Annotated in this window: 29 protein-coding genes and 1 pseudogene; 15 read left to right on the plus strand and 15 right to left on the minus strand. The window is 56.7% G+C overall.

Features of this window, described 5'->3' with window-relative positions:
* Positions 1-32: 32 nt before the first annotated feature.
* Genes A5774_RS00665 through A5774_RS00675 form a run of 3 tightly spaced genes read right to left on the minus strand, consistent with a single transcriptional unit; the run spans position 33 to position 6,892 of the window.
* Positions 33-3,698, minus strand: coding sequence for a murein biosynthesis integral membrane protein MurJ (locus A5774_RS00665; RefSeq protein WP_023018660.1), 3,666 nt, complete (start codon positions 3,696-3,698; stop codon positions 33-35).
* Positions 3,699-3,713: 15 nt separating this feature from the next.
* Positions 3,714-6,065, minus strand: coding sequence for a hypothetical protein (locus A5774_RS00670; RefSeq protein WP_051619350.1), 2,352 nt, complete (start codon positions 6,063-6,065; stop codon positions 3,714-3,716).
* Positions 6,062-6,892, minus strand: coding sequence for an NUDIX hydrolase (locus A5774_RS00675; RefSeq protein WP_023018662.1), 831 nt, complete (start codon positions 6,890-6,892; stop codon positions 6,062-6,064). The genes A5774_RS00670 and A5774_RS00675 overlap by 4 nt, the downstream gene beginning before the upstream one ends.
* Between A5774_RS00675 and A5774_RS00680 the strand changes: the two genes are divergently transcribed.
* Together A5774_RS00680 and A5774_RS00685 are read left to right on the plus strand one after the other, a co-directional pair.
* Positions 6,891-8,381 carry a CCA tRNA nucleotidyltransferase gene (locus A5774_RS00680; RefSeq protein WP_369707190.1) on the plus strand — a complete coding sequence of 497 codons (1,491 nt, stop codon included), beginning with the start codon at positions 6,891-6,893 and terminating at the stop codon, positions 8,379-8,381. The genes A5774_RS00675 and A5774_RS00680 overlap by 2 nt on opposite strands.
* 57 nt (positions 8,382-8,438) lie before the next feature.
* Positions 8,439-8,669: pseudogene (locus A5774_RS00685) on the plus strand (AzlC family ABC transporter permease); the annotation flags it as partial.
* A gap of 53 nt (positions 8,670-8,722) precedes the next feature.
* Here the strand turns inward: A5774_RS00685 and A5774_RS00690 are convergent.
* The 3 genes from A5774_RS00690 to A5774_RS00700 form a co-directional block, all read right to left on the minus strand.
* Positions 8,723-9,058 (minus strand): hypothetical protein, encoded by a 336-nt coding sequence (locus A5774_RS00690; RefSeq protein WP_231892290.1) that lies wholly within the window; start codon positions 9,056-9,058, stop codon positions 8,723-8,725.
* A gap of 45 nt (positions 9,059-9,103) precedes the next feature.
* Positions 9,104-9,475, minus strand: a complete 372-nt coding sequence (locus tag A5774_RS00695) for a Rieske (2Fe-2S) protein (RefSeq protein WP_021353365.1) — start codon at positions 9,473-9,475, stop codon at positions 9,104-9,106.
* A 107-nt stretch (positions 9,476-9,582) separates the two neighbouring features.
* Entirely contained in the window at positions 9,583-10,053 is a 471-nt protein-coding gene (locus tag A5774_RS00700) for an SdpI family protein (RefSeq protein WP_064833017.1), read from the minus strand.
* Between the two features lie 93 nt (positions 10,054-10,146).
* On the opposite strand from A5774_RS00700, the gene A5774_RS00705 reads away from it, so the two are divergent.
* On the plus strand, positions 10,147-11,427 hold the full coding sequence (locus A5774_RS00705; protein WP_027018147.1) for a dicarboxylate/amino acid:cation symporter: 1,281 nt from the start codon (positions 10,147-10,149) through the stop codon (positions 11,425-11,427).
* Positions 11,428-11,572: 145 nt separating this feature from the next.
* Here the strand turns inward: A5774_RS00705 and trpA are convergent, their stop codons facing one another.
* From trpA to hutH, 8 genes are all read right to left on the minus strand, one after another.
* Positions 11,573-12,403 carry a tryptophan synthase subunit alpha gene (gene trpA, locus A5774_RS00710; RefSeq protein ID WP_023018667.1) on the minus strand — a complete coding sequence of 277 codons (831 nt, stop codon included), beginning with the start codon at positions 12,401-12,403 and terminating at the stop codon, positions 11,573-11,575.
* A gap of 2 nt (positions 12,404-12,405) precedes the next feature.
* Positions 12,406-13,674: a tryptophan synthase subunit beta gene (gene trpB, locus A5774_RS00715; protein ID WP_023018668.1), complete on the minus strand. Its 1,269-nt coding sequence runs from the start codon at positions 13,672-13,674 to the stop codon at positions 12,406-12,408.
* Positions 13,675-13,682: 8 nt separating this feature from the next.
* Positions 13,683-15,200: a bifunctional indole-3-glycerol-phosphate synthase TrpC/phosphoribosylanthranilate isomerase TrpF gene (gene trpCF, locus A5774_RS00720; RefSeq protein ID WP_064833018.1), complete on the minus strand. Its 1,518-nt coding sequence runs from the start codon at positions 15,198-15,200 to the stop codon at positions 13,683-13,685.
* Positions 15,190-16,335 (minus strand): anthranilate phosphoribosyltransferase, encoded by a 1,146-nt coding sequence (trpD, locus tag A5774_RS00725; RefSeq protein WP_231892291.1) that lies wholly within the window; start codon positions 16,333-16,335, stop codon positions 15,190-15,192. The genes trpCF and trpD overlap by 11 nt, the downstream gene beginning before the upstream one ends.
* Positions 16,335-16,988, minus strand: a complete 654-nt coding sequence (locus A5774_RS00730) for an anthranilate synthase component II (RefSeq protein WP_023018671.1) — start codon at positions 16,986-16,988, stop codon at positions 16,335-16,337. Before A5774_RS00730 ends, trpD begins: the two co-directional genes overlap by 1 nt.
* The gene (locus tag A5774_RS00735) at positions 16,988-18,583 is read right to left on the minus strand and encodes an anthranilate synthase component 1 (RefSeq protein ID WP_064833019.1); all 1,596 of its coding nucleotides are present in this window, start codon (positions 18,581-18,583) and stop codon (positions 16,988-16,990) included. Before A5774_RS00735 ends, A5774_RS00730 begins: the two co-directional genes overlap by 1 nt.
* Before the next feature lie 109 nt (positions 18,584-18,692).
* The gene (hutI, locus tag A5774_RS00740; protein ID WP_064833020.1) at positions 18,693-19,898 is read right to left on the minus strand and encodes an imidazolonepropionase; all 1,206 of its coding nucleotides are present in this window, start codon (positions 19,896-19,898) and stop codon (positions 18,693-18,695) included.
* 210 nt (positions 19,899-20,108) lie between these two features.
* Positions 20,109-21,695: a histidine ammonia-lyase gene (hutH, locus tag A5774_RS00745; RefSeq protein ID WP_064833021.1), complete on the minus strand. Its 1,587-nt coding sequence runs from the start codon at positions 21,693-21,695 to the stop codon at positions 20,109-20,111.
* 288 nt (positions 21,696-21,983) lie between these two features.
* Here hutH and hutG point away from each other — a divergent pair, with 288 nt between their 5' ends.
* Complete coding sequence (gene hutG, locus A5774_RS00750) at positions 21,984-22,940, plus strand: formimidoylglutamase (RefSeq protein ID WP_064833022.1); 957 nt, start codon at positions 21,984-21,986, stop codon at positions 22,938-22,940.
* A 57-nt stretch (positions 22,941-22,997) separates the two neighbouring features.
* Positions 22,998-24,365, plus strand: coding sequence for a Na+/H+ antiporter family protein (locus A5774_RS00755; RefSeq protein ID WP_064833023.1), 1,368 nt, complete (start codon positions 22,998-23,000; stop codon positions 24,363-24,365).
* A 44-nt stretch (positions 24,366-24,409) separates the two neighbouring features.
* On the opposite strand, the gene A5774_RS00760 is transcribed toward A5774_RS00755, so the two are convergent.
* Positions 24,410-25,855 carry a sodium:alanine symporter family protein gene (locus A5774_RS00760; protein ID WP_021353351.1) on the minus strand — a complete coding sequence of 482 codons (1,446 nt, stop codon included), beginning with the start codon at positions 25,853-25,855 and terminating at the stop codon, positions 24,410-24,412.
* A 99-nt stretch (positions 25,856-25,954) separates the two neighbouring features.
* Between A5774_RS00760 and A5774_RS00765 the strand changes: the two genes are divergently transcribed.
* The 10 genes from A5774_RS00765 to A5774_RS00810 all read left to right on the plus strand — a co-directional run bounded on the left by A5774_RS00765 (position 25,955) and on the right by A5774_RS00810 (position 42,169).
* The gene (locus tag A5774_RS00765) at positions 25,955-26,881 is read left to right on the plus strand and encodes an ABC transporter ATP-binding protein (RefSeq protein ID WP_064833024.1); all 927 of its coding nucleotides are present in this window, start codon (positions 25,955-25,957) and stop codon (positions 26,879-26,881) included.
* On the plus strand, positions 26,878-28,545 hold the full coding sequence (locus A5774_RS00770) for a hypothetical protein (RefSeq protein WP_064833025.1): 1,668 nt from the start codon (positions 26,878-26,880) through the stop codon (positions 28,543-28,545). The genes A5774_RS00765 and A5774_RS00770 overlap by 4 nt, the downstream gene beginning before the upstream one ends.
* A gap of 262 nt (positions 28,546-28,807) precedes the next feature.
* The gene (locus tag A5774_RS00775; RefSeq protein WP_064833026.1) at positions 28,808-31,642 is read left to right on the plus strand and encodes a choice-of-anchor M domain-containing protein; all 2,835 of its coding nucleotides are present in this window, start codon (positions 28,808-28,810) and stop codon (positions 31,640-31,642) included.
* 161 nt (positions 31,643-31,803) lie between these two features.
* Complete coding sequence (locus A5774_RS00780) at positions 31,804-34,479, plus strand: choice-of-anchor M domain-containing protein (protein ID WP_064833027.1); 2,676 nt, start codon at positions 31,804-31,806, stop codon at positions 34,477-34,479.
* A gap of 6 nt (positions 34,480-34,485) precedes the next feature.
* Positions 34,486-36,402, plus strand: a complete 1,917-nt coding sequence (locus A5774_RS00785) for a TIGR03773 family transporter-associated surface protein (protein ID WP_082936028.1) — start codon at positions 34,486-34,488, stop codon at positions 36,400-36,402.
* Between the two features lie 31 nt (positions 36,403-36,433).
* Positions 36,434-38,029: an anchored repeat ABC transporter, substrate-binding protein gene (locus tag A5774_RS00790; RefSeq protein ID WP_021353345.1), complete on the plus strand. Its 1,596-nt coding sequence runs from the start codon at positions 36,434-36,436 to the stop codon at positions 38,027-38,029.
* A gap of 15 nt (positions 38,030-38,044) precedes the next feature.
* A complete protein-coding gene (locus A5774_RS00795; protein ID WP_064833028.1) occupies positions 38,045-38,956 on the plus strand; it encodes a choice-of-anchor M domain-containing protein in 912 nt (303 codons plus the stop codon).
* A gap of 2 nt (positions 38,957-38,958) precedes the next feature.
* Complete coding sequence (locus A5774_RS00800; RefSeq protein WP_064833029.1) at positions 38,959-39,693, plus strand: anchored repeat-type ABC transporter ATP-binding subunit; 735 nt, start codon at positions 38,959-38,961, stop codon at positions 39,691-39,693.
* Positions 39,686-40,576, plus strand: coding sequence for an anchored repeat-type ABC transporter permease subunit (locus tag A5774_RS00805; protein WP_021353342.1), 891 nt, complete (start codon positions 39,686-39,688; stop codon positions 40,574-40,576). Before A5774_RS00800 ends, A5774_RS00805 begins: the two co-directional genes overlap by 8 nt.
* 105 nt (positions 40,577-40,681) lie before the next feature.
* Complete coding sequence (locus A5774_RS00810; RefSeq protein ID WP_064833030.1) at positions 40,682-42,169, plus strand: choice-of-anchor M domain-containing protein; 1,488 nt, start codon at positions 40,682-40,684, stop codon at positions 42,167-42,169.
* Positions 42,170-42,272: the final 103 nt, after the last annotated feature.

Raw genomic sequence — 42,272 nt, forward strand, 5'->3', positions numbered from 1 at the left:
CCGGACGGCGCTTGGAATACGTGTTATGAAGGCTACTGCAACTGCAGATTATCGATAGTGTTCAAGCCAGTGAGCATGACATCACGTAAGCGCAATTCATCTTCCACGCCACTGAATTGGATCAATACGCCACCAGAAAATTCATTGCGGCCATTCAAGGTGACATTATTGCGGCCCTCCGACAGTGTGCCGGTAGCAATCCGCGGTAACGATTCCCGGTCAATGGTAGCGGGATCTATGGGTGTCATGGCAGTGACACCGTCGTCGCCAGTAATGTCATTGATCGCAAATACGGAGAATTTTCCACCGGCGGTCTCAGAGCGAATGACTAGGTCTTGCAAGATCACCGGGTCTCGGGTGGCAACCAACAACGCTGGGTCAGATTGATTGGTTTCCCAGACCGTTTCTGGAATTCCGTCGATGGCCTCGGGGGCTTCTGGACCATCGGGGAACAAACGCGCGTGGGCCAGAATTTGGATCACCGGCAAATCAATAACCGGTGCTGGTGGAGCGCTGGTGGTGTGAATGGCATCCGAGGAGACCGGGCTGGAATCGTCGTTTTGGTTGAACAACGAGAAGACGTAGGCAGACAAAGCAGCTACAGCGATGATCAACAAGAACGTGAATGTGGCAATGACGATGACCCCACCGTTGGAATAACCACGGGCTCCGAAACCGGCGCGCTCTTCCACATCTGGCGTGGCTTCATCTTCGACCGGCAGCGCCTCGACCTCACCAGGCTCTTCTTCTTGCTCGCCGCGGATAAATCGCTGCAATCGGTCGGAAATCTCGCGTGGGGTGGGCTCCACCGGTTCGGTTGCTTGGGCAGCAGCGTGCGCCGCTGCAGTCCCACTCGGTGCTGAAGTACCACTTAGCTTTGAATCATCCGCTGCGGATGCTTGCGAGCTTGCGGATTCTGCCACATTGGCTGATTTTTCCGTGCCGTGGCCAGCCCTGTCGCTATCGTGTTCTCTGGCTGCTGTCGCCGATTGCCTAACTGCTTGTGCATTCTGGTTGTCAGCCTGACCAGCCTGGTTGGCCTGATCAGTTTGGTTGGCCCGATCAGCCTGCTCAACTGCGTCTGTTTGTTCAGCCTGTTTAGCCAGTTCTGCCGTTTCAGTTTGTTGCGGGATACGCGGTTCTGTAATCGTGGACAACTCTTCCGGCGTCGGCGAGGTCGACTCCACCAATTGCGAAATCGCAGAATTCAGCGAGGAACGATCGCCCTCAATGGTGTTATCACTCAGCACAGCCGGGAAAGCCAGCATCGCGGTGCCTTTGGTGGAGATACGTACCCGGCTTCGGTTATCCAAACCGACGGTCTGTCCCTTTTCGTGCGCGGTGGCGATCGTATCGGCAAATGGGGCCAAAGCCTCGGCCACGGCAGCAGGATCCAAACCATCCGATTCCGCCACCGTCTTCAGATCGCTGCCGGGGATCCAATCCGCGACCACCAAGCAACCGGAACGATAGGACAGCACACGGATATTTGGTGCAATACCTGGCAAATTCAGCTGTGCCAAACGACGCGTACGACGCGAAACCTCCGCAGCCGCGCGGGCAGACTGTGCAGGGGTCATCGCTGCCATTGGGGCATTACCTGTCGTGGTGACAAACGTCAGCGCAACCTCTTTACCCGTGGCGTTTTCTTTCGCCTGCCAGAACTGCGCTCCGGCGACACTGCCGTGATCGCGTAGCAGCCGGAAACGTCCGTCGGACACTGGAGCGCCAGGGGTCAGGCGGGCGCCACGGACGACGCCAGCAGACATCGGTGGTGGCACCGGACTGGAGTTGAAGGTATCTTGCGCCAAAAAGCGTGCGGAAATATCTTGCAGGTCGATCTCGCCATCGGCGACGTCGTCGGAATCATTGACTTTGATGAGCTTGGACAGACCCGGCAAACGACGAGCAACCCGGCCCAGTGACTGGATTTCCTGGATCCTGGAGAAGGACAAAACGATGCCGGTGACGGTCAAAAATACCAAGCCCGCGATGATCGTGGATACCAGTGTTCCCGCCGAACGCAAAGCTGATTGCAGCGTTTCTGGTGCGAGGTCCACAATTGCCAGCCCCCAGGAATCCGGCAACATCCTTAACAAGAACAGAACCGCATACGCGCCCAGCAAACCGGCGAAAGCAGCGCCCAGCGACCAGCCAGAAGCGGACAGCACCTCCCGAGCACGCAGCGAGCCTAACTTTCGGCGCAGCAAGAAAATACCGATGATGGCACCGGTGATGAAGCCGAAGCCATTCGCTGCGCCCAGCAGAATAACCACCGTCTCGGGGCGGGCAGCAATGACCGGAGCCAACAAGGAAAGCGCAATTTTCGTTGCCGTAATGCCGGCGATAATAAATGTTGGTGTCCAGGCTTCCTCACGCGCGTAAAAAACTCGCAGGTGCAACAGCACTAATGCGTATGGAATCAGCGTGAACGCAGAAAAACTCAGTGTCCAACCGAGCAAAACCGCGCTCTCTTCACCGAACAGGCCGTACTGGAACAGGCCTTGCGCGATAGGAGTGCCAAAAGCGGTAAAAAACACGACGATGGGGATCAGCGCAATGAACGTCAGCTTGGTGGCCACCGTCAGGTCGCGAACCACGGCTTTGTCGTCGCCGTCGGCAGCATTGCGGGAAAGCCGCGGCATGATCGCAGTCAGCAGCGTGACGCCAATGACGCCATACGGCACCTGAATTAACAGCCACGCCTGCTGGTAAATGATTGGCGCTTGGGCGTCGGCAAGCGCACCGATGCGCGTGGTAATGACGTACCCCAACTGCGAAATCGCCACATAAACGATAATCGCGGCAGCCATGCCACCGAACTGCTTTAAGCGTGCATCCACGCCCCACAACGGCTTTAGATTGACCTTCGCCCGGCGCAAATACGGCACCAGAAGCAGACACTGGACGATGACACCAGCGGTGGTACCCAAGCCGAGCAATACGACGTGGATATCGGTGATCGGTGATGGTGCAGCCGGGTTCAGCGAGCCCGGAACCGTCCAGTACAACAGCAACACGCCGATGGAGATAACGTTATTCGCCACTGGTGCCCAGGCACCGGGTGCGAAAATCCCCTTGGTGTTTAGCACTGCTTGGAACAGGGCAAAAAGCCCATAAAACATGATCTGTGGCAGCAGCAAAAACGCGAACGACGTCGCCTGAACTTCATTGACCTGGCCGGATTCCGGCAGCATCAACCTGGTGATCCACGGCGCTGTCAGCAAAGATATCAGCGTGATCGTGCCCAGTAGGCTAATCGCTAAGGTAAATAATCGGCGGACAAAGGCCTCTCCCCTATCGGGATCTTCCTTTTCGGCACGCACCAACACTGGAACCACCAGTGAGGTCAACACCGCGCCTAGGACGATCTCGGTGATCAGGTTGGGCAGCGTATTCGCCGTGTTGAAGGCCGAAGCTACCGCAGCACCCAAGGTGGCGGTGATCAATACATTGCGCAGAAAGCCCGTGATACGAGAAATCAGCGTGGCGATCGCCATCGAACCTGTAGCGCGGACGACATCAGCATCGCTGGCCTTTTCGTCATTGCGTCCGCGACGCAGATCGGATTTATCTTCGGCGTCCGGCACAGCGAGGGGCTGCGGACGTTTCTTCGGTACCGGAGCCGGTGGTGTCGGCTCGACGATGCGTCCGCGAGTAGATCGAACCGAAGTAGTTTCAGTATCTGTCAACGACACACCAATCTATTCATGCTAATTCTTTCTGCGACGCCGCACCCGCAACGTCACTGTCGTAGCCAATACCAGGGCCAGCCCGGCGACGACGCTGTATATGATCACAGAATCGCTCCGAGTGTTTACCGTGATTTCCACTGGTTGCGAAATTCCAGAGCCGTTGGGTGTGGCAAGCCACAGCCGGATATCAGTTCTTCCGCGATCCGCTGGGATATCAGCTGTCATTGTTACGGTAATCGAGCCACGAGCGGGAATGCTAACCTGCTCCGGCGTGTTGAGACGCGTTCCTTTTGGAGAGTTGTACGACAGCTGCGTAGTCACCGGTAGTGGAAGCTGATTCTTGGCGACGACAAGCAGTGGAGAGGAATCTGAGACGCGCGTATAGACATTGCCTGGGGGTGCGAGTGAAACGGACTCGCGAAGCTCTTTCAATACTGCGCGATTGGCGTTGATGCGCTCGGAGGTGGCGGCGACTGCCCTGTCATAACCTGAAAGTGTGTTGCGCTGGTGGTGCGACAAGGCGATAAGCATGTCGCGACGTAGTGCCAGAGTATACTCATAACGAGTCATCGAGATTGCGGGATCATTGTTCATGATCGACATGAGCTCGTTAATATAGCGCACCTGTTGCCGCACCTGGGTGAGCTCCAGGTCGGTGAACACCGTGGGGTCTGGATACGGGCTTCCGGATGCGGGGGTTGTGGAAGCATCGGTGTGCGCGGCTAGTTCGTGGGCGTCTGCGGGATCGATAGCGTTCTTGTCGACGGCTGCGCCCAGTGGTTGCGGGGTGATGCCCGGTTCTGACAGTAGTTCAGCTGCGGTCTCGAGCAAGGTATCGGCGACGGTGGCGTCGACAAGCGCAGGTAGCAACGCGATGGTGTTGCCGTTGGTAGCAGTATCGGTTGACTCCGTACCTTGGTTGCGAACGGTGGCGCGGAGCGTGCTGGCAGCGGTGATCGTGCGCGCATGTTCCGAGGCTTTCGTTTCCCCGGTGCGGTGTGCCAAGGGCGTGAAGGGGGACGTGACTGGCTGCTGGCCGGTATCGCTTAAGATTGCCGCCAGTGCACTGTCGAAGGTGGATGCTCGCAGGTGGATCTCTGGGTCCGCGAGAGCCTCGGCAGCGGTGGCTACCGCATTATCTGCCAGTATTAAGTGAGCACCTTCCGGAAGGTTTCCTAATGCATAGGATGTTTCCCGTGAAACATAGCCGTTTCCGGGAAGCGTTAGCGGCTTGGCGTCCAGGCCAAGGATCCGCTGCAGCAACTCCGGGCCGCGATCGGTGGCTTCATGCAACATCCAGCCGTCATGGGTGCCTTGTACAGCGTTGAGGTCCGTGTTTGCCCACGGCATCGCCAGGACGCAATCGATCTCACGCAACATATCCAGCCAGACCCGTGCATTGTCAGCCCCTGTGCCTTCGATGCCGAGATCTGGTTCTTTGTTGGTTCCCCAAGAATCCCGCAGACGCACTGGCTCGTTATTAATTTCTGGGCGTTGCTCGTTGACGTAGTAGCCCTCGGTCATCCGCGATGCGAAATTCACCACTGCGGGGTCTAAAGCCATGCATGATGCACCACGAAGTTCGTGTTCGCGATACGTTTTGACTAGCTCATACAGCCGTCCGCCTGCGGAAATTTGGTGGGTGAAATCTTCCGAGCGCACGATTAACGGATCATCACCCGTGGCTCCCGGCACCGGATCAATCATTGTCGAAACCGGCACGATGAGAGACAACCCGTGTTCGCTGTTAGCAATAGCAGGGGTGCCGGTGCCGGTAGCGTCGTCAAGGTCCACGGTATTAGGATCCCCCACGCTTAAAATTAGGCGTTCGCTAGCCAAATGTACCGGGTCGCCATCCTGAATCCCCGTGAGCGTGAACAACAACGGGTAAGCTCCTGGCTTTTCAATGCTCAGGCTCGGCGAGGCCGCCAACGCAGTATCAATATCCAGAAACGCCGCCGTGGAACTATTCGGCTGCACCGAGTCCACCTTCGTCGCGTTAGCCCAATACGGAAAATCACTTCCCGCCAGTGCGGCTTGCGCCGCAGCCGCCGAATCCACTGCAGCAGCACGACGTACGGTGACCTGAACGTCCGTCAACTCAGACGTCGAGCGGTTATCCACACGGAATTTCGCGCGCAGCTTCTCCCCCAGCTTCACAGACTCAGTTGCGGAATCTCCGGAAGCAGCTTCTTTCAAAGAAGTCAGTGACAGCGAGACATCATTGTCAGCTAGCTCATCGTGCGGCAATCCCCATAGGTCAGAATTATCAGGTGATACCGGCACCGGTTCGGGTGCCGCCAGAGCAGCAGGAGCAGTGACAAGAGCGGATAAAGCCACCAACGCAGACGAAGCAGCCAACCGATTCATCGCGGGGTGATCCTTCCCGCCTCTTTTTCTGCACGTGCCAACTCCGGCAATAAATCATGGGCCTTTCGCGCTAATTTGCGCTCGTCGGCATATGCCAGGCGCTCGATAAGCTCGGAGGCTGGGATCCAGGCAACCTCAGTCACCTCAGGATCTTCATCGTTGAGCCAGCCGTCAACAAAGCGCAACAAATGGTGGTGCACAGTTTTATGTATGCGTACTCCATCGGAGACGAACCAATAATCAATCACACCTAGGTGCGCAAAAACCGCACCATGGATGCCCGTTTCTTCCCACACCTCCCGCTCGGCGGTGACGTTATGATCTTCATCCGGCTCCACGTGCCCTTTCGGCATTGACCACAGCAGCCGACCCCGGCGATCCAAACGGCCGATCAGTGCAACGTAGATGCTGGCAAGGTCCACCTTCCCGTTTTCTGCCACAGCTTCGGCGAGACCGGAAAGCACCAAACCGCCCGCGGAGGTTTCCGTGCGGGTTTCCATAACGGAACGTTGGGAGTGGTGTCCCTTGCGTTGGTGTGCGCTTTTATTCGAGCGTGCAGGCTGTTTGGAGGGATGCTGCTTTGCTGGCTGCTGTTTGCTCTGCTGGTTTTGGTGGTTTTGCTGGCTCTTGTGTGCAGCTTTTGGACGTTTCTTCCCGGAATTATTTTCCGTATCCTTCGCGCCACTGTTCTTTGCAGCAGAGTTCTTCGCGCCAGAGTTCTTTGCAGCATTATTGGTGCCGCCGGCGGGATGTGGACCTCCCTTCTGCGCGGCCGGGCGACGTCGGCGTCGGCGTCGGCTTTTGTGGCTCTTTTCCTCGTTAGTCATTACAGATGATCGTAGTAGACTAACGGGGGTGAATTCTTCAGACACCCAGCAGATTGCTCTGTTAGCACGCGCAACCGAGGCCGTCCGCGAACTTTCTCCGCTTTTGTCGGGGTTGGTGCAGCGTTTTGACGAGGCCGGTTATCAGCTGTTTTTGGTTGGCGGTTCCGTCCGCGACGCCATGCTGTCGCGGCTGGGCCATGATTTGGACTTTACTACCGATGCCCGCCCCGACGTGGTGCAGCCGATTTTGAATGACTGGGCCGAGACCGTGTGGGATACTGGCATTGCTTTTGGCACGGTTTCTGCCGTGAAAAAGGGGGAGCAGATCGAGCTGACGACGTTCCGTTCCGACGCTTATGATGGCGATTCCCGCAACCCCGTTGTTGAGTTCGGCGACACCTTGGAAGGCGATTTGATCCGCCGAGATTTCAAGGTCAATGCCATGGCGGTGGAGTTGACGCTTGCCGACGACGACCCGAGCCGGATCACCGGACGGTTCCACGACCCGGTTGGTGGTTTCGCCGACATGGTGGCCGGTGTGCTGGATACCCCAGATGCTCCGGAAATTTCCTTCCGCGATGATCCCCTACGCATGTTGCGTGCCGCGCGCTTTGTCTCCCAATTGGAGCTGCGCATTGCGGATCGGGTGCGGGCTGCAATGAAAGAAATGTCTGGTGAGATTAACCGGATTACCGCCGAGCGCGTGCAGGTGGAATTGGACAAGCTGATGGCGGGAGCGAACCCCGTCGCAGGCATCGAGGTGCTTGTCGAAACCGGGCTAGCAGGACATATTCTGCCGGAAATTCCCGCTTTAGCGATGGAGCCGGATGAACACCTGCAGCATAAAGATGTCTACAAGCATTCCTTGACCGTGTTGCAACAGGCGATTGATCTTGAAGACGACGAGCAGTCGCCCGATTTGGTGTTGCGCTGGGCGGCGTTGCTGCATGACATCGGCAAGCCTGCTACACGGGCGAAAAAGCCCGGTGGAGGCGTGAGTTTCCATCACCACGAGGTGGTGGGTGCAAAGATGACGCGAAAGCGTTTGCGGAAACTGAAGTATCCCAAGGCCGTGATCGAGGACATCGCGAATCTGGTGTTTTTGCACATGCGTTTTCATGGTTTTAGCGAAGGTGAATGGACTGATTCTGCGGTGCGTCGTTATGTGACGGACGCGGGTAAACTTCTCCCCCGATTACACAAATTGGTACTCGCGGATTGCACTACGCGGAACCAAAAGAAGGCCCGCCGGTTGCGTCGTGCCTATGACAATTTGCTGGAGCGTATCGACGAGATCCAGGAAAAGGAAGACTTGGCTCGCGTACGCCCGGATTTGGATGGCAATGAGATTATGGAAATCTTAGGGCTGGAGCCGGGGCCAGAGGTGGGCAAGGCATGGGCATATTTGAAGGAATTACGCCTGGAGCACGGCCCCCTCGGCAAAGAGGAAGCCATAGCGAAGTTGCGGGAAAAGTGGGGCGTGGCCTAAATTCCCCACTCACCTAGCAGCGATGGGAATCCCGCGTCACACACCCGGCGGGAATCCGTGCACGCTGGGTTGCAGGAGGCCGTCCCGGTTTTTCTTGGTTTGGTGCCGCTCGGCTTGGCTTTCGGCGTGTTTATCACGCAGTTGGGGTTCGCCTGGTGGTGGGCTCCGATTTTCTCGGTCGTCATTTATGCCGGGTCCATGGAGTTTCTCGCCCCTGGGCTGATCGGGGCGGGCGTCGGTCCGATTTCCGCGGCGTTCACCGGCATTGTCGATCATCGGTGGTACGGCAGCCTACGTCGGCTTTATTAACGTAGTGTTTTAGCCCCCCGTTCGTGAGTTTGTTAGACCAGTTCTGGGAAACGTTGTTGCACTTCTACCCACCAGGCCGCAAAGGCATCGTGGGATAAATGTTGTGTGGTGATATCCGGGTAGTTACCGTAGGTGTTGGGATGCGGGACGGTGGTTTTGGGTACATCGATCTGTCCGGCGCGGTGCACCTTTTCTGCGCTGGTTCCTGGCTTGTCGACGCGCGCCGCCCCAGCGATAACTTCATCTGGTGTCAACGCGATCATGCGGTGTACCAGGCAACCGGATCCGCTTTCTTCCAATTCCGCGAGGTGAATCGCTGTTCCCGCACCGGGGATGGTCATCGTCAGTCGCGTATATAGATGTTTCACGTGAAACACTTCCCTATCTTCGTGTACTTCCCTATTTTCGTGTATTTAACTGTGGACGTTGAGCGCGTTGCCGGCGTCATCAATGGAAACCGGCTCCAACGGGTCACGGGCTGGGCCAGAGACCACGGAACCGTCGGCGATTTTGAATACGGAGTTATGCGCTGTGCAGCGAACCTCGTCGCCTTCGACTTTAGTGATTAGGTTCCGCTGGTGCGGGCACTGCTGGGAATATGCGACGTATTTACCTTCTTCAGGCTGGGCGATGATGTATCCGTCGGCAATGATTGCTGATCCGACTGGAATTTCCGCCTTGGCTACTTCCATTGGTGGTTCTTTACCACATGCGGCTAAGAAGGCGCCCGCGACGGTGGTAGCGGTTCCGAGAAGGAAAAGTCGACGGGAACAATTCTGTGCCATGGTGGTCACTCCTTGCGTTCGGGATGTGGGTTAACGCATTTATTGTCACAGTGTCTTTAATTTGCAGCAGGTTTTCTCTGCTGGATAACGTCACTGTGATTTTTAGGCTATTGATTATCAGCTTGCCGAGCAGCGCGGCGTAGTGCGTTCATATCAACACTGGGTGCTTTTGGTTTTCCGTCAGCGTCGGCACCGCCAGACGAACAACACCCACCGGTAGCATCCGCATTCTTTTTTGCGTTGACGTGCTGGTCGTAGAGGACAGCGGTCCGGGCACCCAGGTTGGCGCCGTAGGAAATGGCAATGATGCCGACGACCGTCGTCACTGCGGGAATTACCCACATCAGTCCACTTGCTTGTAGCGAAATTAAAGCGCCGAACGTCAGGCTTGCTCCAGCAACCAACCAGACCGGGCCCGCTACGGCGTGCGAGGTCATCCATGCTTCCGGCGATTTACGTGCTTCATGTACCCGTAAGCCGAAAACGCTGTTGCCAGGTAGCTTTTTTAAGGTGGCCAGTCCGCCCACGGTAATAACGATGGCGGCCAAAACGAACAGCAGGATGGGAACGACGATCATGTCCCCAGTCTAGCCCTGCCTGCGAGAATGACGAAAACACTTCGCTATGCTTAAGGGGTCCTGAATACCACCATCCATAGTTAAGAGTTTTCTATGAGCGTTCGTAAAGTCAGCTCCTCGCTGCTGTTTCGCGTCGTGGTGGCGATCATTCTTGGCGTCGTTACGGGATTATTCTTCCCGGAATGGCTAGCCAGAGTCTTCGTCACGTTCAACGGCCTGTTTAGCCAGTTCCTCGGTTTCTTCGTTCCGGTACTGATTTTTGCTCTCATTACCCCGGCTATCGCCGGACTGGGTAAAGGCGCTGGAAAATGGCTAGGTATCACTACTGGGATTGCTTATCTATCCACCATTGGTGCCGGATTGTTGGCGTATGCAGTGGCGGTTTTTGGTTATCCAACATTATTGGGTGACCAGTCGCTTGATCTCGATGTCAGCGATGTAGAAGAAGGTGCATTGACGCCATACTTCGAAGTAGAGATGGCTCCTCCGTTTGAGATCATGACCGCTCTGCTTTTAGCTTTCGCGTTAGGTCTCGCGATGACGGCAGTCTCCTCCCCTGCCCTATACAAGGGTGTCCGGGAATTCGAGAAATTGATCATGAAGGTTATCACTTCCTTCGTGATCCCCCTGTTGCCACTGTTCATTTATGGAATCTTCTTGAACTTGATGATGAATGACAACTTGGGTGATGTCATCAGTTCGTTCGCCCGGGTGCTCGTGTTGTCTGTTGTCATGACGTGGGTAGTCGTTCTTCTGCAGTACCTGCTTGCCGGTGCACTGTCTGCGAAGAACCCATTTACCGCGCTGAAGAACATGCTCCCGGCCTACTTCACGGCATTGGGTACTTCTTCTTCTGCGGCATCCATCCCGGTTACCTATAAGTCCGTACTCAGAAACGGCGTGGCCCCGAATATCGCTGGGTTTGTGGTTCCTCTTGGTGCCACCATGCACTTGTCTGGGTCGATGACCAAACTGATTTTGTACACCTTCGGCATTGTTTACCTGTCCGGCATGGATGTCAGCTTCGGCCTCGCACTAGGTTTCATGCTGTTGTTGGGCATTATGATGGTGGCTGCCCCTGGTGTTCCTGGTGGTGCGGTGTATGCGGCATTGGGATTGTTGGGCAGCATGCTGGGCTTCGACGAGGATATGCTCGCACTAATGATTGCGGCGTATATCGTGGTCGATTCTTTCGGCACCGCGGCGAATATCACTGGCGATGGTGCGATCGCCTTGTTGATCAACAAGTGGACCAAGAACGGCACCGCGGCAGAAGGCGTTGGCTTGCCGGACGACTACGATGTTCCTGTCACGGGTGAAGCACTGGGCCAGGATTCGCCTGGCAGCGGAAGAACTGAAACAGGTAAAAACTGATTCAGACAAAATCTGATTCAGGCAACCGCTGACAGAAATACACAGACACTGACAATCGACAGTGACAATGATTTAAGCGCCAGGGCTGGGTTAGTCCTGGCGCTTAATGCGTTGCAGCTACCTTGTTGTAGCTACCTCGGTGCAGCTACCGCGTTGCGGCTTTCATGTGTGCGACGTAGTCGGATACCTCGTCGGCAAGCTCTGCGAGAGTGTACTCGTTACCTTGCTCCGTGGAATTAACCCGGCCAGCAATAATGCGGGTAATCGCAGAACCGGTGATCGCACCGTCAGCGCCAGCGGCCAATGCTGCGCGCACGTGTTCAGGCTCGGAAATGCCAAAACCTAAGAGCACCGGTGCACCGTCGAAACGCTTAATCGCATCGACAACAGTATCCAATCCCCCGGTCTCGGCTTCTTTATCCGCGCCAGTGACACCGTGGCGTGATAACGCGTAAATATAACCCGTCGAGTTTTCACTAACCGCCCGCAGCGTTTCCTCGCTGGCACGTGCCGGAGCAATAAATATCTGCGAAATTCCTGCCTGTTGCGCGGCCGCGACGAACGGAGCACCTTCGCGGGTGGGAACATCCGGGATCAAGATGGAATCCGCCCCCGCCTCGGCGCAGGCTTGATAGAACTGTGCGGTTCCCTTGCTTACCGCCAAATTGCAATAGACCAGCAATCCGATGGGAGTATCTGGGAATTCCTCGCGGATCTGGCGCAGCTGTTGCAACGACTTATCCAGACTGGCACCTGCGCGCAAAGCCCGTTGGTGGGATTTCTCGATTTCTGGTCCGTCGGCGACCGGGTCACTAAAGGGAATGCCGATTTCCAATGCGTCTGCCCCAGCATTCACTGCTGCCCGAATGAGTTCTAGCGATGCTTCGTAGCTAGGATCGCCGAGCATAAAAAACGGCACAAACGCGCCCTCGCCCTTTGTGCGTAAATCAGCGAACAGTGTTTCGTAACGTCCCATGATTATGCTTGGCCCTTCTCGTCATTTTCTTCGGCGGCTTTTTTCTGTGCGGCGTTGTCATCGGCATAGCGTTGCCAGGCGCCAGTCTCATCTGCCAAATCACCTAAGACGTGGCGCACATGATCGATGTCTTTATCGCCTCGGCCGGATAGTGAGACCACGATGGAGATATCTTCGTCTTTACGCTTCAGGGCATACGCCAGGGCATGTGAGGATTCCAGTGCCGGAATGATGCCCTCTTTCTGTGCCAGCAGTTGGAATGCTTCCAGTGCTTCGGCGTCGGTAATGCCAACATAGGTCGCACGACCGCTGGCGTGCAGGTGTGCGTGTTGTGGTCCGACACCGGGATAATCCAGCCCGGCTGAAATCGAATAGGACTCATCGACCTGGCCCTCGGCATTGCGCATCAGATATGAGCGCGTGCCATGCAGAATTCCGACAGTCCCCTGCGTGATAGTGGCACCGTGTCGTCCGGAGTCCACTCCTTTGCCGCCAGGCTCGGCACCGACAAGTTCGACACCCGGCTCATCGATGAAGTCTGCGAACATACCAATCGCATTCGATCCACCGCCGACGCAAGCCACGACGACGTCGGGAAGACCACCGGTGCGTTCAATCATTTGTGCTTTCGCCTCGGAGGAAATCACGCGGTGGAATTCTCGCACGATGGTTGGGAATGGGTGCGGACCTGCCGCGGTGCCGAGCAAATAGTGCGAATCCTCAAAGGTGGCGGTCCAATCGCGCAAAGCCTCGTTCACGGCATCCTTCAGCGTGCCGGAACCGGTTTCCACGGAGACCACCTTGGCCCCCATGAGTTCCATGCGGAACACGTTGGGTGCTTGCCGACGCACATCCTCGGCGCCCATATACACCACGCACTCCAGATCAAGCAGCGCGCAAGCTAAAGCCGTCGCGGTACCGTGTTGGCCTGCGCCGGTTTCGGCAATCACACGCTTTTTGCCCATCCGCTTGGCCAACAGCGCTTGACCCAACACCTGGTTGGTTTTGTGTGCTCCGCCGTGCACGAGGTCTTCGCGTTTCAGGAAGATGCGGGCCTTGCCGCCCAGGCGGGTAGCTTCGGTTAATGGTGTCGGGCGGCCCAGGTAATCTTTGAGCAGACGTGCTAATTCATCCTTGAAGGATTGGTCTGCCATTGCGTCGACGAAAGCACGCTCTAATTGATCCAGTGCAGGGATCAAGGATTCGGGGACGAATTGCCCGCCGAATTCGCCAAAATATGCCGGCAAAATTGTCGCACGTTCATTGCTCATGGTGTGTCCTAGTCTCGGGATTCTGGGTAGTCGTGGGGTTGTGTGTAGCCGTGGGGTTCTGTGTAGTCGCGGATGGTGGCAAAGGCAGTTCGGATTAGTGAGGCGTTTTTTCGTGGTGCTGCGGCCGGTCCTGCTTTTGAGGTCTCAGTTGCGGTAGAAGGGGCTACTTCTACCCCGGAGTTCAGGTCGATGCCGAAGCATCCAAGTTCCAGTGCGGCTTGGAGGTTTTTGGGGTTGATCCCGCCTGCTAACAATGAGTGGGGCTTAATCTCATCGGGAATTGATTGCCAGTCGAAGGTGCTGCCGGTTCCTCCTTGGCCCGCATCGAGGACGAGTTTGTCGGCAGCGCCGGGGGCAACGAGCTCGTTGAGTCTCTCCGGTTCCACCTCCGGGGTGGTCATGGAGATCGCACGCCAGAGTTCTAGGCCGGTATCTGCTGGGTCCGCTCCCGCGGCGCGAAGTTCGGCACGCACGCCTGCGAGTAATTTTTCTTCCCCGGCAATAGACCCCTGGTACGGGCTGTGGACTTGGAGGGCGTGGATGCCGGGTTGTAGCAGCTCGGCCCAGCCCGTCGTCCGGCGTGAAACTGCGACGTAGCGCAGTCCGGGTTCGTCGGCGATGATCTTTTTCGATGTTTCACGTGAAACATCGCGGGGAGATGTTTTCTCGAATATCAAACCGCCGTAGACCGCACCCGCGGCGCGAGCGGCTTGCGCGGTGCCCGACGTCGTCAAGCCACAAACTTTGTTATGTCCATAGACTAAGGCACGGGCTGCCCAATCTGTATCCGGCTGCGAGGACAATTGCGAACCGACCAAAAATCCGGAAGCGTGTGCGCCCAAAGCCCGCACTGCCCTATTATCCCGAATTCCGGATTCAGAAAGGGCTAGTGTTCCTTCTGGGAGCAATGCCGCTAATTTCGCAGTGCGTGAAAGATCTATGGAAAGATCATGCAGGTTCCGGTTGTTGATGCCCACGATCTGTGCACCCAAGCGCAACGCGCGGGTAACCTCGTCCTCATCGATGACTTCCGTGAGCACGTCCAGGCCCAATTCGTCGGCAAGCGTAGACAGTCGTGCGTACTCGTCATCGTCGAGCACCGAGAGCATCAACAAGATCGCGTCGGCACCGTAATAGCGCGCAGCATAGAGCTGCACGGGGTCGATAATGAAATCCTTGCACAACACCGGAAGGTGCGTGGACATGGCGACGGTTGCTAGGTGGTCATAGTCGCCACCGAAATGCTCTGGTTCGCACAATACGGAAATTCCGGCAGCATAACGCGAATACACCCGCGCCAACTCGCCGGGCTGATAATCTGCCCGAATCAGGCCCAGTGACGGTGATGAGGATTTGCACTCCATGATGAATGCCTGCGGGCGCGCCCGAAGTGAATCGTACAAACTGCGTTGTGAGCGTGGCAGCTGTGCACGGTTAACGTGTGTGATTCGCTCGGTGATGGCTGGCAGGTGCGTACGACGCTGGGCAACGATATTTTCTAGCACCGTGGGTAATTTAGCGTTCACCGTAATCGGCCTCCTCGTGGGTAGCTAACCAACGCTTCGCGGTGCCGTCGTTAATGATTTGAGTTGCCAGCGCGGTTCCTTCGGCAATGGAATCTGCCTTGCCGATGACGTACAGCATTGCTCCGGCGTTGACGGCGACGGCGTCGTGGTGTGCCTGTGGTGCCGTGCCTTCGAAGATAGCCCGGATTGCAGCGGCATTCGCAGTACCATCCCCGCCTTCCAAGGCAGCTAATTCGTGGCGGGCTACACCGAAATCTTCTGGGGTGAGCTCGTACTGTGCAATTTCGCCGTCGCGCAATTCCCAGATCGTGGTCGGGCCATGCACCGCTACTTCGTCAGTACCGGAGCCATGCACGACGAGTGCTCGTTTGCGGCCGAGCTCGCGGAATACCCGGGCGATGGTTTCTCCGATTTCTGGCCGGGCGATACCCATCATCTGAAACTCTGGACGTGCCGGCGACAACAAGGGGCCCAAGGTATTGAACAGGGTGGGAACCTTCAGTGCCTTGCGCACGGGCATCACGTGCGCAACCGCCGGATGATACGCCGGGGCGAATAAGAAGGTGAAGCCAGAATTCTGGAATTGGGTAACTGCACGATCCACATCCAAGTCCAGCGGGATATTGAGGGCTTCCAGGACATCGGCGGAACCGGAACGTGACGACACCGAACGGTTGCCTCCTTTCACCACCTTTGCTCCCCCGGCGGCGGCAACCAGCGAAGCCGCAGTAGAAATATTAATCGTATTGGTGCCATCACCACCCGTGCCGGCGGTATCCAGCAAACCGGCACCGGTAATCGGGAATGGGCGCGCGGCATTGATAAACGCTTGCGCGGCACCGGCGATGTCGGCGAAGGTCTCACCACGGGTGCGGATCGTGGCCAGCAGAGCCGCAATGTGTACGTTCTCGTACTCGCCAATGGTCAGTGGTTGGAAAACTTCGCGGGCTTGCTCGACTGTCGGGTCATGATTGTCCAGATAGGCCAGCAGCCGGTCCAGCGGCGCGGGGTTCGCGTCAGCGTTGTCGGAGCCGTGGTCCGCGGTGGTGCTTTCCGCGCCGGCGTTTTCAGCGTTGGCGTTTTCCGCAACGGTGTTTTCAGTGGTGGTTTTTCCGGTGGTGCGCTGGTCAGTCATCAGCACTCCCCTTTCGTCAAAAAGTTGATGCAGCGATTCAACAAGACTGGCCCCTTCGGGCTCAAGATCGACTCCGGGTGGAACTGCAAGCCCATGCACGAGCCATCGGGGGCATAAGCCGCCATGGCCACATCGCCTAAGTCAGTCTTTGTCGTTGCAAGTACCTGTAGCTGTTCCGGCGGGTTCGCGCATCCCAACGAGTGGTAACGCGCCACCGGCACCAAACGGCCGACGTGCTCTGGTTTGTCTGGTTCCTCGTCGATTGCCAGCCCAGCAAACAGCGGATGGTGCGCGCCAGCATCAGTCAGCGTCATAGGTATGGAGCGGCCGTGCACCGGTCCACACGGTTCCACTGTGCCGCCGTAGTGTTCCAGGAGGGCTTGGAATCCCAGACAAATTCCAAGCACCGGTATTTCACCATGGATGGCGTCGAGAAGCTCCATCATGTTCCCGGTTTCCCGTGGGTGCCCCGGCCCCGGTGAGAACAACAGCAAATCCGGCTTGGCGGCCAACACCGTCTCCACATCGACCGTGTTGCGGAAAACTGTGCAGTGGTGCCCGCTCAGCGCGTCGACCAGGTTGTAAATGAATGAATCGCGGTTATCAATCACCACGACATGCGGCTGTGCTGTCATGTGCGGCTGTGCAGTCATTATCGTGCCACCTCCACTGGCGCCCCCAGCGCGACGGCATCGAGCACCGCATACGCTTTGTGTACTGTCTCGTCGGCCTCGGCCTGCGGAATAGAATCCCGCACAACGCCGGCACCGGCCTGAATGATCGCTTCCCCGTTACGAACGAACGCACTGCGAATGACGATGCAGTTATCCATGCGTCCGTCGCCACCGAGGTACCCGACTGCGCCGCCGTAGGAACCGCGGCGCTTGCCTTCCACCTCGCGTAGCAGATCCACCGCACGCAGTTTTGGTGCACCAGTCAGCGTGCCCATGTTCATGCACGCGCGGTAGGCATCGAGAGCGTCGAAATCCTCGTGCAAGGTGGCGGTGACGCGGGAGACGAGGTGCATCACTCGCGAATATCGGTCCACTTGCAACAGCTCCGCGACTTTACGCGTGCCAGGTACTGCGACGCGGGCGAGATCGTTACGTGCCAGATCCACCAACATGGTGTGCTCGGCCAGCTCCTTGTGGTCGGTGCGCATCTCCAGCTCGTTGCGGATATCGAGTTCGTGATTGACGCTGCCATCCGGGTTTAAGCCGCGCGGGCGCGTTCCTGCAATTGGATACAGCTGCACTTCGCGCGTATCCGGGGAGAATTTCAGGTTGGACTCTGGCGAGGCGCCAAACAACTCGTAGTCTTCGCCGCGGAAGTAGAACATATACGGCGATGGGTTTGTCTGGAGTAGGCGCCGGTAAGAAGAAAACGCATCTGCACATGGGGCGCGGAAGGTGCGCGCGGGCACGACCTGATAAATATCGCCCTGATAAATATTGCCTTTGAGCTGCTCGACGTGGCTGCGGAATTGTTGGTCGTCGATATCTGTGCGGACCCGCAGCGGTTGGTTCTTGTCGACGCCCTGCTCCGGTGGAGCCAGTGGTGTGATCTCAGTTTCGGCTTTCGTGGCATAGGCAGCCAGCCGCTTGTCGACGTCGTCCTGGCTGGTTCCGACGCCGCACACATATGCCGTCTGTGACAGGTGGTCTACTTTTAGTAGTGTTTCTGCGACGACGAATTCGTAATCTGGGTATGTGTTGTCGCCTTCGCTGACCGCGGGTAGGGTTTCGAAGGTTTCTAAAAAGTCGTAGGCGAAGCCGCCGGCCAATAAGGGCAGATCCGGTACTTCTCCGGCGGAGCCCTGTTGAGTGTCGTTGCTGCCATACTGCTCGCTCAATTGCAGCCGACGCAGCACTTCTGCCGGGGAGATCGCCAGCAGGCGTTCGCGTTCATCGGCGGCCTGGGATACCGGGAATTCGAAGACTGCCACTCCCCGATCGTCGCCATTGCTCGTGGCTTCATGTTCGGAAAGTTCGGCACGTAATTTCGCTATAATCTCTTCGCCGGTAGCTGTGAGTGCCTGCGCGGTAACCCGGCTGCCGTGGCAGCGAACGCGAACAGCGGAGTCGAGAACCGCCAAGCAGAGAAGGTTTTTCTTGGATTCGATATCCGCTGATTCCAGCAGTACTGTATCTGTGCGCTCGAGCCCGCCTAGATGGGCGAAAAGCTGCGCCGCATCCGCGTGGTAGCGCAGATCGCGGCGCGCTGTGGGGAGATGTGCAGCAAAATTCATAGCCCCAACAATACTGTGTGGCAGCCGACATGGGCGGCGTGGCCTAGGCTTAAATTCGCTCCGAGGGTCGGCACCGCCGGGAATGGCAATGTTTCACGTGAAACATTGCTTATTCCGCACCGAAAACGAGCTCGCCGTTTTTATAGGTCCGGTAAGTCGCAGGCATGCCTGGGCGGTAAGCCAGCTCGATTGCGTTGGTGAAGTTGAGCACGTGCAAATCTGCTGCCGCACCGGGGACCAAGCTTCCGCGGCCGGGGCGGCCCTGTGCATCTTCCCCACCTTTGACCGGTTGGCGACGCAGTGCTTTTGCACCGCCCAAGGTTGCGGCTTCGATAGCCTCATCCAAACTGAGGTCTTGCTGCAGCACCGCCGTGGTGACGCAGAAATTCATCGAGGAAGTATACGACGTGCCAGGGTTCAGATTTGAGGCAATCGCGACGGTGACACCGGCATCCAGCAATTTCCGAGCTGGGGCGAGATCTTGTTTCGTCGACAAGTCACAGGCCGGCAACACCGTAGCGACGGTCTCGCTGCCGGCTAGTGATTGGATATCGTCGTCGGAAAGATAGTTCACGTGGTCCACCGACGCGGCACCGAGCTCAACGGCTAGGCGTACACCGGGGCCCTGCTGCAGCTGATTGCCGTGCACGCGTGGAAGCAGACCCCGCTTCTTACCGGCCTCGAGTACCTTGCGCGATTGTTCCTCGTTAAACGCGCCGGTCTCGCAGAAAACGTCGATCCAGCCAGCGTGCGGCTCTACGGCGTCCAACATCGGGCCGACTACTTCTTGCAGATATTCGTCGGCATCTGCTCCCGGCGGAACCAGGTGTGCACCCAGGAAAGTCACGTCGTCGACGCCCTTGCTGGCTACTTCGGCTGCCAAAGCTTCGGATTCCGTGTTCAGACCGTAGCCGGTCTTGGTTTCGATGGTGGTTGTGCCACCCGCGTGACAACCAGCGATGCGTTCTTGCAACAACTGTTCCAAACGCTCACGCCCAGCACTGCGTGTGGCTTCCATGGTGGTGGCGATCCCCCCGGCCGAATAGGATTCGCCTGCCATGCGGGCTTCAAACTCCTCGGCGCGGTTGCCATCGAAAATCATGTGCGTGTGTGAATCCACCCAACCTGGCAGTACTGCACGGCCGCCCAGGTCGATCTTTTTCTCTACGGTCTCGGAGAGGTCCTGTGGCAGGTCATTCAACGCGCCGACCCAGGTGACGACGCCATTACCGTCGACGAGCAGCGCGCCGTCTTTAATGGTGCCCGCTTCCGAGACCGTGCGTAGTTCGCTGATGTTGTGGAAAAGTGTGCTCATGATGCCTTTCGAATGGTGCTATCTCGCGTGCGTGGAGATGTCTGTCTATGTGCAAGCCCTCATGGGTGCTGCCTTCGTGGGCGCTGCCTTCGTTGGTACTGTCGCCGGTGGGTGCTCGGCCCTGTTCTGCTGGGCCGGTGCTCCCCTGCTAGCGCCCTTACGCTAACGCTTTTCCGCTAACGTTTTTCTGCCAGCCCCTTATACCAACGTCTAATCCAGCGCGCCGACGACGCCTTCGACGCTGGCAACGAGTGCTCCACTGGCAACCAGCTTGTGGGCGTACGCAATTTCTGGAGCCAGGAAGCGGTCGGTGGCAGGCGCTGCTACCCCTTCGCGGAGCAAAGCAACGGCGGCTGTGGTGCCCGGGGCGGATTCGGTCTCAGCATCACGGCAGCGCATGGTAATCGCGCGGGCGGCGGTGAGATATTCAATGGCCAAGACTCGCTGCAGGCCGTCGACGGCGGTGCGAAGCTTGCGGCCAGCGGACCATCCCATGGACACGTGATCTTCTTGCATCGCGGACGATGGAATGGAATCTGCCGAGGCCGGATTTGCGGCCCGTTTCAGTTCTGAGACAATTCCGGCTTGGGTGTATTGCGCGATCATGTGGCCGGAGTCGACACCAGGGTCGTCGGCAAGAAACGCTGGCAAGCCGCGGTTGCGTGCAGTATCCAAGAAGCGGTCGGTGCGACGCTCAGAAATCGAGGCTAGGTCCGCCGCGACGATTGCCAAAAAGTCCAGTACATAAGCTACTGGTGCACCGTGGAAATTACCGTTGGAGCGTACTTCCCCATCGATGACGACGGGGTTGTCGACGGCTGCTGCGAGCTCGCGCTCGGCGACGGTAATGGCGTGGGTGATGGTATCGCGGAAACCGCCGCTGACCTGCGGTGAACAACGCACTGAATACGCATCCTGGACTTGGGTTTGCCGGAAGTCTTCTTGCGCGGCCGCCAGCAATGGCGAGTCGGCTGCGACGGTGCGGATATTGCGTGCCGACGATGCCTGGCCTGGGTGCGGGCGTAGTTTTTGCAGTTTATCGTCGAACACACTCAGGGTGCCGTGTAGGCCTTCTACGGTCATTGCCGTGGAAATATCGGCGACCTTCGCCAGATCCTGTAGATCGTGGATGGCCAAGCACAGCATGCCGAGCATGCCGTCGGTGCCGTTGATCAACGCCAGACCTTCTTTTTCTTCCAACTCGAGTGGGGTGATGCCGGCGTCGGCAAGCGCACTAGCGGCAGGCACCGGTTTTTCGGAGCCAGGAACGCGCACCTCCCCCTCCCCTAGTAATGCCAGTGCGCAATGCGACAGCGGCGCGAGATCGCCGGAACATCCGAGTGAGCCGTACTCGTACACCACCGGGGTGATGCCCGCGTTGAGAACTGCGGCGTACGTTTCGGCGACGACCGGGCGCACGCCAGTATGTCCAGTGCATAACGTTGACAAGCGAAGCAGCATCAGTGCGCGGATAACCTCTTGTTCTACCTCCGGCCCGGAACCTGCCGCATGCGAACGCACGAGCGAACGCTGTAGCTGGGCACGCATATCGTGCGGGATGTGTCGGCGGGCCAGAGCACCAAATCCGGTGGAGACGCCATAGACCGGGGTTGGTTCATTGGCGAGGTCATCAATGCGCTTGCGGGTGATCGCGATTTGCTCGAGGGAATCCGCAGAAATTTCCACCGCTGCCCCACCGCGTGCGACTGCGACTACGTCCGCAATACTTAATGCGCCGGTGCCTACCGTGATGGTGCGTTTGGCATCGGGGCTACCGTTGGAGGTTCCTGTGTTCATTGTGACTCCTTGTTAGTTGGGTTTTGATGCTTGGCGGTTTTGTCTGGGTTTGCTTAATGTTGGTGCGGTTTAATCGCTTAAGCGTGGGCGTAATTTTATTGTGTACTACAGCACTATTTTAGTGGGTGTCCAACGTACCCGCTAAGTTGTTTGTCTTGGATACCAGACTTCTGAAATTTGTGCAGGGCACTACCTAGCTGCCATTATAAATTCGTCACTGTGATGAAAACACGTTATTGTTCTACCAAGCCCGGAGAGACCGAAAACAAACTGATTAGACTAGCTGGCATGAGTAAATTTACTTGGAGTGGACGCGTTGATGGACCTGGCCCAGAACATGCCCGTTGGCATTCGGTGATCGATGCAGACTTCACCCTTGGTGACGCAGCGGAGGCCCAACCGGGTGCTGTGTTGCTTGGCTTTGCCTCTGATGAAGGAGTTCGTCGCAATGGTGGCCGACAGGGTGCCGCGGCCGGCCCGGATGAGCTTCGCCGGGCATTGGGCGGATTGGCCATCCACGATGATTTCCCCCGCTACGATGCGGGAACAGTCCGCTATGAAGGCCAAGATTTAGAATCCGGGCAAGAAGAACTTTCGCAATGGGTCGCCGCGGTCGTGCGCGCAGGACACTTGCCGGTAATTTTGGGTGGAGGGCATGAAACCTCATTTGCTTCCCACCGTGGTTTGGTGCGCGGATTAAAAAATGAAAATTCTGCTTCACTGGAATCGCTCGGAATTTTTAATTTAGATGCCCATTTTGATTTGCGTGAGGCAGAAGAACCGACCTCAGGAACTCCATTCCGGCAAATTTCTGAAATCGACGGTAAAGATTTCAATTATGTTGTTTGGGGTATTTCAGCCGCGAACAATACTCGCGTGTTATTTGCAGCCGCAGAGCGGCTTGGCGTGAGCTATTTACTTGATGAAGATCTGGCCCGGCTAACCGTGCAGGAAGTCACCGAGATTGCAATAAAAGAATCTGAAAATTTTAAAAATATACATCTTAGTATTGACTTAGATGTACTTCCGGCATCGATGGCACCGGGTGTATCTGCCCCGGCTGCTCTTGGCGTGGAAGCGTTGAAAATTCATGCGATGGTACTGGCTTTGGCGCAAACCGGAAAGCTTCGTCTCGTGGACGTAGTTGAGCTGAATCCAAAGTATGATGTAGATGCACGGACAGCCAAGCTGGCGGCCCGCATGATTCACGACATCATCGCCGAACACGGCGCAGCCCACAAATAAACCGCAAAACTAGCGGTGGCTATTACTATCTAGGCCCAACGTGTTAAAACTAACACCATGAATGCAGTGATTATTGCCGTGGTGGTCATGCTGGGTCTGGCCGTCGCCCGCGTCCACGTGGTACTTGCGCTCCTTATCGGCGCGATTGTTGGCGGTCTGGTTGGCGGCTTAGGTATCGGTGGTGCCTTCGCAGCTTTCCAGGATGGTATTGGCAATGGTGCGTCCATTGCGCTGAATTATGCCCTGCTGGGTGCTTTCGCTCTCGCGGTCGCGAATGCGGGACTCCCCCGCTTGCTAGCCGAATCCATCATTAATCGGATTGACGCAGACAATGCAGAAAATAATGAGCAAACCAAAGAAAAAGCCGTAGCCGTCGCCAAGTGGCTTACGGTCGCAGGTTTGCTGCTCATGGCGGTCATGTCGCAGAACCTGGTGCCAGTGCACATCGCGTTCATTCCGTTGATTGTGCCTCCGCTGCTTTCCGTTCTCAATAAAATGCAGGTGGACCGCCGACTGATCACCTGTGTGCTGACTTTTGGCCTGGTTACCACCTATTTCTTCATTCCGGTTGGTTTCGGCAATATTTATATGAATGACATTCTCCGCAGCAATATCGTGGATGCGGGAATGCCCGAAGCTAATAATATTTCCGTGATGCAGGCCATGTCGATCCCTGCCCTCGGCATGCTCACTGGTGTTCTGTTTGCAGTTTTTGTCAGCTACCGCAAAAAACGTACTTATCAAGAAATCCCAATCTCGAAGGACGCAGCCAAAGCCGTCGAGATTTCGCGTTATCGCATCACTATTTCCATCGTCGCACTGATCGCCACTTTCGGCGTGCAGATTGTGCTGCAATACTTAGATTCCGATGCCGATAGCTTGCTGGCTGGTGCCCTCGCTGGCTTGGTAATCATGCTGGCCTTCGGTGGTGTGGAATGGAAACAATCCGACGATATCTACACCGAAGGTATGCGCATGATGGCGTTGATTGGTTTCATCATGATCACCGCGCAAGGCTTTGCTTCGGTTATGGCTGCTACGGGACACGTGGAGACCCTCGTCGAGTCCACCGCTGCTGCTTTCGACGGTAATCGTGCGCTGGCTTCGCTGGCGATGCTGCTAGTCGGCCTTATCGTCACAATGGGCATCGGATCATCCTTTTCGACGTTGCCGATCATCTCCACCATCTACGTCCCTCTGTGTATCTCTCTGGGCTTCTCCCCGCTGGCCACCGTCGCTCTGGTGGGTACTGCAGGTGCGCTGGGTGATGCGGGCTCCCCGGCCTCGGATTCCACGCTGGGGCCAACTTCTGGCCTGAACGTCGACGGCCAGCACGACCACATCCGCGATTCTGTGATCCCGACGTTCCTGCACTTCAACATCCCACTGATCGCTTTTGGCTGGGCGGCCACGATGCTGCTGTAGGTGAGTGGGCGTAGGTGAGTGACTGTAGGTGAGTGAACTGCCCGCTAGAACTTACTGCGCCACGGGTTTTTGCTTGCAATGAGAAATTTTTCGATATCTCGCGGTTGCGCCTGTAGTGTCGGGTCAAAATCCAGATAAGCCTTCGTTTCGCGGGCGACGAGGCCAGAAAGAATGAGTAAGCCAATCAGGTTTGGTATTGCCATCAACCCGTTGGCGATATCCGCGAAGGTCCAGGCCAGGCTGATCTCTGTAGTTGCGCCAATGTAGATAACGCAGGTAAACACCATGCGGTAGGGAATTGAGGCCCAGGCACCGAAGGCACGTTCGGCGCTGCGCTCTCCGTAATAGGACCAGCCAAGAATCGTCGAGAATGCGAAAAATACCACCGACAAAGAAACGATAGTGCCGCCCCAATCAGAGCCAATACCTTCGCTGAAGGCCGCGGCGGTCATGTTGGCGGCATTATTCTGACCGGCTTCCCACACCCCAGTGGTCACGATGACTAGCCCAGTCATGGTGACCACCACGATCGTGTCGATGAAGGTTTGCGTCATGGAAACCAAACCCTGGCGCACCGGGTGGGTGGTTTTGGCAGCCGCGGCTGCAATCGCGGCCGAACCCATGCCGGATTCATTCGAGAAGATACCGCGGGCGACACCCATCTGCATTGCCAGGATTATTCCCGCCCCGAGGAATCCGCCGGTGGCAGAGGTACCAGTGAACGCGTCGTTAAAGATCATGGCGAAAGCTGCAGGAATTTCGCTGGCGTGCATGACCAGCACAATGATCCCGCCGGTGAGGTAAATAATGATCATCAGTGGGACAAAAGCTGAGGTGACTTTGCCGATAGAGCCGATTCCGCCGAGTAGCACGGCGCCGATGAGTACGAACATGATGACGCCGGTGACTGTTGGGCTCACAGCAAAGGTGTTTTCCAAACCTGCGGCAACGGCATTGCCTTGCGTGAGGTTTCCGATACCGAATGATGCGATGATTGCGGAAATCGTGAAGAACCACGCGAGGAATTTACCCAGTCTGCCGGGGATGCCCTGGGAAAGATAACGTTGGGGCCCGCCCGAGACTTTGCCGTGTGCATCGGCTACGCGAAAACGCACCCCCAGGAATGCTTCTGAGTATTTCGAGGCCATACCAAGCAGCCCGGTGATCCACATCCAGAACAGAGCGCCCGGCCCGCCGATGGAAATCGCTGTGGCCACACCGACGATGTTGCCCACACCGACGGTGGCGGCGAGGGCAGTGGTCAGCGCTTGGTATTGGGTGATGTCACCTGCGCCATCCGCGTCATTACGGTCAATGAAGCCGTGGCGCAGCGCCACTCCGAGTTTGCGGAACTGCACACCGCGCAGGCGGATCGTGAGCCACAAGCCGGTGAACAACAGCAGGGGAATGAGGAACCACTGGCTCCAAATAAACTTGTCAATGCCGTCCAGAATGTTCTGGAGCGAATCTGCGAATGAATCGTCTGCCATAAACTACAGAGAATACGCACAGCCCCCTATTTACTTCTCTGCTGGGTTGCTACGCTTTAGGTTGCAGCTATTATCTCAAGTAGAAAGCGTAGCCTAATCATGGTTGACCCAATGGTGTCCTCCAGTCCTGCCTCCGGTGGGCGTTCTTCTGTGCAATCTGAATCATCTGCTTCTCACCTGCGATCTGGAGCTGAGCCACACCCACATGCTGCGCTCCAGCTGCAAGGTTTGGGTAAGTCCTACGGCGACAAGGTCGTCGTGCGGGATATTAACCTTCGGGTTCCGCGCGGTAGCTTTTACGGCCTCGTCGGCCCGAATGGCTCGGGTAAAACTACCACCGTGTTGATGGCTACTGGCCTGCTGCGCCCCGATACCGGCACCGCGTTGGTGTGCGGGCATAACGTGTGGGGTAGTACGGCGGAGGCCAATGCTGCGAAAGCCGCTTACGGGCTGCTTGCCGACGGCTTGCCCGTTTTTGATCGTCTATCCGGACAGGAATACTTGCATTACCTGGGCCTTTTGCGTGGCATCGATGAGCCCACGGTGGCGCAGCGCTCTCGTGAGTTGCTGGATGCGTTGGACCTGGCTGATTCTTCCAGCAAGTTGATCGTCGATTATTCCGCAGGCATGACCAAAAAGATCCTGCTGGCCGGGGCACTGTTGCACCGCCCGGACATTCTGATTCTCGACGAGCCTTTTGAAGCCGTTGATCCGGTTTCTGCGACCACCATCCGGGAGATTTTGCAAGCCTATGTTGCCAGCTCCGGCACGGTGATTATGTCTTCGCACGTGATGGAAACCGTGGAAGCGTTGTGTGATCACGTCGCGGTGATCGGCAAGAACCAGGTGCTTGCCGACGGCACGTTGGATGAGGTGCGTGCTGGTTCTAGCTTGAGCGAGCGTTTTGTGGAACTGGTCGGTGGGCGTCATCTGGCGGAAGGTTCACTGGAGTGGCTGGCTGGTGCGGGACAGAAGAGCTCTAGTGCCGACGACGCCTCCGATAGCAATAAGGAGGCGCAGCAGTGACCCGCACAGCACCAATCACCCACACAGCAGCGACGAAGACAGCAGCGCAACCGTCGCTACGAGTATTTACTAGCTTGCACTGGAAGTTGTGGAAGCGGCATTTCAGTACGAATACTTCGCAAATTTTCATCGCCATAATAGTCGCGTTCTATTCTTTCCTGGGGCTGGTTGGCCTCGGCGCATTTACGGTGCTGGGAGCCGCTTATGGTGATTTCATGCCCATGATCTATAGCCTGGCGGCGGGCACGGTGGGCTACTGGCTGGCGGCGTTGTTCATGCCGGCCGGAGAGAACCAAGTTGATCCTGCACGGCTGGCGGTGCTGCCGCTCACGGAAACAGTGATGTTACGGGGCGCGGCGGCGACCTCACTGTTGACGGTGCGGGGCGTGCTGGCGATTTTTAACTCGTTGGTGATGATCGTGCTTGGTGCCGTTGGCTTGGTGCAGCACGGCAGTGGATGGGGCATTGCGGTGTGGATACCGGCTGTGCTGGTTTCACTGGTGATTACGGTTGCTGGTGGGGAAGCCTTGGCAAAGTTGCTGGGAAGCGTAGGAAACCGCAAGAACAGTGAGAAAGCTGCGATGGCTAGCGCCTTGGGCTTCATCGTGGCGATCTTCGGTTTCAACGTTGTTGTCAATGGCAGTTCGGAATTTTCGCTGCCGTGGGATACCTTGCTGGGACTTGTGGCATGGACTCCGTTTGGTGCGGCACCAGGTGTGGCGGTCGCAGTGCTGCAGGCTCACTGGGTAACCGCGCTGGTACAGGCAGCAATAGCAGCAGTGACGGTAGCGGTGGCGTGGCGCATGTGGCGCTGGGCGCTGCGGCGTAATGCGCAGACCGTGACCGGCGATTCCGGGGCGGCAGCCACCGGGTCTGAGGCAGGAAGTGTCTTGTTGCCGGGGGTGCGGGCGTCGGCAAGCGGGGCAGTGTTCTCTCTGACCTTGCGGTATTGGCGCCGCGATATTCGCTTTACCTACAGCCTGATGGTCATGCCACTGTTTTTGGTGATGGTGCTGGCACTGGGAGCGACTAATGGTCAGTCTGGTATGGCCTATGTCGCGGTGCTGTTTTTCGTGTTATTTGCAGCGGGTATGACCTCGAATGCGTTGGGCTATGACGGGCCGTCGAACTGGGTGCACATGAGCGCTGGACTGGCGCCGCGCACGTTATTGTGGGCACGCACGCAGGCAGTGTTGCTGCTGACTCTGCCGACCTTGGTGATATACCTGGTAGTTTTGGCGATGCTGGGTACAGAGCTGACCACTGTGGTGGTGCTCGCGGTGATCGCGGGCTCGGCGGTGCTGCTGAATGCGGGGTTGGCGGCGCTGTTGGCAGTGTGGAATCCATTTCAGGTTTCCGCGCCGGGCACCAACCCGATGAAGGATAAATCGGGTTTTTCCGTTGGAGCGCTGATCATGATGCTGGTATCTGTGCTGATGGTGTGGTTACCGCTCGCGCCCGGGATCATCATGATGATTGTTGGCATGAACCTCGGTGATGGTGGTGTCACACAGTTGTCTGGCTTGCCGACGCTGTTCTGGGCTGGCGTTGCTCTGAGTGTGCTTGTTGCGCTGGCTGGGCTTTGGCTGGGGCATGCTGCGGCCGCGAAGCGTTTGGAAAAGCGGTGGCCGGAAGTTTTTGCTAAGGTGCGGAATTTTTATTAAATCTGCGCGGGGATAGCAGCTTTCTACAGCACAGCAGCTTTCTACAGCACGATTTTTCGGGTGACCGGGCTGATCACGGAGGTGATGGGCCCGGTTTTGTTTTGCCGCATGTCGTGGCTTTTTGCTGGGGGCATGCACAGGTTTTTAGTGGTGAATGAGCATGGGTTAAGCAGGAAAACCAGCCTTGTTGCAACCTATTTTCAGGTAGGTTATTTTTAACTAAACTCATTGGGAATGGGTTTCAATAAGAAAGGTTTTATTAGTGAAAACTTCAGATTTCTCGCGTGCCTACGTGCGCGCACAGGGGCGACGTTTTACGGTGCCTGGATCGCGTCGTTCGCGGATCCGTCTAGCGGTGGCAGTAACCGCGGCGTTGAGCACCGCGTTTGCTGGTCTCCCGGCAGCTTCGGCAGGCCCTGATGATGGCAAACTCATTTTGACCGAACGCCACATTGATTCGCCTTATGTGGTGAGTAAAGATGGGCAGTTTGATGCGCGTACTAAATACAATCAGATTGTCGATGGTGACTATGAGGCCACAACCGCAGCTTTTGCTGATTCTGCCCTGTGGATTGGTAAAGGTTGGGATGATGAAGCGAAAACCAAGCCGAAATATCAAATTACGTTGCCCGATAACGGCGATTTTGCTTTTATTGGCGAGCCTGGCGAGACCTACGTGCAAGCACCCAGTGGTGCAACCGGCAGCAACCACAAGCCGATTTGGTACGGGTTTGGTGCTGAGAGTGGCCTCGACGTCAGCAACGTGCAAAATGGTCGGGTCGCGCTGGATTTGATCGGCATCGACGGCCCTGGGGACATGGAACAGTACAATTACAACCCCAACGACGTTTTCAATCTTGCACGCGTGGTTGGCACAACGCAATCCTCTTCGCATTCTATCTCGATTAAACCTGCTGAGCACACGCACTTAAACACACTGTTTACTAAGCCGGGCCGGTATGAGTTGACCTATCGTGTGAGCTCGCGTACCAACGACGGCAAATTCATCACTTCAGAGCCACGCACCCAGGTAATTCAGGTTGGTGGACAGCGGCCACTGGATACCCCAACCGAGTCATTGGAAGATCGTTTTAAAAAAGCTCCACAAGGAGATGCTGCGGCAGCAAATTACCGGCTTACGATTGCTCCGAAATCCGAGCCGAAGGCGGGTGGGGACGATAAACTTTCGACGATCACCTTCGATGCGGGTAAGGAAGGCCTGAATGGTACTGTCACTTTGTTCGTCGACGGATATTTCTTAACGGACCTTGCCGTGGAAAACGGCAAGGCAACCTGGGATGAGCTGTTGAGCCCGAAGCAGTCGAATATTCAGGCTGTTTTCACCCCGGATACTGTGGCCACTGGTGAATCCACTGTTCAGGGCGCTGGTGAGGGTGCTGCGGCTGCTGCAGGAGCGGCTCCGCGGTGGATTTCTGCACCGCTACCGTATTCTGCTGGCGAGTCGAAAGAAACCACCAGTGCACAGCATGCGGATGCTTTGCCGAAGGGTAATAATAAGCGGGATCTGCGAACTCCAGAACCGGGTACCCAGTTGACCAGCAAAGATGTTGACGTACGTTATGTCTCCGGTGATGGGCTAACCGACACGTATTACGTAGAAGCCAAGGACCCGACTTTCCAAGGTGCGTTTACTGGTGGAGTCTATAGCACGATGAAAGATACGGAAGGTGGTTATGCTGACTTACCATTAGAAGGCGCTATCGTTAATGGCAAAGGCTTTGTGACGATCGATAAGACGTATGCACCACGTGAAGGCGTGCTGTTCATGAACGTTATTCCACACCCTGGTTATGGGCTAGCTAATGCTCGCGGGGCAATTACTGAAAAGTTTATCCGCGGTAACTCTTACGAAGGTACCGTGCATTTTGGTGAATCCCCCGGAGTACCGGAAAGCGTGCCAGGTGCTTCCGATGATGCTGGACAGCAGCCGCCTGCAGAAAAGCCATCTGAGTCTCCGGAAACGCCGGAGGCACCGGGGGCGCCAGAGAATCCAGGAGTGCCAGAAGGTCAGACTCCTTCACAGCAAGGGCGCGGGGTATGCGTCGGTAAGAAATTATTGGACCGGGGACATGTTGATATCTTGGCGAAGCACAACGCCGATGGGTTTGATATTAGTCTGAAAGATGATACCCGCCTGATTGACAAGAAGAGCGTGGAGCGTGCGCTGAACGAGGTTGCTTTGGTGGTGGGTGATAATACCAAGGAGACTCGACGGGCAGCCCACCAGGGTGCGGAGTTTGACTTCCTCGGCAAGCAGGATGACGGTTTTTACCATTTGCCACAAACACAGCGTCCCGGTGTGATTTGGCCAGGTTATAACACTGAAGCGATTGATTTTAACAAGATTGATGGGGACGTCTCGCTCAATCTGCAGCCGCGTGATGTGCCGGAAGGCGCAACCTGGGGAACATTTATCGACGGACGATTGGGAGAGGCGCCAACGGTCTTGTCTGATTCAACCAAGAATGATCATTCGATTGAGTCGAGCTTTGCCTCGCACACTCACATCCATTGGGGATTTTCCAAGCCGGGTGTCTATATCTTCGATGCTAATTACAGTGCGAAAGGTAAAGACGGTCGTGAGGTGAAGTCCGAAAGTCAGGAGTTTGTCATTACGGTAGGCAAGGATGCAAAGGAGACCTGCACCGCACCAAAGCCAGGGGCAGGGCAGGAAAACAAGCCAGAAAACGGTTCGGATGAACCCGCACCTGGAAAACCTGAGGGTGAGCCAAAGCCGCAGGCGCCAAAGCCCGGTGAGCCGGAAGCTCCGAAAGATCCGGAGACTCCGAAAGATCCGAAGCCGAGCCAGCCGGAAAAGCCGCAACCACCAAAGCAACCGGAAACCCCGAAGAAACCAGAGAAGCCGGAAGCTCCGAAGAAGCCGGGCAACCAATCCAAGCCAGGCGGTTGGTCACCGCAAAACTTCTTCTCGAATTTCAACCCAGTGCACCTGCTAGCACCAGTGTTGGGCATTGTGTTCATCGCGCGGATGGTTGCGCTGTTCTTCGAATTGCAGCCGCAGGTTGCAAACTTCTTTGCACAGGGCATCCCAGGGCTTCCGAAGTGGGGAAAGTAGTGAAGAGCTGAAACGCTTTCTCCACGTATTGGGCCTTTCTTCATAATTTCTGTATGACACACGGCAACCTTAAGCCTTGTTGCAAACTGCTTTCAGTTACGGTATTTTGACACCACTCCTGAAAAGCGGATTCATTTTTAATAAAGAAAGGCTTATGAGTCATGGCCCCACAGCTTCGTCGCTCGCGCGCGACAGGGCGGCGTAGTCGCAATATCCGATTAGCGGTTGCAGTTACCGCGGCCCTCAGCACTACTTTTGCTGGGTTGCCAGCAGCAACCGCTGGCCCAGATGACGGCAAAAAGATTCTCACCAGAGAACACATTGATGCGCCGTATACCGTGCGGGATGAAGCCGGGGTGTTTGACCTGTACGCACATAATAACGAGGGAGCACACAAGTTCTCAGAGTCTGCGGTATGGATTGGAAAAGGCTATAACAGTGACGGCGCTGATAAGAAGCAGCAGTATCAGTTCACCGTGGCTGATAATGAGCGCCTGAGCTATTTAGGCACCCCAGGCGACACCTACGTGTATTCGCCAGAAACGCCATTGGGAGGCCGACAAGACCCAGCATGGCTTGGTTATGGTGCAGAAAAAGACTTAAACGTCGACGATATGCTGAACGGCCGGGTATCGCTGGATCTTTTGTCGGTGGATGGCCCAGGCGAGGTAGAGCAACTGCAGTACCGGTCCGGGCAAGCGATCGATGTCCTGCGTCTTTTGGGTACTAGCGCATCGTCGCCACGTTCCATTTCGATTGAGCCCGGCGAGCACAACCACATCGGAACCGTATTTACTAAACCCGGACGATATGAGCTGAAGTTTCAGACCAGCGGTCTGCGCAAAGACGGCACTTATGTGGCCTCCGAACCACGAACCATGGTGATTCAGGCGGGCGGCCAGCAGCCAAAATCAGAGGCCACGAAGCCTTTACAGGAACGCTACAATCAGGCGCGCACAGCAAATCTTGCAGAGGCCAATTATCGTTTAAGCGTTGCGAAAAAAGCGGACCCGACTGTCGACGGTGACGATAAACTTTCCACCATCTCGTTCGATGCCGGAAACCCGGAGCTTTCTGGCACCGTGACGTTATTTGTCGACGGATACTTTTTGACCGACCTTGAGGTTGAAAACGGTAAAGCCTCCTGGGATGAATTGTTGAGCGCCCAAGAATCCAATATCCAAGCGGTGTTCACCCCGGATGATGAAACTTCTGCGCACTGGATTTCTGCACCGTTAGCATATTCCGCAGGCCAGGCTGGGGTAGAAACCACCTCGGAAAATCATGCGGAGCAACTGCCCAAGGGCAATAACCTGCGGACCTTCAACTTCCCGGCACCGAATACTGCGGTCACGAATGATGAGGTCACCGTGAAATACGTCCCCGGGGCTAATGGGGTCGGAGAAATCGTCGTCGAGGCGAAAGACCCGAAACTACAGGGGCTGATTACGGGTGGAATTTATGAAAATGAAGCTTGGTTAGAAAAAGGTACCGCAGACCGGGAATTGGCGGGCACTTTTCAGGACGGCAAAGGAACGCTCCGGTTTGGAGAAGAGTACCTACCGGACAATGCGCTCCTAAAAATCGATGTCATTCCACATGCTGGATTTGGCCGTAAGGCTGCATCCGGAATTGTCACAGACAAATTCAATGTTGGAACTAGTGCCGAGGCGACCTTCCGCTTGGGTGAGATCGATGGCTCGCTAGAGCCTGAGCTACAAAGACCAGGCCAAGGCGATAGCGGTACCGATAACTCGGGTGCACAAAACCCAGGCGCAGAACAGCAGGAACCGCCAAAGAACAACGAGCAGCAGGGCAGTGATGAGCAGGCTGGGCACCCAGTTTGTGAAGACAAGATCCTTCTCAACCGCGGTCACGTCGACATTCTGGGTAAGCGCACTAAAGATGGCCTTGATATTGCGTTGAAAGATGATACGCGGCTGGCGGCAGATAAATCTGTGGAACGTTCCTTGGAGGATGTCGCTTTTGTTATCCGGGACAATGCGAAACGGAAGCGCCCGGAGCAATTGAGCGACGAAAAGTATAACTTCATTGGCGAGAAAGGCAGTGAGTTTTACTATTTGCCGCAGGCTCAGGACAAAGCCGTCTTGTGGCCGGGGTACAACACCGAAGCTATTCCGGTGCAGGACGAATTCGACGGCCCAGTATCTCTGAACCTAGTTCCACGTGAAACACCGGAAAACTCCAGTTGGGGTGTGTTCATCGATAAGGGGTCTTTCGGAGGCGATCATGAGATTCTTGCCGACTCCACCAAACAGGATTATTCGATTGAATCTCATTACTCGGCGCACACCCATGTGCACTGGGCTTTCTCTCATCCGGGAATCTACACCTTTGACGCCAGTTACAGCGGCAAGACGAAAGATGGCACAGAATTGAAGTCTGATAGCCACGAGCTCGTCGTCACCGTTGGGGAAGAGGCATTGGAGACGTGCAAGACCGCTCCGGCACCGAAGCCTGATCAACCGGACCAGCCTGAGCAACCGAATCAACCGAGCAACCCGAACCAGCCGAGCAAACCAAATCTGCCAAGCCAGCCAGGCACCCCAGGCAAACCTGAAACCCCAGAAAAACCCGAGAAGCCAGGTGCCCCGGAAAGCGGCAAGAAGCCAGAATCTCCGAAGGATCCAGACAAGCAGTCCACACCAGGCAGCTCGTCACCAAAGGGCTTCTTCTCTAACTTCAATCCGGTTCACTTGCTAGCACCAGTTCTGGGCATTGTGTTCATTGCCCGCATGGTCGCTCTGTTGACGGAATTGCAGCCGCAAATCGCCAACTTCTTTACTTCAAAAATGCCAAATTTTCCCGGAAAGTAATCCTTCATGACCGCACTGAAAATCCAGTCACCTAGGCAGGACGTGGCTCGACCAGCGTCGGCACGACCGGTCTCATCGCAGCCGGTACAAAAAGCCACCGCGTTGCTTGCTGCCTTAGTGCTGTGTTGGGTAGCCGCGTTTGCTCCACGCGCCATGGCCCAAACTTTTGACCGTGGGCACGTTGACGTCTTCTACGTGACCTCACATGGTGGCGAACTCTCGTTGTCGATGAAAGAAGACATCACTGGTGGCGGAGTACAACGACCTGGCGACGACGTCGTCCTGCACGTCAGCGATGCTGCCTGGTCGGAAGCTACCGCAGGTGTCGATGGCATCGGCCAAGCGACGTACTTCCTGCCACAGTCACAAAACCATGAGGTGATCTGGCCGGGCTGGGATACCCAGCCGGTTGCAGCCGACGGCTACCAATCCATCGATTTCAACTTCCAAGAGGTTTCCGGCCCCGGCGAAGTCTATATTTTCGAAACCGAAGGTTTCGGTGGTATCAAATCTGTCACCGATGATGGCTCATATAACCTGCGTACCGGTTCTGTGATCAACCAGCCATACCCAGCGCATAAGCACATCAACTGGGCATTCACCCACCCGGGTACCTACCAGATGACGGTGTATGCCAGTGCCAATGGGCAATCCAGTAACGCGGTGACTTATACCTGGCAGGTTGGCGGGGAATCCGGCGATGCACCAGCGCCTGCTGCACCCAGTGGAGGCCAAGCAGGTGGCCATGGTGGTGGACACAACAGCGGGGCAGGCCACGCAGGCAACCACCCTGCAGTTCCAGCTCCGCAGGGTGGCGGGGGAACTGCCCCAGGCCCACGTGCTGGTGGGGCACGCCCAGGCCCAGCACCGAAGGCAGCGCCACCGGCTGGATCATCCGGCGGTTCGTCGTCGGCAAGCAATTCCGGTGCCGGAAACGCACAATGCACCCCGGGCCTACAGCCGCAGATCAAAGACGACACCACCAGCCCGGCACAATGGCGTCCTGCACAAGGCGCGACGTTCTACTTGTCGTCGAATGCCGAGGTAAACCTACCCAGCAACGTGGGCACGGTGCCACAGGGTAAAGCTTGGATGATCGGAGCCACGCAGGTTGCCGGTGTTCCGTGGCTGGGTGCCAATACGCAACACGAATCGATGCACGAACACCTGGCATCCAGCGTGCGCTGGGATATTACTGGGTTTAGCGGACCAGGCCCAATGACCGTGTACTCACAAGGCCAATTGGGGCAGATCGTAGGTGAAGAATGGTTCCGCGCGGCTGGTGGCGGATACCAGGGCAGCAAAGCCATCCCGCGCAACACGCACGTGCACCCGAACTGGGTTTTCGGCGCGCCGGGACATTACCAGGTCAACATCACCCAGTCCGCGCAACTGAACAACGGCAAAAAAGTTTCTGGCAACGCGACGATCAACTTCGTGGTTGGGGGCAATAACCCTGGCGGAGCTTTTAGTGACGGCCACTTCGACCTGGGTGCGGTAGTGAACCCAGAAGGTGGCGAATGTGCCGGCGGTGGAGTTGCCGGTGGAGGAGCAGCCGGCGCTGCCGGTGGTGCAGGTGGAGACGCGGCTGCTGGCCAGGGGCTCAGCGAAGAAGAACTCGCCGCGCAGGGCTTGGCTGCCGACGGCACTCCGCTAGCAGCCGGTGGTTTTGGTGCCGGATTCGCCGGGCAGGATTCAAAGTTGTTTAATATCGCTGCGATCGTGCTTGGTCTGGGGCTATTGTTCCTTGGCATCGCGGCAGCACATTATGCCGTGAAAAAGGCTAAATCTGCAGAAAACTCTGCAGAAAACACCGACGACCCCGGCGATGGTTCTGGAGGGCCTGGAACGGATGGTCCGAAACCACCGCAATCACCACAGCCACCACAAGCACCGCAGACCGCGATGATCCCGCAGGTGTAGTACCGCAAACCAGCTTGTAGAAAGATTGAGTATGAAACACCGCCGCACCTCCATATCCGCGCAGCGCACTGGCGTTGCGCGGTGGTCTGGTAGCAAAAAACTGGGCTTGGGCTTGGCTGCAGCTTTGGCGATCACGGTGACTGCAGGTGGTGCCTATGCTTTCAGCGGGGCAAACGAGACTACGCGCACGGTGGGCGCAGCGCAGAATGAACCGCACCAGCACCGCCTGCAGGTTGTGGCCACCACGCCTATTCTCGCGGACCTGGTTTCGCACGTCGCTGGCGAGGACGCACAGGTAACCACATTGATTCCGGCAGGCAAAGACCCGCACGATTTCGAACCGACCTTGCGCACTGTACGTGAGGTCGCCTACGCGGATCTGGCCTTTGCCAATGGTCTGTTGCTGGAGCCACCTGCGCTCGCGGAGACGCTACGGCAATCCACTTCGGGGGAAGTCGTCGAAGTGGCTGACCTTTCGCCGTCCTACGGTGCAGAGTTGATCCCGTTGGTGGAAAACGTGGCCCTGGATGCGGTTTGGTTGGGTTTGCGCGTCCAAGGCGCGGAGCAATCTAACTCAGTGAAATTCCGCATGACTGATGCGCAGGGCCCAGGCGATGTAGCCGCCTATATCGTTTCGACGTTCGGCACCCCGGAACAGATCTTCCCGTCGGATTCCGGCATTGATCTTCCCGCAAATGCCCACACGCACGTGTCCTGGGCATTTAGCGAACCCGGTACCTACAAGCTTAGTTTCGCGGCCCAAGGGCAGCCGGGTACCGAGGCAACACAGGAACAAACCATCACTGTTGCCGTCGGCGTAAACCCGGAAGAAGGCGCCCACGTTATCGATTCCGGTCACGTCGATATCACCGCAGATCTAGCGAACGGCACCATCAGTTTAAAAGACCACGACGCCCACTTTGATCCGGAAACCACCGTGCTCGCGATCCCGTCGTCGACGCTGCAAGCCATTCCCCCGGACCCGGCCTATCGCTTCCTGGGCCGGCCAGGCGCAGAAACCTACTTGCTGCCGCAAGCAGTGCTGGGCAAACACCTCCACGGTGAAATTGATCCCCATCTCTGGCACAACACCCGCAATGCTCGAGCTTACGTCGAGGTTATTGCGGAAAAACTGGCACAAGCCGACCCGTCGAACGGCCACCGCTACCAGCAGCGCGCCGAGGAATATAACCACCAGGTCCAGCTTGTCGACGAGCAACTGCACGCAGCCTACGACGCCATCCCGGAACACCGTCGCCACCTGGTCACTACGCACCATGGCTACACCTACCTTGAGCAGGGCTACGGCATTAATATCGCAGGTTTTGTTACCCCGAATGCCTCGATCGAGCCTTCCCCACGCGATGTGATTGCTCTGCAACGCACGCTGGACAACTTGGATATTCCGGCGGTATTCGTCGAGCCGAACTCTGCTGCCTCCACTTCTACATTGGAAGAAACCGCGCGCCGGGCTGGGGCACAGGTGTGCACGATCTACGGTGACACCTTGGACAAGGATGTGCCGACGTATTTAGATCTGATGCGTTTTAACGCGAATGAAATCAACCGATGTTTGGCCAACAACCCGCCCCAACCAACCCCTCACACCAGTACAGATTCGAAATAACGAAAAGGAACTCTCATGTCACAGAAAACTTCGGTGCAAACTTCCCGCAAAGCCGCACTGCGCGCTCGTGCTTTTGGCGTAGCACTCGCTGCAGCCACCAGTATCGCTACTGGGTTTTTCCCGGCGACCCAACCAGCAGCAACAGCGCAGGGAAGCGATCTCTCGCAGGTGGTGAGCGGCGATGAAGCAATCGCTCCGGAAGGCGAAAAAGTGGTCATCGAATCCGGGCACGTTGATATCGGTGCGATGGTGATCGACGGCGAATTAGAAATTTTTGCCCGCGATGATCGGAACCATCCACCAGTGTGGCGGCACTTAGACGACATTGTCTTCCAGCTGCGCGAAAACTCGGTGCAGACTCTGCCCGATAACGATGATTTCTCTTTCGTCGGCGCCGGTGCGAATGAACCAGCTTATGTGGTGCCACAAACTGAAATCGTGGATGTGCCGTGGTTGGGTTGGAATACCCAGTCCCCAGCTCTGACAGATAACGTACAAAACGGTGTGACCATGGATTTTGCGGGACATTCCGGTCCGGGTGAATTTGCATTATTCCTACAAAACGGTGGTTTCGAAGCCCCCGATGTGCTCTGGTCGACGGCTGCTGGCAAAGCTGACGACTTTTTTGTAGAACTACACACCCACACCCACGCGAACTGGACGTTTACTGACCCAGGTGTGCATCAAATTGGTCTGCAGATTTCTGCTACTACTAACGATGGCCAAGAACTTTCTGCACAAGAAGCCGTGACCTTCGCGGTTGGCGAAGGGACCGACCCTGCCGAGGCACACAATGCAGTCTTTGACTGGGAAAATGCCTCCACCGGCTCTGGTGGCTTCCACATTTCTTGGTTGCTGGTCGGTGGCATCGGCATCGTAGTTGTGCTGGTAGCAGTTGGCGTCATTAGTCGCGGAAAGAAGAAATAAACATGCACCCGCTTATTTCCGTCGACAAGCTGCAAGTTTTCCTGGGCGGGCGCCAGGTAATTAGCGATGCCGCAATCGAGATCGCTTCCGGTGAATTCATCGGCCTGCTCGGGCCAAATGGTGCAGGAAAAACCACGTTTATGCGCTCCATTTTGGGGTTGGTCCCGGTGAAATCTGGGAATGTGCAGGTTAATGCTTCGATTGGCTATGTGCCGCAGCGGCACGACGTCGCCTGGGAGTTTCCCTGGAACGTTCGCAAAACTGTGCTTTCTGGGCGCACCGGTTTGATCGGTTGGTTTCGTCGTCCAGGCGCTGAGGATCACGATGCAGTGGAAGCTGCACTTGAGCTGACGAACTTGCAGGATCTAGCTCAGCGACCAATTGCGGAGCTTTCCGGTGGGCAGCGGCAGCGCGTGTTGTTGGCGCGCGCTTTGGCTACCCGCCCGGAGGTGTTGTTTTTGGATGAACCATTCACGGGGCTGGATGCGCCGAATACGGAGGGGCTATTAGATTTGTTTGCGCACTTGAGTTCACAGGGCACGAGCATCGTGATGTCCAGCCACAATCTGGCTGAAGCCGTGCATACTTGCCACCGCGTGGTGTTGTTTAACAAGGGGATTATGGCCGATGGGCCTGCCGACGAGATCCGCGCGAACCCACAGATCTGGTCCGAGACCTTCGCCGTCGCACCAAGCTCGCCGCTGCTATCTGCGATTGGGGTGGGGGCTAATGCCTAATTCTGTGATTTCCTTTCCGGAATTCCTGATGGATCTCGCGAACCCGCAGCTGGATTTTCTGGCGCGTGCAGTGGCGATTTCCGTGATTGCTGCGATTACCTGCGCCGTCGTCGGCTGCTATGTCGTGTTGCGCGGTATGGCCTTTATCGGTGATGCGGTTTCCCATGCTGTGTTTCCGGGCCTGACCATCGCGTTCGCCCTGCAGGTTTCCGTACTGCTGGGTGGTGCGGTGGCCGGTGCGGTGGTTGCGATCCTGATTGCGTTGTTCTCGCAGCGGCAAAACGTCCGCGAGGATTCCGTGATTGGTATTTTCTTCGCTGCTTCCTTCGCGGTGGGCATGGTGATCATCTCCCGCACTGAGGGGTATACTGCCTCGCTGAGCAGCTTCCTCTTCGGCTCGCTCACTGGTGTTTCCAGCACTGATGTGTGGTTAGCCCTGGCGGTATCCGTACTGGTCTTGGCGACGATCGTCGTCATTGGCCCACAATTGAACGTGACCTGCCTGGACCGCGAAACCGCGCGTGCCATGAACATTCCGGTGCTGCTGATGGACATCGTGCTCTACCTGGCTGTCACCGCGGCGGTAGTGATCTCGGTGGGTACCGTCGGTAACATCCTGGTGCTCGCGCTGCTGATCGCGCCACCGGCCACCGCCCGCCTGATCACCGCAAACTTGACCACGATGATGGTGCTTTCGGCAACCTTCGGCGCGCTGGGAAGCTTCTTTGGGCTTTATATTGCCTGGGCATTCGATCTTCCGGCTGGCGCCAGCATCGTGCTGCTCCTTTCGGTCTGGTTCTTGGTGGTTTGGGCATTGATGCCGTCGATAAGAACCCTGCAGACCAGCAGAGCAGCGCGGGTGAGCAGACAGACAGCCAGCTAAAACGACTAATCAACATGAATAGCCAACCAGCTAGCTAAACCAGTCAGCTAATTCACAAAAATTAAAAATTACGAAATTTTATTTCTAACTTCCTTGGGAGGAACCATGAAATCCACGAACAGTGTGCACCGTATTCGCCGTTCGCGCAGCCCGCGCCCGTTCTCGAAGACATCCTTGAGCTTGGGTTTGACCATCGGCTTGGCGACGGCTGGCCTGGGCGCTGGAATGTTGGCGCCGTCGGCAAGCGCCCAAATCCACGAAATCTGCACCGCGTCGGAAGGTTGGACGCCGGATCACAAGATCACGCACGGCCACCAGGACATGACGGTTCTTTCGGGAAACGGATTAGAACCTGCACTGATTGATGATTCCTCCGGCGAGTCGTTGTCCTATGGGTCTGGGCGCAGCGTAGTTGAGGTCTCCAATGACCAGCATGTGAAACTCGATGCTCTGGGCATCAGCGGGCTTCCCGACGAAGGCTGGTACCTGCCACAAACGCAGTTACCCAACGTTCCATGGCTTGGTTTTTCCACGATGTATCTGGGTGACCACCTGGTGGAAGGTGAATCAGTGTCGATGAACCTGAACCTGAAGCAGGGCCCTGGTCGGATGATTGGTTGGCTTCCGGAAGGTTTCGGCAGCAACAAAATTGTGCTGGATTCCGACGATGCGGACGACGCCTGGCCGATCCCGTATAACACGCACGTGCACACCGGATTCGTGTTTGAAAAAGCCGGTGTGTATGAGGTGGGATTTGAATTCAAGTTGCCACGCGGCGGAACTAAGACCTTGGACGTGATGTTCCTGGTTGGCGACTACGACTGTGCTGATCGCGGATCAACGAGCACCGGCACTAATTCTGGTTCGAAGAGCAAGGGTACCAGCGGGAAACCTAAGACCTTTGGTGACCACTTAACCGCGATGGAAAAAGAAATCAGCCAGACGGAAAAGGCGATCTCGGGCATTGAGAAGTCGGTGCGTAAACTCGTTGCGCCTTTCACCAAGGAAGACGACAAGAAAGCGCCGAAGCCGAATGCTTCCGGGAAGCCAGGCGCGCCGGGTGCACCGGGAGCGCCAAACGCTGGTAATAAACCAGCTCCAGCGAAACCAGGTCAGCCGGGTGCTAACGGGGACGCTAAACCGGCCCCAGCCGGTGGGGGACCGAAGCCAGCTCAGGCTGCACCGAACGCTGGTGGAGGAGCAGCCCCAGCACCTGCTCCTGCACCGCGTAGTGGTGGGGCGAACACTGGTGGTTCGAGTGCCGCAATAGTTCCTGCCAAGGCTCCAGCCCCAGCTCCAGCGCCAGCTCCAGCCCCGGCACCAAGTGCTGGTGGTTCCGGGGCAGCTCCGGGCCTGGAAGCAGCTCCGGTAGAAGGTGCTGAAGGCGCAAACCTATCAGGTGTCGATGGTCAGGGTGATGCATTCGCCAGTGCTGATGGTGCTGCACAGCGTGGTGCCACGAGCGCGAACTACAAGCCGACCTCGTCGTCGATGAGCTTCTTCTCCGGCCTGATTCTTGGTTTGGGGGTATTCGCCTTCGCGTTGGGCATCGGTATTTATGTTGTGATGTGGCAGCGTTCCCGCAACAAATAAGTTGTTGGGAGGCGAGTAGCTTGCTGGGCCCGGAAGTAACCGGTGGGAGCACAAAGATTCCTGTCTAAACCCGAGGCCTAAACCTGGGAGCTAAATCAGGGAT

The organism is Corynebacterium sp. EPI-003-04-2554_SCH2473622 (assembly GCF_001665955.1).
In the GTDB taxonomy this organism is placed as follows: domain Bacteria; phylum Actinomycetota; class Actinomycetes; order Mycobacteriales; family Mycobacteriaceae; genus Corynebacterium; species Corynebacterium pseudodiphtheriticum.

Coding starts and splice junctions, on each gene's coding strand:
- A5774_RS00805 (WP_021353342.1), top strand. CDS start 39,686: ATGCCTAATTCTGTGATTTCCTTTCCGGAATTCCTGATGGATCTCGCG.
- A5774_RS00780 (WP_064833027.1), top strand. CDS start 31,804: ATGGCCCCACAGCTTCGTCGCTCGCGCGCGACAGGGCGGCGTAGTCGC.
- A5774_RS00670 (WP_051619350.1), bottom strand. CDS start 6,065: ATGAATCGGTTGGCTGCTTCGTCTGCGTTGGTGGCTTTATCCGCTCTT.
- A5774_RS00695 (WP_021353365.1), bottom strand. CDS start 9,475: ATGGCACAGAATTGTTCCCGTCGACTTTTCCTTCTCGGAACCGCTACC.
- A5774_RS00675 (WP_023018662.1), bottom strand. CDS start 6,892: ATGACTAACGAGGAAAAGAGCCACAAAAGCCGACGCCGACGCCGACGT.
- A5774_RS00795 (WP_064833028.1), top strand. CDS start 38,045: ATGTCACAGAAAACTTCGGTGCAAACTTCCCGCAAAGCCGCACTGCGC.
- A5774_RS00765 (WP_064833024.1), top strand. CDS start 25,955: ATGGTTGACCCAATGGTGTCCTCCAGTCCTGCCTCCGGTGGGCGTTCT.
- A5774_RS00760 (WP_021353351.1), bottom strand. CDS start 25,855: ATGGCAGACGATTCATTCGCAGATTCGCTCCAGAACATTCTGGACGGC.
- trpB (WP_023018668.1), bottom strand. CDS start 13,674: ATGAGCAATGAACGTGCGACAATTTTGCCGGCATATTTTGGCGAATTC.
- A5774_RS00700 (WP_064833017.1), bottom strand. CDS start 10,053: ATGATCGTCGTTCCCATCCTGCTGTTCGTTTTGGCCGCCATCGTTATT.
- trpD (WP_231892291.1), bottom strand. CDS start 16,335: ATGACTGACCAGCGCACCACCGGAAAAACCACCACTGAAAACACCGTT.
- A5774_RS00790 (WP_021353345.1), top strand. CDS start 36,434: ATGAAACACCGCCGCACCTCCATATCCGCGCAGCGCACTGGCGTTGCG.
- A5774_RS00800 (WP_064833029.1), top strand. CDS start 38,959: ATGCACCCGCTTATTTCCGTCGACAAGCTGCAAGTTTTCCTGGGCGGG.
- A5774_RS00785 (WP_082936028.1), top strand. CDS start 34,486: ATGACCGCACTGAAAATCCAGTCACCTAGGCAGGACGTGGCTCGACCA.
- A5774_RS00730 (WP_023018671.1), bottom strand. CDS start 16,988: ATGACTGCACAGCCGCACATGACAGCACAGCCGCATGTCGTGGTGATT.
- trpA (WP_023018667.1), bottom strand. CDS start 12,403: ATGGGACGTTACGAAACACTGTTCGCTGATTTACGCACAAAGGGCGAG.
- A5774_RS00755 (WP_064833023.1), top strand. CDS start 22,998: ATGAATGCAGTGATTATTGCCGTGGTGGTCATGCTGGGTCTGGCCGTC.
- A5774_RS00735 (WP_064833019.1), bottom strand. CDS start 18,583: ATGAATTTTGCTGCACATCTCCCCACAGCGCGCCGCGATCTGCGCTAC.
- A5774_RS00705 (WP_027018147.1), top strand. CDS start 10,147: ATGAGCGTTCGTAAAGTCAGCTCCTCGCTGCTGTTTCGCGTCGTGGTG.
- hutI (WP_064833020.1), bottom strand. CDS start 19,898: ATGAGCACACTTTTCCACAACATCAGCGAACTACGCACGGTCTCGGAA.
- hutH (WP_064833021.1), bottom strand. CDS start 21,695: ATGAACACAGGAACCTCCAACGGTAGCCCCGATGCCAAACGCACCATC.
- A5774_RS00810 (WP_064833030.1), top strand. CDS start 40,682: ATGAAATCCACGAACAGTGTGCACCGTATTCGCCGTTCGCGCAGCCCG.
- hutG (WP_064833022.1), top strand. CDS start 21,984: ATGAGTAAATTTACTTGGAGTGGACGCGTTGATGGACCTGGCCCAGAA.